Origin of the sequence: Lutibacter oceani, from assembly GCF_003384935.1 — a bacterium.
GTDB lineage: Bacteria > Bacteroidota > Bacteroidia > Flavobacteriales > Flavobacteriaceae > Lutibacter > Lutibacter oceani.
Genome location: NZ_QTTQ01000010.1, coordinates 749729 through 807399 on the forward strand (window position 1 = coordinate 749729; position 57671 = coordinate 807399).

General features: G+C 28.9%; 56 protein-coding genes (2 of these 56 running past the window's edge). 30 read left to right on the forward strand and 26 right to left on the reverse strand.

The features are described from left to right. From BX611_RS08765 to BX611_RS08780, 4 genes are all read left to right on the forward strand, one after another. Positions 1-148: the 3' portion of an acyl-CoA dehydrogenase family protein gene (locus tag BX611_RS08765; protein WP_115880231.1), read on the forward strand. Its footprint begins 1646 nt before the window's first position; only the last 148 of its 1794 coding nucleotides appear in the window; its start codon lies beyond the left edge, outside the window; it ends in the stop codon at positions 146-148. A 172-nt stretch (positions 149-320) separates the two neighbouring features. After that, the gene (locus BX611_RS08770) at positions 321-731 is read left to right on the forward strand and encodes a hypothetical protein (RefSeq protein WP_115880233.1); all 411 of its coding nucleotides are present in this window, start codon (positions 321-323) and stop codon (positions 729-731) included. A gap of 106 nt (positions 732-837) precedes the next feature. Beyond that, positions 838-1602 (forward strand): MBL fold metallo-hydrolase, encoded by a 765-nt coding sequence (locus tag BX611_RS08775; RefSeq protein ID WP_115880235.1) that lies wholly within the window; start codon positions 838-840, stop codon positions 1600-1602. Positions 1603-1715: 113 nt separating this feature from the next. After that, the gene (locus BX611_RS08780) at positions 1716-3368 is read left to right on the forward strand and encodes a M28 family metallopeptidase (protein WP_115880237.1); all 1653 of its coding nucleotides are present in this window, start codon (positions 1716-1718) and stop codon (positions 3366-3368) included. Here the strand turns inward: BX611_RS08780 and BX611_RS08785 are convergent. Next, entirely contained in the window at positions 3355-4638 is a 1284-nt protein-coding gene (locus tag BX611_RS08785; protein WP_115880239.1) for a DUF2851 family protein, read from the reverse strand. The two genes, BX611_RS08780 and BX611_RS08785, sit on opposite strands and share 14 nt — an antisense overlap. Before the next feature lie 117 nt (positions 4639-4755). On the opposite strand from BX611_RS08785, the gene BX611_RS08790 reads away from it, so the two are divergent. From BX611_RS08790 to BX611_RS08850, 13 genes are all read left to right on the forward strand, one after another. Further along, positions 4756-5391, forward strand: coding sequence for an NAD(P)H-dependent oxidoreductase (locus BX611_RS08790; protein ID WP_115880241.1), 636 nt, complete (start codon positions 4756-4758; stop codon positions 5389-5391). A gap of 20 nt (positions 5392-5411) precedes the next feature. Then, the gene (locus BX611_RS08795) at positions 5412-6869 is read left to right on the forward strand and encodes an aminoacyl-histidine dipeptidase (RefSeq protein ID WP_115880243.1); all 1458 of its coding nucleotides are present in this window, start codon (positions 5412-5414) and stop codon (positions 6867-6869) included. A 229-nt stretch (positions 6870-7098) separates the two neighbouring features. Then, complete coding sequence (locus BX611_RS08800) at positions 7099-7866, forward strand: ParA family protein (protein WP_115880245.1); 768 nt, start codon at positions 7099-7101, stop codon at positions 7864-7866. Positions 7867-7868: 2 nt separating this feature from the next. Continuing rightward, complete coding sequence (locus BX611_RS08805) at positions 7869-8768, forward strand: ParB/RepB/Spo0J family partition protein (protein WP_115880247.1); 900 nt, start codon at positions 7869-7871, stop codon at positions 8766-8768. Beyond that, complete coding sequence (locus BX611_RS08810; RefSeq protein WP_115880249.1) at positions 8768-9346, forward strand: DUF5683 domain-containing protein; 579 nt, start codon at positions 8768-8770, stop codon at positions 9344-9346. The genes BX611_RS08805 and BX611_RS08810 overlap by 1 nt, the downstream gene beginning before the upstream one ends. 2 nt (positions 9347-9348) lie before the next feature. Continuing rightward, positions 9349-10050: a 4-hydroxy-tetrahydrodipicolinate reductase gene (gene dapB / locus BX611_RS08815; protein ID WP_115880251.1), complete on the forward strand. Its 702-nt coding sequence runs from the start codon at positions 9349-9351 to the stop codon at positions 10048-10050. A 16-nt stretch (positions 10051-10066) separates the two neighbouring features. Next, positions 10067-11608, forward strand: a complete 1542-nt coding sequence (gene lepB / locus BX611_RS08820; protein WP_115880253.1) for a signal peptidase I — start codon at positions 10067-10069, stop codon at positions 11606-11608. 42 nt (positions 11609-11650) lie between these two features. Then, positions 11651-12265 (forward strand): WbqC family protein, encoded by a 615-nt coding sequence (locus BX611_RS08825; RefSeq protein ID WP_115880255.1) that lies wholly within the window; start codon positions 11651-11653, stop codon positions 12263-12265. A 2-nt stretch (positions 12266-12267) separates the two neighbouring features. Next, on the forward strand, positions 12268-12582 hold the full coding sequence (locus BX611_RS15110) for a DUF6122 family protein (RefSeq protein ID WP_317047888.1): 315 nt from the start codon (positions 12268-12270) through the stop codon (positions 12580-12582). A 118-nt stretch (positions 12583-12700) separates the two neighbouring features. Beyond that, the gene (locus BX611_RS08835; RefSeq protein ID WP_115880257.1) at positions 12701-13300 is read left to right on the forward strand and encodes a YiiX/YebB-like N1pC/P60 family cysteine hydrolase; all 600 of its coding nucleotides are present in this window, start codon (positions 12701-12703) and stop codon (positions 13298-13300) included. Positions 13301-13320: 20 nt separating this feature from the next. Beyond that, entirely contained in the window at positions 13321-13734 is a 414-nt protein-coding gene (locus BX611_RS08840) for a DUF4878 domain-containing protein (RefSeq protein ID WP_115880259.1), read from the forward strand. Between the two features lie 4 nt (positions 13735-13738). Continuing rightward, a complete protein-coding gene (locus BX611_RS08845) occupies positions 13739-14143 on the forward strand; it encodes a hypothetical protein (RefSeq protein ID WP_115880261.1) in 405 nt (134 codons plus the stop codon). Between the two features lie 45 nt (positions 14144-14188). Further along, positions 14189-15433, forward strand: a complete 1245-nt coding sequence (locus tag BX611_RS08850) for a CsgG/HfaB family protein (RefSeq protein WP_115880263.1) — start codon at positions 14189-14191, stop codon at positions 15431-15433. Between the two features lie 47 nt (positions 15434-15480). On the opposite strand, the gene ettA is transcribed toward BX611_RS08850, so the two are convergent. From ettA to BX611_RS08870, 5 genes are all read right to left on the reverse strand, one after another. Further along, a complete protein-coding gene (ettA, locus tag BX611_RS08855) occupies positions 15481-17172 on the reverse strand; it encodes an energy-dependent translational throttle protein EttA (protein WP_115880265.1) in 1692 nt (563 codons plus the stop codon). 183 nt (positions 17173-17355) lie between these two features. Then, positions 17356-17532 (reverse strand): CAL67264 family membrane protein, encoded by a 177-nt coding sequence (locus BX611_RS15040; RefSeq protein WP_090123957.1) that lies wholly within the window; start codon positions 17530-17532, stop codon positions 17356-17358. A 134-nt stretch (positions 17533-17666) separates the two neighbouring features. Then, the gene (locus BX611_RS08860) at positions 17667-18389 is read right to left on the reverse strand and encodes a pirin family protein (RefSeq protein WP_115880267.1); all 723 of its coding nucleotides are present in this window, start codon (positions 18387-18389) and stop codon (positions 17667-17669) included. A 1-nt stretch (position 18390) separates the two neighbouring features. After that, positions 18391-18828 (reverse strand): MarR family winged helix-turn-helix transcriptional regulator, encoded by a 438-nt coding sequence (locus BX611_RS08865; protein WP_115880268.1) that lies wholly within the window; start codon positions 18826-18828, stop codon positions 18391-18393. Between the two features lie 2 nt (positions 18829-18830). Beyond that, entirely contained in the window at positions 18831-19361 is a 531-nt protein-coding gene (locus BX611_RS08870) for an NADPH-dependent FMN reductase (protein WP_115880270.1), read from the reverse strand. Positions 19362-19501: 140 nt separating this feature from the next. Between BX611_RS08870 and BX611_RS08875 the strand changes: the two genes are divergently transcribed. Beyond that, a complete protein-coding gene (locus BX611_RS08875) occupies positions 19502-21130 on the forward strand; it encodes an acyl-CoA carboxylase subunit beta (protein WP_115880272.1) in 1629 nt (542 codons plus the stop codon). Between the two features lie 38 nt (positions 21131-21168). On the opposite strand, the gene BX611_RS08880 is transcribed toward BX611_RS08875, so the two are convergent. Beyond that, positions 21169-21897, reverse strand: a complete 729-nt coding sequence (locus BX611_RS08880) for a ThuA domain-containing protein (RefSeq protein WP_115880274.1) — start codon at positions 21895-21897, stop codon at positions 21169-21171. A gap of 129 nt (positions 21898-22026) precedes the next feature. Here BX611_RS08880 and BX611_RS08885 point away from each other — a divergent pair, with 129 nt between their 5' ends. Next, a complete protein-coding gene (locus tag BX611_RS08885) occupies positions 22027-22743 on the forward strand; it encodes a YebC/PmpR family DNA-binding transcriptional regulator (protein WP_115880276.1) in 717 nt (238 codons plus the stop codon). Between the two features lie 6 nt (positions 22744-22749). Then, entirely contained in the window at positions 22750-23082 is a 333-nt protein-coding gene (locus BX611_RS08890) for a hypothetical protein (RefSeq protein ID WP_115880278.1), read from the forward strand. On the opposite strand, the gene BX611_RS08895 is transcribed toward BX611_RS08890, so the two are convergent. Genes BX611_RS08895 through BX611_RS08905 form a run of 3 tightly spaced genes read right to left on the reverse strand, consistent with a single transcriptional unit; the run spans position 23066 to position 26233 of the window. Beyond that, entirely contained in the window at positions 23066-24190 is a 1125-nt protein-coding gene (locus tag BX611_RS08895; RefSeq protein ID WP_115880280.1) for an AMP-binding protein, read from the reverse strand. The genes BX611_RS08890 and BX611_RS08895 overlap by 17 nt on opposite strands. A 6-nt stretch (positions 24191-24196) precedes the next feature. After that, a complete protein-coding gene (locus BX611_RS08900; protein WP_115880282.1) occupies positions 24197-25156 on the reverse strand; it encodes a CPBP family intramembrane glutamic endopeptidase in 960 nt (319 codons plus the stop codon). Between the two features lie 42 nt (positions 25157-25198). After that, positions 25199-26233, reverse strand: a complete 1035-nt coding sequence (locus BX611_RS08905) for an o-succinylbenzoate synthase (RefSeq protein WP_115880284.1) — start codon at positions 26231-26233, stop codon at positions 25199-25201. Between the two features lie 68 nt (positions 26234-26301). Here BX611_RS08905 and BX611_RS08910 point away from each other — a divergent pair, with 68 nt between their 5' ends. Further along, on the forward strand, positions 26302-27204 hold the full coding sequence (locus tag BX611_RS08910) for a sterol desaturase family protein (protein WP_115880286.1): 903 nt from the start codon (positions 26302-26304) through the stop codon (positions 27202-27204). A gap of 3 nt (positions 27205-27207) precedes the next feature. Here BX611_RS08910 and BX611_RS08915 read toward each other — a convergent pair whose 3' ends face one another. The 9 genes from BX611_RS08915 to BX611_RS08955 form a co-directional block, all read right to left on the reverse strand. Next, entirely contained in the window at positions 27208-27888 is a 681-nt protein-coding gene (locus tag BX611_RS08915) for a metal-dependent hydrolase (RefSeq protein ID WP_115880288.1), read from the reverse strand. Between the two features lie 128 nt (positions 27889-28016). Beyond that, positions 28017-30287 carry a TonB-dependent receptor domain-containing protein gene (locus BX611_RS08920; RefSeq protein WP_115880290.1) on the reverse strand — a complete coding sequence of 757 codons (2271 nt, stop codon included), beginning with the start codon at positions 30285-30287 and terminating at the stop codon, positions 28017-28019. Positions 30288-30487: 200 nt separating this feature from the next. Then, positions 30488-30874, reverse strand: coding sequence for a hypothetical protein (locus tag BX611_RS08925; RefSeq protein ID WP_115880292.1), 387 nt, complete (start codon positions 30872-30874; stop codon positions 30488-30490). Between the two features lie 77 nt (positions 30875-30951). Then, positions 30952-31851 (reverse strand): 1,4-dihydroxy-2-naphthoate polyprenyltransferase, encoded by a 900-nt coding sequence (locus tag BX611_RS08930; RefSeq protein ID WP_181897241.1) that lies wholly within the window; start codon positions 31849-31851, stop codon positions 30952-30954. Positions 31852-31880: 29 nt separating this feature from the next. Further along, positions 31881-32660, reverse strand: a complete 780-nt coding sequence (locus BX611_RS08935; RefSeq protein ID WP_115880294.1) for a (Fe-S)-binding protein — start codon at positions 32658-32660, stop codon at positions 31881-31883. Between the two features lie 18 nt (positions 32661-32678). Further along, complete coding sequence (locus BX611_RS08940; protein WP_115880296.1) at positions 32679-33125, reverse strand: LNS2 domain-containing protein; 447 nt, start codon at positions 33123-33125, stop codon at positions 32679-32681. Positions 33126-33154: 29 nt separating this feature from the next. Continuing rightward, positions 33155-34459, reverse strand: coding sequence for a (Fe-S)-binding protein (locus tag BX611_RS08945; protein ID WP_115880298.1), 1305 nt, complete (start codon positions 34457-34459; stop codon positions 33155-33157). A 184-nt stretch (positions 34460-34643) separates the two neighbouring features. Continuing rightward, a complete protein-coding gene (locus BX611_RS08950; RefSeq protein ID WP_240324930.1) occupies positions 34644-35597 on the reverse strand; it encodes an MlaD family protein in 954 nt (317 codons plus the stop codon). Between the two features lie 60 nt (positions 35598-35657). Further along, positions 35658-36797 carry an N-acetylmuramoyl-L-alanine amidase family protein gene (locus BX611_RS08955; protein ID WP_115880300.1) on the reverse strand — a complete coding sequence of 380 codons (1140 nt, stop codon included), beginning with the start codon at positions 36795-36797 and terminating at the stop codon, positions 35658-35660. Positions 36798-36995: 198 nt separating this feature from the next. Here BX611_RS08955 and BX611_RS08960 point away from each other — a divergent pair, with 198 nt between their 5' ends. Further along, complete coding sequence (locus BX611_RS08960; RefSeq protein WP_240324931.1) at positions 36996-39638, forward strand: putative LPS assembly protein LptD; 2643 nt, start codon at positions 36996-36998, stop codon at positions 39636-39638. A gap of 11 nt (positions 39639-39649) precedes the next feature. Then, positions 39650-40030 carry a Rid family detoxifying hydrolase gene (locus tag BX611_RS08965; RefSeq protein WP_115880302.1) on the forward strand — a complete coding sequence of 127 codons (381 nt, stop codon included), beginning with the start codon at positions 39650-39652 and terminating at the stop codon, positions 40028-40030. Between the two features lie 3 nt (positions 40031-40033). On the opposite strand, the gene BX611_RS08970 is transcribed toward BX611_RS08965, so the two are convergent. Genes BX611_RS08970 through BX611_RS08995 form a run of 6 tightly spaced genes read right to left on the reverse strand, consistent with a single transcriptional unit; the run spans position 40034 to position 48881 of the window. After that, on the reverse strand, positions 40034-40396 hold the full coding sequence (locus tag BX611_RS08970) for a methylglyoxal synthase (RefSeq protein ID WP_115880304.1): 363 nt from the start codon (positions 40394-40396) through the stop codon (positions 40034-40036). Between the two features lie 47 nt (positions 40397-40443). After that, on the reverse strand, positions 40444-41436 hold the full coding sequence (gene gap / locus BX611_RS08975; RefSeq protein WP_115880306.1) for a type I glyceraldehyde-3-phosphate dehydrogenase: 993 nt from the start codon (positions 41434-41436) through the stop codon (positions 40444-40446). 37 nt (positions 41437-41473) lie between these two features. Further along, a complete protein-coding gene (gene pfkA / locus BX611_RS08980) occupies positions 41474-42460 on the reverse strand; it encodes a 6-phosphofructokinase (RefSeq protein WP_115880308.1) in 987 nt (328 codons plus the stop codon). 37 nt (positions 42461-42497) lie between these two features. Further along, positions 42498-43610, reverse strand: a complete 1113-nt coding sequence (locus tag BX611_RS08985) for a phosphotransferase (protein WP_115880310.1) — start codon at positions 43608-43610, stop codon at positions 42498-42500. Continuing rightward, positions 43601-44506, reverse strand: coding sequence for a sugar phosphate nucleotidyltransferase (locus BX611_RS08990; protein WP_115880312.1), 906 nt, complete (start codon positions 44504-44506; stop codon positions 43601-43603). Before BX611_RS08990 ends, BX611_RS08985 begins: the two co-directional genes overlap by 10 nt. A 10-nt stretch (positions 44507-44516) precedes the next feature. After that, entirely contained in the window at positions 44517-48881 is a 4365-nt protein-coding gene (locus tag BX611_RS08995; RefSeq protein WP_115880314.1) for a translocation/assembly module TamB domain-containing protein, read from the reverse strand. Positions 48882-49024: 143 nt separating this feature from the next. Here BX611_RS08995 and tsaD point away from each other — a divergent pair, with 143 nt between their 5' ends. Beyond that, the gene (gene tsaD, locus BX611_RS09000) at positions 49025-50059 is read left to right on the forward strand and encodes a tRNA (adenosine(37)-N6)-threonylcarbamoyltransferase complex transferase subunit TsaD (protein ID WP_115880316.1); all 1035 of its coding nucleotides are present in this window, start codon (positions 49025-49027) and stop codon (positions 50057-50059) included. A 120-nt stretch (positions 50060-50179) separates the two neighbouring features. On the opposite strand, the gene BX611_RS09005 is transcribed toward tsaD, so the two are convergent. Next, entirely contained in the window at positions 50180-51505 is a 1326-nt protein-coding gene (locus BX611_RS09005) for a dihydrolipoamide acetyltransferase family protein (protein ID WP_115880318.1), read from the reverse strand. Positions 51506-51917: 412 nt separating this feature from the next. Between BX611_RS09005 and BX611_RS15115 the strand changes: the two genes are divergently transcribed. The 6 genes from BX611_RS15115 to BX611_RS09035 form a co-directional block, all read left to right on the forward strand. Then, positions 51918-53009, forward strand: coding sequence for a multiheme c-type cytochrome (locus BX611_RS15115; protein ID WP_115880320.1), 1092 nt, complete (start codon positions 51918-51920; stop codon positions 53007-53009). A 146-nt stretch (positions 53010-53155) separates the two neighbouring features. Then, complete coding sequence (locus tag BX611_RS09015) at positions 53156-53551, forward strand: hypothetical protein (protein WP_115880322.1); 396 nt, start codon at positions 53156-53158, stop codon at positions 53549-53551. Between the two features lie 17 nt (positions 53552-53568). After that, a complete protein-coding gene (locus BX611_RS09020) occupies positions 53569-54417 on the forward strand; it encodes a DUF5777 family beta-barrel protein (RefSeq protein ID WP_115880324.1) in 849 nt (282 codons plus the stop codon). A 289-nt stretch (positions 54418-54706) separates the two neighbouring features. Further along, positions 54707-55693 carry a 4Fe-4S dicluster domain-containing protein gene (locus BX611_RS09025; protein ID WP_115880326.1) on the forward strand — a complete coding sequence of 329 codons (987 nt, stop codon included), beginning with the start codon at positions 54707-54709 and terminating at the stop codon, positions 55691-55693. Between the two features lie 17 nt (positions 55694-55710). Then, the gene (gene nrfD / locus BX611_RS09030) at positions 55711-57054 is read left to right on the forward strand and encodes an NrfD/PsrC family molybdoenzyme membrane anchor subunit (RefSeq protein ID WP_115880328.1); all 1344 of its coding nucleotides are present in this window, start codon (positions 55711-55713) and stop codon (positions 57052-57054) included. A gap of 19 nt (positions 57055-57073) precedes the next feature. Beyond that, positions 57074-57671: the 5' portion of a hypothetical protein gene (locus BX611_RS09035; RefSeq protein ID WP_115880330.1), read on the forward strand. Its footprint extends 317 nt past the window's final position; 598 of the gene's 915 nt are visible here — the first part of the coding sequence; it begins with the start codon at positions 57074-57076; its stop codon lies off the right edge, out of view.

Here is a 57671-nt window from a genome sequence, read left to right on the forward strand (position 1 = left end):
CATTATCTACTTTTCAGAAGGTGATGAACAACGTATGATGCTTATGGGATTAAAACGATTTACAAAGTATGTAAACAATCCAAACCCAATAGCTTTAAGAAAAATAATTGCAGAAAAAGTAATTGCTGAAAACAAATATTGCTTTTAAAACACTTTAAAAATTTAATATTCAATCAATTTAATTACAATTGGAAAGCTGCAACAAAATAGTTGCAGCTTTTTTTTATTTTTTCAATTTTTGGAACTATTTTTTGTAACTTTATAACAGCGTTGAGTTAACTCTTTCGCCCCCAATTGTTAAATCATTAAATTCTTCAATTATGAAAAAAAACATTGGAATCTGGATAGATACAAAACAAGCCATAATTATTAAATTGTCACAAAACAACCATCATTCAATTAAAAAAATTGAATCAAATATTGAAACTCGAGAACGGGTTGAAGGTGAAACAAAAAAATATGGAAGATTTGGAGGGCAATATACAACCTATGAAAAAAATAGGTTAAACAAAAAAAATGAACAAATTAATCATTTTTTAAAAGAGCTTCTTAAAGAAATTGAAAATTGTGATGCTGTTGTAATTTTTGGCCCTTCAAAAATGAAAAAGTTATTTGCAAAAGAAATTAGAAATAATATGCAATTTTCTAAAAAACTATTAGGTGTTCATAATTCCGAATTAATTACTGAAAATCAAATGGTTGCTTGGGTTAATGAATATTACAACAGTTAATTTGGGTTTATACTAGCAGCCTCTTTTTGTAAACTATAATTTGGCATAATATTGGAATATATTAATTTAATAGTATATTTATAAATAACATTATTAAATTAATAATATGAAATTAAGAATCTCTTTAATAGTACTTTTTGCTTTTATAAGTGGAATTATAACTGCTCAGAAAGCAAATTTAGACGAATTAAAAACCTTAACTGGTATTTTAAAAATTCAACCCATTTTACACGGAAGTTTAGTATTAACACATAATAATAAAACTATCTATGTTGATCCGTATGGAGGAGGAAAATTATATGAAGACCAAAAACCTCCTGATATAATTCTTATAACTGATATTCATGGCGATCATTTAAACCAGGAAACATTAGATGCTATTGATACTTCAAAAAGTATTTTTATTGTTCCACAAGCAGCTGCAGATAATTTACCAGAGAAATACAATTCGCAATTGGTAATTTTAAATAACGGACAAGGAGTTCACAGAATGGATTATTTTATACAAGCAATTCCTATGTATAATTTACCTGAAGAAGAAAATGCTAAACACCCTAAAGGAAGAGGTAACGGCTATATTTTAAATATTGATGACAAACGAATTTATATTTCTGGCGATACTGAAGATATTACAGAAATGAGAATGCTTAGAAATATTGATGTTGCTTTTTTATGTATGAATTTACCATATACAATGGACATACACCAAGCTGCAAGTGCCGTATTAGACTTTAAACCTAAAATTGTTTATCCATATCATTACAGAGGAACTGAGGGTTTAAGTGATATTACTGAATTTAAAAAACTTGTAAATACTGAAAATCCAAACATTGGAGTTAGATTAAGAAATTGGTACCAAACGAGCAATTAGTTTGTGTAAATTTAGCACCTAAATTTGTTAAATCCTTTTATTAAAATTACTTAAAAAGTGGTGGTTTTTTTATTACTTTAGTTATTAATTTTATTTGTAATAAAAAATATTCTATGCACACTTCAATTAAATTTATTTGTATTCTAATTATTCTATTCACTTTTAACAGCTGCTCTAATAAAAATCAAGTTTTAGATGCTGAAAACTCAATTAATTCAAAAGATTTAGAAAAACACATTATTGCATTATCTTCCGATGAATTTCAAGGTAGAAAACCTTTTACAATTGGCGAAGAAAAAGCAACACAATATTTAGCAAATGCATTTAAAGAAATGGGAATAGTAGGTGCTTTTGATGGCAACTATTTTCAAAATGTACCCGCAGTAGAACTACAATATTCACCGGATAAAAATATTACCATAAATACTATAAATGGTGATTTAAATTTAGAACTTACTAAAGATTTTATTGCTAAAACTCCACATATAAAAGATTCAGTTGCAATAAAAAATGCTGAAATTGTTTTTGCAGGTTATGGAATTGTAGCTCCAGAATATGGTTGGGATGATTATAAAAATATTGATGCAAAAGATAAGATTGTCTTAGTTTTAGTAAATGATCCAGGTTTTGCAACTCAAAATAATGACTTATTTAGAGGAAATGCAATGACTTATTATGGCAGATGGGCCTATAAATATGAAGAAGCTGCCAGACAAGGTGCAAAAGGAATTCTTGTAATTCATTCTACAAAACCAGCAGGCTACGGCTGGCAAGTACTAACAAATACATCTGGTTTTGGTATATCTATACAAGCTGAAAATGGAAATGAAAATAAATGTGCGTTGGAAGGATGGATTACCGATGAAGCTGCAAAAAAATTATTCGAAAAATCTGAATTAAATTTTGAGGAACTAACAAAACAAGCTGAAACTCCCGATTTTAAAGCAGTAAGCTTAAATTGTGACTTAAATTTAACCATCAAAACACAATTAAAATTTCAAAACAGTAAAAATGTTGCAGGAATTATAAAAGGAACAAAACATCCAGAAGAATGCGTTGTTTATAGTGCACATTGGGATCATTTTGGAATAGGCCCTGTTCATAATGGGGATTCCATTTATAATGGAGCAATGGACAATGGGACGGCATTGGCAGCTTTTTTAGAAACTGCAAAAGCTTTTTCAAAATTGGAACAAAAACCAGAACGATCAGTTGTGTTTATTTCTGTTACAGCTGAAGAAACTGGTTTAATAGGTTCAAAATTTTACGCTAAAAATGGGCTTTTTCCACCTGAAAAAACAATTGCAAACTTAAATTACGAATTGTTATTACCTATGGGAAAAATGAAGGATGTTACAATTACAGGTTTTGGACAATCGGAATTAGATATGTATGTTGAACAAGCAGCAAAAGAACAAGATCGCTATATAATTGAAGAACCTTTTCCTGAAAATGGTATGTATTTTAGATCAGATCATTTTAGTTTTGCTCAGGTTGGTATTCCTTCTTTGTTTATAAAAGGATGGCAAGATAGCAGAGCACATGGTAAAGAATGGGCAAAAGAACAAATTAATAATTATTGGAGAAATGCGTACCATAAACCAGCTGATGAATATGATCCAACTAAGGCGGATTTATCTGGAATTGTTGAGGACTCCAAACTATTTTTTAAAATTGGATATAAGTTAGCTAATGAAACAAGCTATCCAAACTGGAATGAAAAATCAGAATTTAGAGCAATAAGAGAAAAATCTATGCAACATTAATTTTATTTAAAATCGTTTTTCCAATTGCACATTGTAAACATAATTTTTTATTGCAATATTCATTTTTTAATTGAAGTAAAGCCTGAGTTTTAAATGCATTTGAGCTTTTTAGTTTTAGTTCTTCAAACTTTGAGATTATAGTATTTTTTTCAGGTTTAATTTGTTCTATTATTGCAAAAATTGAGCTAAAATCATCACTTCCTAAACTTTTTAAATGCACAAATTTTAAAGGTAATATTGTATTTATCAATAATAAATCAATAAAAGGTTTTGTTAGTTTTTTTGTACTCTCCTTAGATGCCGTTTCAAAAGTATAGTGTGCTTCCCAAAATGGGAACGTTTTAACTTCAAACAAACTGTAAAAACCTTCAAGTGTATTTGTTTCAATAATTTTAGAAAATATATTTTGATATCTATTATATAAAAATGCCAATTGAGACAATCTAATTGTAGGAAAATTATTTGGTCGTAATCTAAAAAACTGAACTTGTCCTTTTGAAATGGGTTTTAAATTAAACTTAATTTTTAAATACTCATATTCACTTTTTAAATTATTGAAATAAACTGATTCATACTTTGAAGAAAGTAATCCTGCTTGCCCAAAAAACAAAGCCTCTAACTGAGATGCATTAGTTGAAACCTTTCTAACAATTGAAAAATCGAAGGAGCTTGCAAAATTCATAAAAGCCTCTGAATTAACTTTTAAACCAAAACCTTTTGCTAACAAAATAAATAAAGTTTGTTCCCAATTATTTACTGTATTCAATAAAATTTGTTTAACAAATTGAGATTTTTGCTCTAATCTTTCAAAATATAGTCTTTCCAGCCAATTTTCAATAATAAAAGAATCAATACGTTTTATATCATTTTCACAATTTATCCATTTTTTATCTTCACTAAAAAGTTGATTATAATTATCTAATAATTCATTTGAAATATAATTTTTCAATGCTAATGTTACAATTTTATCATTATTCTTTCTAAATATTTCAACATCGTGTTCCCAAACAACATGAAGAATTACAGAATCGTAATTTTCATCAATTTCGTGATTGTGGTTATACCAATCAGATGATTTAACATGAATTTCAACATTGCCTGCCCAAACTTGTTTGTTTATCTCAATTTTAGCATTAAAAAAGTCAGGACCAGTATTTAAATTATGAGTTCCGTTAGAAATAATATTAATACTTTCTCCAAAAGTAGAAACAAGATTTTTTGATGAAAACAATTTTAGTTTCCATATAAAGTGAAGTAAATTTTCTTTCATAGCAACAATAAAACTTTATAAAAGTAAAAATTAACTTTTACTTATAAAAATAGGATGCCAATGTTACTTAATTTTAAAGTTATTTAAAGTAAATTTGTAATACAAAATTTATTAAAAATGAACATAATTAATAGTTTAGCGTGGAGATATGCAACAAAGAAGTTCGATCCAGCTAAAAAACTATCAAATCAGCAAATAGATACATTAAAACAAGCTTTTAATTTAACAGCAACTTCTTTTGGGCTTCAGCCAGTAAAAATGATTGTAATTAATAACAAAGAATTACAAGAAAAATTTATTGAACATTCCTATTATCAACGTCAGGTTGCAGATGCTTCTCATTTACTTGTTTTATGTATTGAAAAAGATACAACAACTGAAGATATCAATAATTATTTTGATTTAGAAAAAAAAGTGAGAGGTGTTGATGAAGCTACTATTTCTTCATTTCGAAATCAATTAATTGAGATGTACAAAAACAAATCTATTGAAGAAAGACAGCTTTCAGCTATTTATCAAGCTTATATAATTTTAGGAAATTTAATGACTGTTTGTGCAGTTGAAAAAATTGATGCTTGCCCGTTGGAAGGCTTTATCCCTGAAAAAATTGATACCCTTTTAAATTTAGAAAAACAAAATTTAAAGTCTGTTTTACTGCTTCCGGTTGGATATAGAGCTGAAGATGACATTATGAGCAAAATGAAAAAAGTTAGAAAACCCTTAAATGAAACAATAATAGAAATAACAAATTAATACCAAAATAAATACTAATTATGAGTAATGATATTAGAACACTTGAACCCAAAGCACTTTGGAATAATTTTGCAGATTTAAATGCGGTCCCAAGAGGCTCCAAAAAAGAAGAGCGCGTGATACAATTTATGGTTGATTTTGGGAAAAAGTTAAACCTTGAAACCATTGTTGATCCTGTTGGAAACGTAATTATAAAAAAACCTGCTTCAAAAGGTATGGAGAATCGTAAAACTGTTGTAATGCAATCGCATTTAGACATGGTTCACCAAAAAAATTCAGATACAATTTTTGATTTTGATACTGAAGGTATAAAAATGAAAATTGTAGGTGATTGGGTGAAAGCTGAAGGCACCACACTAGGTGCAGATAATGGTTTAGGAGTTGCAGCAATTATGAGTGTTTTAGCATCTAAAGATATTAAACATCCGGCTATTGAAGCTTTATTTACAATTGATGAAGAAACTGGAATGACTGGTGCAATGGGATTACAAGCTGGTTATTTAAATGGAGAAATACTTTTAAATTTAGATACCGAAGAAGATGACGAAATTGATATAGGTTGTGCAGGCGGAATAGATATTACAGCCGAAAATGCTTATAATGAAGTACATACTCCGTCAAATAGTTATGGATACTCAATTGCTGTTACCGGATTAAATGGAGGGCATTCAGGAATGGATATTCATAAAGGTTTGGGAAATGCAAATAAAATTATGAATCGTATTTTATACGAAGTACAAGATGCAATTAGAATCTCTGAAATAAATGGAGGAAGTTTACGAAATGCAATTCCAAGAGAAAGTTTTGCAATAATTTCTGTATATAATTCACAAAAAGATATTTTTACAAAAACTATTAAAAAAATTATTAAAGAAATAAAAACAGAATTTAAAACAGTTGACCCTAATTTAGAGATTGAGTTTAAAGAAATTGAAGCTCCTAAAAAAGTAATGACATCTATTAGTCAAACTACATTACTTAAAACTTTATATGCAGCTCACAATGGTGTTTATAGAATGAGCCATGACATGGCTGATTTAGTTGAAACATCTAATAATGTTGCAAAAGTTATTGTTAAAGATGAACTAATTAAAATTCTTTGCCTAACAAGATCTTCTGTAGAGTCTTCAAAAAAAGATTTAGCAAACGCCTTAAAATCAACCTTTGAAATGGCGGGTTATAATGTTTCATTATCAGGTTCTTACCCAGGATGGAAACCTGATGTAGCATCACCAATTTTAAAGGTGTTAACAGAAAATTACGAAAAACTTTTTAATGAAAAAGCAAGTGTAGTTGCCTGTCATGCTGGGTTAGAATGTGGTATTTTAGGTACTAATTATCCTGAAATGGATATGATTTCATTTGGTCCAACAATACAAGGTGCTCATTCACCAGACGAACGAGCAAATATAAAATCTTCACAAAAATTTTGGAAGTTTTTATTAACAATTTTAGAAAATATTCCTCTAAAAAAATAACACTTCAAAAAATGATTTTATTTACCCTAAATAATTCATAATTAATATATTGAGCGTAGTTTAAGTTTATTTTACTTCAAGAACCTAACTTCTAAACTGCGCTCAAAATTAACAACTTAAAATATTTTAAAAAATCATATAGTTTTTAAGTCTTTGTTAACAATATTCCCTTTTAAAAACCATAAATAATTGTATTTTTACAACTTATAAATAATTGGATATTCTTTTTATGGGAAAAATTATTGCAATCGCCAATCAAAAAGGTGGAGTTGGTAAAACTACTACTACTGTAAATTTAGCTGCTGCTTTGGGTGTATTAGAAAAAAAAGTATTGCTAATAGATGCCGACCCACAGGCAAATGCTTCATCAGGACTTGGTATTGTTGTTGAAGAAGTTGAAATTGGAACTTATCAATTATTAGAACACGCAGCTTCAGCCAAAGAAGCTATTGTTGCAACAAATTCTCCAAATGTTGATATAATTCCTGCACATATTGATTTAGTTGCAATAGAAATTGAATTGGTTGATAAAGACAACCGTGAATATATGTTAAAAGAAGTTTTAAATGACATAAAAAATGAGTATGATTATATTCTTATAGATTGTGCACCATCATTAGGCTTAATTACTTTAAATGCATTAGTGGCAGCTGATTCAGTTATAATTCCAATTCAATGTGAATATTTTGCTTTAGAAGGATTAGGAAAATTACTAAATACTGTAAAAAGTATTCAAAAATTACACAATCCTAATTTAGATATTGAAGGCTTATTATTAACTATGTACGACTCTCGTTTAAGATTATCCAATCAAGTAGTTGAAGAAGTTAAAAAACATTTTCAAGACATGGTTTTTAAAACTATAATTCAAAGAAATGTAAGATTAAGCGAAGCCCCTAGCTATGGCGAAAGCATTATTGCTTATGATGCAACAAGTAGAGGTGCTGTAAATTATATTAACTTAGCCAACGAAATAATAAAACTACAAGTTAAATAAGTATGGCAAAAGCAACTAAAAAACAAGCACTTGGAAGAGGTTTATCTGCCTTACTAAAAGATAATAGTTCAGATATTAATTCTGCAAATGACAAAAATGCAGATAAAGTTGTAGGTAGTATAATTGAAATAGAATTAGAATTAATTGATATAAATCCTTATCAACCAAGAAGTTATTTTAATGAAGAAGCTTTAAGAGAGTTAGCTAGTTCAATAAAAGAGTTAGGAGTTATTCAACCAATAACAGTTAGAAAGTTAGACGGTAATAAATTTCAATTAGTATCTGGTGAACGTAGATTTAGGGCTTCAAAATTAATTGGTAATAAAACAATACCTGCATATATTAGATTGGCAAACGATCAAGAAATGCTTGAGATGGCTTTGGTTGAAAATATTCAACGTAAAGATTTAGACCCAATTGAAGTTGCATTATCTTACCAACGTTTAATTGATGAAATTGATTTAACTCAAGAAGAAATGAGTCAAAGAGTTGGCAAAAAACGTTCAACAATTACCAATTATTTACGTTTGTTAAAACTTGATCCAATAATTCAAACAGGAATGCGTGACACTTTTATTTCAATGGGACATGGTAGAGCGCTTATTAATGTTGAAAATACAGAAGACCAACTTAGTATTTACGAAAAAATAGTTCAGCAAAAATTATCTGTAAGACAAACTGAACAACTTGTAAAACAATTTAAAAGTGGTGCTAATCCCGTACTAAAATCACCAGCAAAAAAAATTACAACGCCAAAATATGTAAACAAAGGATTAAAAACTTTTAGTGAATACTTTGGACATAAAATTGACGTTAAATTATCTGGAGATGACAAAGGAAAAATCATTATCCCTTTTCATTCTGAAGAAGATTTTAACCGTATAAAAAAATTACTTGAATAGTGTTTCAGAAAAAAAATTATATTTTAATAACAGTAATTTTATTTGCTACTTTTAAAAGTTTTTCACAAGAAGATTTAATAATAAAAGCACAAGATTCTACCTTTATGAGTCCTGTTGAATTTGATATGCTTTCTCCGGCAAAGGCTGCATTTTATTCTGCAATTTTACCAGGTTTAGGACAAGCATATAATAAAAAATACTGGAAAATTCCTTTAATTTATGGAGCTCTTGGAGGTGGTATTTATTTTTACGATTTTAATAATACACGCTATAATAGAGCCCGGACAGCTTTTAAATTAAGTCTTGATGGAAAACCACACGAATTTGATGGGGAAAATGGAAATATTTTTTTATCTGAAGATGCATTAATCCGTGCTCAAAAAACATACAAAAAAGATCGTGATTTATCTATTTTAGTAACTGTTGCCTTGTATGTTTTACAAGTGCTTGAAGCAAGTACTAATGCACATTTATTACAACATAACGTAGATGATAATTTAACTTTATCTCCACAAATAATTAAAGATGTTACTAATAATAAATCTGTTATGGTAGCATCACTAAATTTTAAATTTTAACAATGAAAATAGCGCTATTAGGTTATGGAAGAATGGGTAAAACAATTGAACAAATTGCTTTACAAAGAGGACATGAAGTTGTTTTAAAAGTAGATGAACACACTAAAAATTATGATATAAAAACTGCTGATATTGTCATAGATTTTAGTATACCCGCGGTAGCTTTTAACAATATTTCAAATTGTTTAAATAATAATGTTCCGGTTGTAAGCGGTACTACAGGATGGCTTGATAAATTTAATATTGCAGCTGAACTCTGCAAACAAAATAATGGTGCTTTTATATATGCTTCAAATTTTAGTTTGGGCGTAAATATCTTTTTTGAACTGAATGAATATTTAGCAAAAATGATGAGAAACTTAAATGAGTATCAAATTTCTATGGAAGAAATTCATCATACAAAAAAATTAGATGCTCCAAGTGGCACAGCAATTACTTTAGCAGAAGGTATTATTAAAAATTCTGACAAAAAAAGTTGGGCGTTAAATGTAACAAATAAAGAAACTGAAATACCAATAATTGCAAAACGTATAAATGATGTTCCTGGAACACATTCCGTTACATATAATTCATCTATAGATACAATTGACATTAAGCATACTGCTCATAGCAGAGATGGTTTTGCTTTGGGAGCAGTTGTTGCTGCAGAATGGTTAGTTGGAAAAACGGGAGTTTTTACAATGAAAGATGTTTTAGGTATTTAATAAAAAATTACTAATTATGACAATGATTCAATGGTTTATATTTTTTTTAATTGTTCAGATAATTCACTTTCTTGGAACTTGGAAACTATATAAAAAAGCTGGCAGAAAAACTTGGGAAGCAATTGTTCCTATTTACAATGCAGTAATCTTAATGAAAATAATAAACCGACCTGTTTGGTGGGTTGTTTTATTATTTATACCAATAATAAATTTACTAATGTTTCCAGTTGTTTGGGTAGAAACTATTAGAAGTTTTGGAAAGTATAAATCTTTAGATTCAATATTGGTAGTTTTAACTTTAGGTTTTTATATTTATTACTTAAACTATATTGAAAATGTTAATTATCTTGAAGACAGAAGTTTAAAATCGAGAACAGAATTAGGCGAATGGGTAAGTTCTATTGTATTTGCTATTGTTGCAGCTACCTTGGTGCATACCTATTTTATGCAACCTTATACAATACCAACATCTTCATTAGAAAAATCTTTACTGGTTGGAGATTTTCTATTTGTTAGTAAGTTTCATTATGGTGCAAGAACCCCTATGACAACTATTGCTGCTCCAATGGTACACGATTCCCTACCTTTTATTAAAGCAAAATCTTATTTAAACAAACCTCAATTACCGTATTTTAGAATTCCTGGTTTTCAAAAAATTAAGCGTAATGAAATTGTTGTTTTTAGTTGGCCAGTAGATACAGTTCGTTTCTTCTTTGATAAATCAAAAATTCATATAGATAAACCTATTGATAAAAAATCTAACTACGTAAAACGTTGTGTTGGTATTCCTGGTGATTCCTTAGAAATTAGAGATGGTTATATTTTTATAAATGGTAAGCAAACAGTTTTACCAGATCGAGCAAAACCACAATATATGCACAAAGTTGTTACTAATGGACAACAATTAAGTGCAGCAGCTTTAAAAAGATATGATATCACCGAAGGAAGATTAGAAGGTGACTATTATATTTTAAATTTAACCGATGAAAATGCAGCAAGGTTAAAAAATAATCCACTAGTTAAGAGTATTAGTAAAGAACTTACACCAAGTGGAAATTATAACTCTAGAGTATTTCCACATAACAAACAATACCCATGGTCTGATGATAACTATGGTCCAATTTACATTCCAGAAGCTGGAAAAACTGTTGAATTAAACTCAAAATCATTACCTTTTTATAAAAGAATTATTGAAGTTTATGAAAAAAATGATTTAACAATAAATGGTGATGAAATTTATATTAATGGAGAATTAGCAACAAGTTATACTTTTAAACAAGATTATTATTGGATGATGGGTGATAATCGCCATAATTCTGAAGATGCACGTTACTGGGGTTATGTTCCTTTTAACCATGTTGTTGGTAAGCCTGTTTTTATTTGGTTCAGTTGGGATACTAACGGACAAGGTCTGGCTGATAAAATAAGATGGGATCGTTTATTTACTACGGTGCATGGAAGTGGAAAACCTGTTTCTTATTTGTATTATTTTTTAGGAGTTTTAGTGCTTTGGTTTGGTTTTAGCACCTACCGAAAACGCAAAAAAGAGGAAGGGTAAATTATTAAAAGTCTTTTTATTTAAGGCTTTAAAGTCGTAATTATGATTTTAATTCAACCTACTTATTTTTCGCCTATAATTCAATATGTTGCAATTGCAAATTCAAAAGAAATTGTATTTGAAGTTGAAGATAATTTTCAAAAGCAAACCTATAGAAATCGCTGTTATATTTATACTGCTGAAGGAAAACAATTGCTAAACGTTCCAATTCAACACACAAAAGGAACTAAGCAAAAAACAAAAGATGTTAAAATTGATTATAAAGACAATTGGAATAAGCAGCACTTAAAAAGTTTAAAAACAGCTTATAATTCTTCACCTTTTTTTGAATATTATATTGATGATTTAATTCCTGTTTTTGAAAAAAAATACACGTTTTTATTAGATTTAAACCTAACATGTCATGAAATTATTATGGATGCTTTACAGTTAGAAGTTCCATTTACAAAAACTACGGAATTTTATAAAAATACTAATATAAATGACTTCCGACATTTAGCGATTGCAAAAGGAACACAAAACTACAATTTGTCAAGATATATTCAGGTTTTTGAGGAAAACCATGGTTTTATTCCAAACTTAAGCATCTTAGATTTAATTTTTATGGAAGGTCCGAATGCTTTAAATTATTTGGAAAGTCAAAAAGTAACATTTTAACCTTGGAAATTTTACGTTTTTTAACACATTATGGAATGCATTTTTTAATTCCAGGTATTATTGCTTATTTTTTTTTCAAAGATAACTGGAAAATGGTATGGCTAACTTTTATACTAACAATGTTTGTAGATATAGATCATTTAGTTGCCTCACCAATATTCGACTCGAATAGGTGTAGCATTAATTACCATTTACTTCACTCCTATTATGCCATATTTCTTTATTTTTTATTATTAATTCCATCTAAAACTAGAATCGTAGGCATAGGATTACTTTTTCATATGCTAACTGATTTTACTGATTGCTTTTGGTTGTAATTTTTTATGATTTGGAATCTTTTTTTACGATTTGATAATTAACAATAAATAATTAGTTTATAACTTTAATAAACTATTTAATACCCCATTTCATCTAAGTTTAATTCAAATTTAAACAATGATTAAGAAATGTTTATTACTACTTTTTGGAATTATATATATACTGGGTGCAGTATTTATGTTGTATTTTTTTAACAATTATAATTCTATTGAAATTCCAAAAAATTTACATCTAAAAAATGGTGATTTAATTTTACGTTGTGGAAAATCAACAGAAAGTTATGCTGTAATTTTGGCCGATTCAAAAACCGAATTTTCACACATTGGCATTATAAGTATAGAAAACCAAGTTCCATTTGTAATTCATGCTGTACCACATAAGAATCACCTTATAAAAAAAGATAAATTAAACGTTTTTTTAAGTTCAAAAAATGCATCAAAATATGCTGTTTACAGAGCAAATTTTAATGAAGAAGCAATGCAAAAAGTTACAATTGAAGCACAGCTTTTTTATGATAAAAAATGCACTTTTGATACTCATTTTAATTTAACAACAAACACAAAACTGTATTGTACCGAGCTAATTTTTAAAGCATTTAAAAATGCTGGAATCCCATTAAAAATACAACCAAAAGAATTTAATTACATCATTGGAAAACAACCAATTATACTTCCTTCCGAATTTACAAAAGCCCCTATTTTTAACAAAATTATTTAACTATTTAAAACAAATTTATTATGAAAAAATCAGCAATTTACTTAGTCATTTTAACAGTATTTTCATTTATTGGATTTTATTCTTGTAGTGGAACTAGCTCAAATTCACCTGGAAAAGCAGTGATTTCACTTTATGAAAAAATGAAAAGTCAAGATTTTGAAAAAGTTGCCAAAATGTATGTTACAAAAGACGGCGAACAATTATCTGAAGATGAAGCAAAAAAAATAGAAGGATTAATTGGAATGGGATCTAAAGAATATGAAAAAAAAGGTGGTTTAGATACAATTTCCATTGATGAAGAAAAAATTAATGAAGACGGATCATCTGCCAAAGTAGACTTTACAGTTCATTATAAAAATGGTGATACTGATAAAGAACATATGTCATTAATAAAGGTAAATGGCGATTGGTTTATACAAGTAACAAATTTTTAAAGTGATGAAAAAGTTTTTTTTATTCACAACATTTGTATTTTTTCTGTTTAATTTTAAAATAGCTGCTCAAGAATATACGACCATTGAAATTTTAAATCTTGAACCCGAAATTGCTAGAAATGCTATCAATCAAACTTTTAAAGATTTAAAATTACCACCTATGCATCTTTGGAAAAATGAAACCTCTACCGAAAGCAGTTTTTATACATACACCTCATTAATGGTGAAAAATAGGTTTGTTTTTAAAGTGGATGTTGAACAAAATAAATTAACTATCTCAATTATAAATAGGCAATATTACACCAATAATCATTGGGCTGATAGTCCATTACCAATGTCTAAAAAACAAGCTGCTAAAATTTTAGATCCCATAAAGATAAAAGTTTTAGCACTAACAAAAACAAGTTAAATACAAAATAAACCTCAGCAATGCTGGGGTTTGTTATTTTTAAATATGAAAACAAAAATAATAGCAACTATATTTCTTGTTCTATTAAATAACATTTCAAATAGTCAGGAAATAAAAAACACGAATTATATTTCAGGTGAAATTAAAGTTCCAATTATTGTAGATCAAATTCTTATTGAAGATCATTTTTTGGATGACAGAAGAGATTCTAATACAAGAAATGAAAATGTTTCATTTGACATTTATACACAATTAAATAATATTCCAATTTATTTTTACGGAAAACAAACTTTTAGAGGTAAGTATATTGAAGAAGTATATGATCTTATTACGGAAATAAATGTAACTGGATCCATAAATTCTGAAACCAATCTAGGCACTATTACAGTTCAACAAAAAGAAACTAAAAATGTAAAAGCCCACCCTATGAATGTATGCGATTATGATTATGAGTATAGTTTCAATTATGAATATATAGATTTAAAGGTAATTAAAGGTATTGAATTTGGCAATCAAAAAGATAAAAATGTATCCTATTTATTTAAACCGAATGAAAATACAAAATTAACAGTAAGCAATTATAAATATATTGAAGACACTAAATGCTCTAACCGAAATTACTCTAAAGAATTTGTTTTCAAAAACATAAAAGAAGAATATTTGAAAGAAAAATTAAATAGCCATTGGTCATATTTTACTTTTACAATACACTGGAATGGAAAAACTATTAAAGATTTAATAAAAGAGTCTATTTCTATAACTAAAATAAGAGATGAAGACCCAAATTGGGAACCACCTTCAACACCCTATTTAAGAGAAGGGATAAAAGCAGAACCCAATAGTATAGCAATTTATCCCACATCTATCAAAATTGTAAACGTAAATAATCCGAAATTTAAAGGCTTGGAGAAAGGCTTTCCTGCTTTACTTATTGCTGATTTAAGCAAAGTACCTAATTTAAAAGTTTTGGAACGTCAAAAAATAAATGAAATACTTCAAGAAATTGATTTAAGCGAATCGGGATTAGTTAAAGAAGATTCAAAAGTAGAAAATAATTTAATGAAAGAAGAAATGGCTGTGATAGTGAAATTAGAAATAGATGCTGGAAAATTAACATTTAATACTAAATTTTATGTTCAAAGTAAAAATAAGGAAATAACCTTAAGTACAGCTAACTTGCCGCTTAAAGAAATTTTTGGAATACAAAAATCTTTAACTAAATTAATTATAGAAGAGGCTAATAATCAATTTAATATGAATACAGATCCAGAAATAATATTTAGAAAATAATTGTTCAACTAAAAATCCCAGCAAAATTGCTGGGATTTTTAAATTTATTATCTCACTAATTTTTTATACTTAATTCGTTTTGGCATTAAATCTCCACCCAAACGTTTTTTCTTATTTTCTTCGTAATCTGAGAATGAACCTTCAAAGAAATATACCTGAGAATCTCCTTCAAAAGCCAAAATATGTGTACAAATTCTATCTAAAAACCAACGGTCGTGACTAATAACTACAGCACATCCAGCAAAATTTTCTAAACCTTCTTCCAAAGCACGTAATGTATTCACATCTAAATCATTGGTTGGCTCATCAAGTAATAACACGTTTCCTTCTTCACGCAAGGTCATAGCTAAATGCAAACGGTTACGTTCTCCACCAGATAAAGTTGCTACTTTTTTATTTTGATCACTTCCTGAAAAATTAAAACGACTTAAATACGCGCGAGAATTTACTTGTTTTCCTCCCATCATAATTAGTTCTTGTTCGTCAGAAAAGTTTTGCCAAATGGTTTTTTCCGGGTCTATATTAGAATGGCTTTGATCTACATATGCAATTTTTGCAGTTTCACCTACTATAAATTCCCCCTTGTCAGGCTCTAATTCATTCATAATCATTTTAAAAATAGTGGTTTTACCAGCTCCATTTGGACCAATAATTCCAACAATTCCTGCTTGAGGTAAATTAAAATTTAAATCTTCATATAATAATTTATCTCCAAATGCTTTTGAAACTCCTTTTGCTTCAATAACATTTGTTCCTAAACGAGGACCGTTTGGAATATAAATTTCCAATTTTTCATCTAATTGATTTTGATCCTGACTCATTAATTTGTCATAATTCTTCAAACGCGCTTTTTGTTTTGTTTGGCGCCCTTTTGCTCCCTGACGAACCCATTCCAACTCTCGTTCTAAAGTTTTTTGACGTTTAGATGCTTGTTTAGATTCTTGAGCCAAACGTTTCGATTTTTGATCTAACCAAGAAGAATAATTTCCTTTCCAAGGAATTCCTTCTCCTCGATCCAATTCTAAAATCCAACCAGCAACATTATCCAAGAAATACCTATCGTGAGTTACTGCAATTACGGTTCCTTTATATTGTTGTAAATGATGTTCTAACCAATGTACAGATTCTGCATCTAAATGGTTTGTTGGCTCATCTAACAATAAAACATCTGGTTCCTGCAATAACAATCTGCATAATGCTACTCTTCTTCGTTCACCACCAGATAAATGTTTAATTGGAGTATCGCCATCTGGAGTTCGCAAGGCATCCATAGCTATTTCCAATTTTGTGTCTAACTCCCAAGCATTTGCAGCATCAATTTTATCCTGTAGAATAGCCTGTTGAGCCATTAATTTATCCATTTTATCAGCATTAGAATACACTTCTTCTAAACCGAACATATCGTTTATTTTATTGTATTCATCTAAAATTGCTACTGTTTCTGCAACACCTTCTTTTACAATATCTATTACAGTTTTAGAATCATCTAATTGAGGCTCCTGGGATAAAAATCCAACTGAATAACCTGGCGCAAAAACAACATCACCTTGATAATTTTTTTCAATTCCAGCAATAATCTTCAACAAAGTAGATTTACCAGAACCATTTAAACCTAAAATTCCAATTTTAGCTCCGTAAAAAAAGCTTAAATAAATATCTTTTAAAACAGGTTTATTTGCTCCTTGATAGGTTTTACTTAAACCCGACATTGAAAAGATTACCTTCTTATCATCTGACATATTATATTATTTTTTAATGTTTATTGTAGTAGTTTTAATACTTGGTATTTGGTAGCCTGTATTAAGTAATTGAACTTTTCACTTTCTAACTCGAAATAAATGAGATTGACACAGTCGTATTTTCGATTTCATTTCAAACACTTTCTCGCAAAAACGTTGTAATTCAAACTTTATAACGAAGTCCTAAACCCTCCCTTTTAGAGCATTAAATACCCAAGCAATTGCAAAAAATCCAATTCCAACTGAAGCAAATCCCCAACCTGCAACATCATCATACCTAAATGCACCAAGTGCAATAAGTGCTAATCCAACTATTATCATTATTGCTGTAGCCCAAGCTAATACTGTATTTTTATTCATTTTCTATATTTAGTTTTTGTTAATTACCTTGAAAAGATATTTGTAGCTTACAAATATCGTAAAATAAAAATGAAAACCATAAAAAAACACCCATATACATATGAGTGTTTAAAATTTTATAGACAAAAAAAGTATTAAAACTTCATAGGTACTTCAATAAATAATAATTCTGTATTTTTAGTTGCAAATACCTCAAATTTATTAGTTTGTTCAATTCCAATTGCGTCTCTTTTATTTAAAATTGCATTTTGAATTAAAATCTCACCTTCAATAACCATAACATATACTCCATGATTTTCTGACTTTAATTTATAGTTAAATTTTGAGTTTTCACTTAAATCTATTCTTGAAATTTGAGCATCTTGGTGAATTTTTAAACTTCCATTATCCGCTTCATCAATTGAAGAAACCAACACTTGGAGTTTATTTTTACGAGCCGAAACTTCAAACTTTTTTTGATCATATCTTGGTTGAACTTGCTGTTTGTTAGGAATAATCCAAATTTGAAATAAATTTATAAATTCAGTCGGAGAATTATTCATTTCAGAATGTTGCACACCTGTACCTGCTGACATTATTTGTACTTCACCGGTTTGAATCGGAATACATTTATTACTCATAGAGTCCCTATGTTTTAATGAACCTTGTAATGGAATTGTAATTATTTCCATATTATCATGTGGATGCGTTCCAAACCCCATTCCAGCATCAATTATATCGTCATTTAAAACGCGTAACGCTCCAAAATTAACTTTTTCAGGATTGTAGTAATTGGAAAAACTAAATGAATAATTAGCTTTTAACCATCCATAATCTGCAGTTCCACGTTCGCTAGCTTTATATATTTTTGTTTTCATTTTATCGTAATTTATCTAATAAATTATTTAATTGTTTTGCTTCATCTTCAGAAATTTTATCCATAAAACTATGCATTTCATCAATTTTAATTTCATCTAATAGTTCTAAACCTTTTTTTGTAATTTTTACATATACAACACGCCTATCATTTTCACATCGTACCCGATCAATTAGATTTTTATCACATAATTTATCCATTAAACGTGTAGAATTTGGCGATTTTTGTATCATTCTATCTTTCACCGTTTTAACTGTGATTGCATCTTTTGCTCCTCGTAATATTCTTAAAATATTATATTGTTGTTCCGAAATATTAAAAGGTTTCAAAAGTGCATTTCCTATATTATCAAAATAATTAGCTGTAAACTTTATATTTAACAATGCTTTTATTCGTTCATTTGGAAATTTTGAATTTATATCTTTTGAAAAATCAGCCATAACTATATTACTTTTTGAAAATCTTCAACAAGCTTAAAATGATGCTTTTGCAAATCTTCATTAACTATTTTACCGTTTTTAAAATTATCATTAAAAAATGGAAATGACATACTTCCAACAATTTTTGCACCCATATATGGAAATCTCCCCAAAGCAATTTCAAGCATTGTAATTCCTCCGCGCTCTCCTGGTGCAGCTGTTAAAAGTAACATTGGCTTATCTCTCCAAACCTTACCATTTACTCGTGAAAGCCAGTCAAAAGCATTTTTAAATGCAGTAGAATATGCTCCATTATGTTCCGCTAAAGAAACCACAAAACCATCTGCAGCGTTAAATAATTTATTTAAAGTAACTAAATCTTCTGAAAAACCTTGCTCATTTTCAACATCAATTGAAAACATTGGCAAATTATAATCGTTTAAATCAATTTTAATCAATTCAACATTTTTCATTAATTCACCAGTATATTCAGCGAAAATTTTATTAATTGAATTTATACTATTACTACCTCCTATTGTAATTATTTTCTTCATTGTTTTATTTTTTTAGTTCTAAATATTTGGCAAATATATATAAAATAATTTTATTTACCTAGGTAGTTATTGTTTAGGTATATATTTAACATTAATTAACATTCATTTTGTACTTTAGCATAGATTAAATTAAAAGTAAAATGGATATCAACTTCAATAAAAACGAAGATTTTAATAAGCTACAAATAGCATCATTAAGAAAAAAACTATTAAAAGTTTATAAAGGTGGTGGAGATTCTAAAATTGAAAAACATAAAGCAAAAGGGAAACTAACTGCCAGAGAACGTATTGATTACCTTTTTGATAAAAAAAGTAAGTCGATTGAAATTGGCGCTTTGGCTGGAGATGAAATGTATAAAGAACATGATGGCTGTCCTTCTGGTGGAGTTGTTGTTAAAATTGGATATATTTCAAAAAAGCAATGTATTGTAGTTGCAAATGACGCAACTGTAAAAGCTGGAGCATGGTTTCCAATTACTGGTAAAAAGAATTTAAGAGCTCAAGAAATTGCTATAGAAAATAAATTACCAATAATTTATTTGGTTGATAGTGCCGGAGTGTATTTACCAATGCAAGATGAAATTTTTCCTGATAAAGAACATTTTGGTCGTATTTTTAGAAACAATGCAGTAATGAGTAGTATGGGAATTACTCAAATTTCTGCAATTATGGGAAGTTGTGTTGCAGGTGGAGCATATTTACCTATTATGAGCGACGAAGCAATGATTGTAGATAAAACTGGTAGTATATTTTTGGCAGGTAGTTATTTAGTAAAAGCAGCAATAGGTGAAAGTATTGATAACGAAACCTTAGGTGGAGCAACTACACATTGCGAAATTAGTGGTGTTACCGATTATAAAGCTGAAGATGATTTTGATGCTTTAAATAAAATTAAAAAAATTATTGATAAAATTGGTGATTATGATAAAGCTGGTTTTAACAGAGCTGAACCTAAACAACCAACTGAAAATCCTGAAGAAATATTAGGAATTTTACCAAAAAACAGAACAGATCAATATGAAATACGTGGCATAATTGAACGTATTGTTGATAATTCTGAATTTGAAGAATATAAAAAAGACTATGGAAAAACCATCGTTTGTGCCTATGCACGTATTGATGGATGGGCTGTTGGTATTGTTGCCAATCAGCGTAAAGTAGTTAAAAATGGAAAAAAAGAAATGCAGTTTGGTGGGGTTATTTACTCCGATTCTGCCGATAAAGCAACTCGCTTTATAGCCAATTGTAATCAGAAAAAAATACCATTGGTTTTTTTACAAGACGTTACCGGTTTTATGGTTGGTAGTAAAAGTGAACATGGGGGTATTATAAAAGATGGTGCTAAAATGGTAAATGCTGTTAGCAATTCAGTAGTACCAAAATTTACCATTATTATTGGAAATTCTTATGGTGCAGGAAATTACGCAATGTGCGGAAAAGCTTATGACCCAAGATTAATTGTAGCCTGGCCTTCGGCAAGATTGGCTGTAATGGGTGGTGAGCAAGCTGCAAAAGTATTGTTACAAATTGAAACTGCTTCATTTAAAAAACAAGGTGAAAAAATTTCACAAGAAAAAGAGCAAGAAATATTAGAATCTATTAAAAAAAGATACGATGCACAAACCTCACCTTATTATGCAGCTGCACATTTATGGACAGATGCAATTATTAACCCTTTAGACACAAGAAAATGGATAAGTATTGGAATTGAAGCTGCTAACCACGCCCCTATTGAAAAGCAATTTAATTTAGGTGTTATTCAGGTTTAATACAAGCATCTTTTTTATACTTATAAATTAAATATTTTCTAATTTGTAGTACCTGAAGCCCAGTTAACAGCTTCAATAATATGTTTTTCATATAACGGGTTGTCAAAAATATCGTTCGTATGCCCCATACCGGTATAAAAAACTCTACCTCCATCATAAAAATGATACCAAGCTATAGGATGTTTATTATTCATTGTACCACCATCATAAGAATTCTCATCTAAACTCATTAAAACATTGACGTGTGACAAAACCGGAGCATTAAAATTATACCATTCATCAACAACCTTAAAAGTGGTGTTAAAATGTTTTATTGAAGGATGTTTTGAAGTATGATTAACGTGTAAAGTTGCTTGTTGTATTTTTGGGTGACTTTTAAATTGAGCACCTATCATTTGATAGTACCAAGGCCAATTGTATTCGGTATCGCTCGCCGAATGAATACCAACAAAACCACCACCTTTATTTATATATTTTTTAATTGCCTTTTTAGAAGATTCATCTAAAATATCACCGGTTGTACTTAAAAACACCAAGACATCTGTAAATGCTAAATTTTCATCTGAAAAAAAAGAGGTTTCTTCAGAAAATACAATATCCCAATTTGAAGTTTTGGCCCATTTTTTAAAATGTGCTATACCTGTTTCTATAGATTCATGTCTAAAACCTGCTGTTTTAGAAAACACAGCAACGTTTATATTTTTTTGAGCGTACAATTCAGAAAAAGTAACGATTAAAATACAGATTGTTAAAATTATTTTTTTCATTATACCTTTTTATTATTGAAATATACACAAAATAAATTGTTATGAAATCAAAGTTTAAAATCAACTTCAAAAAATTGGAAAAAAGTGTGGTTATATTTACATTTGCAACACTTAAAATATATGTAAATTATGGGAAGAGCGTTTGAATTTAGAAAAGCACGAAAAATGAAGCGTTGGTCTGCAATGGCAAAAACATTTACCCGAATTGGTAAAGATATTGTAATGGCCGTTAAAGAAGGCGGTCCAAATACTGAAACCAATGCACGTTTAAGAGCTGTAATTCAAAATGCGAAGGCTGCAAATATGCCTAAAGACAATGTTGAACGCGCCATAAAAAAAGCGAGCGATAAAGATACTGCTAATTATAAAGAAGTGTTATTTGAAGGATATGCTCCACACGGTGTAGCAGTAGTTGTTGAAACTGCAACCGACAATAATAACAGGTCTGTTGCCAATGTAAGAGCTGCTTTTAACAAATGTGATGGAAATATGGGAACTTCAGGCTCTGTTGTTTTTATGTTTGACCATACTTGTAATTTTAGAGTAAAAACTGAAGACTTAAAAATGGATTTGGAAGAGTTTGAATTAGAATTGATTGATTTTGAAGTTGAAGAAGTTTTTGAAGATGAAGATGGTATTTTAATTTATGCACCTTTTGAACAATTTGGCGCTATTCAAAAATATTTGGAAGAAAATAATTTAGAAATCCTTTCGTCAGGTTTTGAACGCATACCAACAACAACAGTTAAGTTAAATGAAGAACAACAAGCTGATGTTGAAAAATTATTAGAACGTTTGGAAGAAGATGATGATGTGCAAAACGTATATCATAGTATGGAAATGTAATTAATTATGTTATTAGCTGGTAAAAAGACTTCTGAATTAAAATTTGAAACACCAAAGGAAATTTTATGCCCAAACTGTAATGAAAAAAATACAACTAAAGTTTCTATAATTGGAACTTACAAGCATATATTTCAAATTCCATTTATTTCTGGAGGTAAATCTGGAAAATCAGTTTGTAAAAATTGTAACCATTCTTATAATTTAAAAAAAATGCCTAATACTATAAAATTAGCATATTATGAATTAAAAGAGACGACTAAAACACCTATTTGGTTTTATGCTGGATTAATTGGAATTAAAACTTTAGTTCTTATTAAAATTTTTAGTCGATACTTTTAATCATCTTCAATGTTTCAATTCTATTAATTTTTTGAGTGGGAGTATCCATAAATTTAGGAAGAAAATAGATTTCTCTAGGTTTTTCAAATTTTGTGAGTGATTTTAAATTACTCACTTCGTTCAGAACAAGATTATTGTTATTTCCTTCAACAACTAAAACTAATTGTTCACCCAAAATTGGATCAAACATTCCTGCAACAAAAAACCGATTATTAATTATTTCTGACAATTTTTCTTCTATTTTTTCAGGAATTAATTTTATTCCTCCAGAATTAATAATGTTATCAAACCTACCCAACCATTTAAATTCAGATTCTGAAATAAGCTCAACCAAATCATTTGTTGCGATAATTTCATTAGCTATTTTTGGCGCATTTATTACTAAACAACCTCTGTTATCTGTTGAAATTTTAATATTTGGAAGTGTTTTATAATGAGATGCTGAAACAAGTTCAGCATGACGAAAATTAACGCCATTCTCAGCTTGGCTGGGAATCTTAATTTTTGCATCTAAACAAAAATCAAAATTATTCAATTTTTTAATTGCAATATGTGTCACTGTTTCTGTCATACCATACGTTGCAAAAATTTCGGTTTTTATATCTTGAATTTTAGCCCATAATTCACTAGAAACTACGCCTCCTCCAATTATTATTTTTTTTACCTTTTGTAAATCTACTAATGAACTATTAACCTGTAAAGGAACCATTGCTGAAAAATCATATTCTTTTTCAGTATTTTTTAATGGTGATGCTGTTGGATCTACAACATCTAAATGCCAACCCAATGTTAACGCTCTCACTAACATCATTTTACCTGCAATAAAATTAACCGACATACATAACAAAGCTTTTGTACAATCATATAGTTCAAAAAAATCACCTGTAGCTTTTGCACTATTTATCATGTGCTCTTTTTGAAGCTGAATTATTTTAGGTACACCCGTAGAACCAGAAGTTTTAACTTTAATAAAGTTATTATTATTAAACCATTCCATTAGAAATGAATGCATTTCAATAGAAATTGTTCCTGAAAAATCAATCAAATCCCCTACTTTAGAAAATGATTTTCCCTGTAATTTAAATGTTTTATGAATTTTATTTTCCACTTTCTACTAAGCTATAAATTCATTTTCATTAAATTCAGCTGGTTTCATAATATTACCAAATAATTTTCCTTTCCAGTCTTTCCATCCATATTTTTTTGAAAAAATAAATAAAACCAACGGATATAAAACTAAAACCGGTACAAACATTTCCCAACCGATAGAAGGTTCAGAAGTATCAATTAACAGTGCATCTGTTTGAAAAACTGTCCAATTAGCAGTAACAAGTACCGCAGCAATAATATTATTTGCTGCGTGAAAACCAAAAGCTAACTCGGTTCCTTCATCCATTAAAGTAAAAATTCCCAATACTAAACCAGTTCCAATATAATAGACCATACTTATCCATCCTAATTTTTCAACCTCAGGATTTAATCCATGTAACAAACCAAAAATTACTGAAGTTAAGATTAATGCAACAAACGATTTTTTGAACCATGTACCAAAACCTTGCATTAAATATCCTCTAAATAATACTTCTTCCATAGTAGTTTGAATTGGTAAAAACAAGAAAGAAACCAATACCAAAATTGTAAATTGAACTGGTTTAAAATTCCAAACATAATTTTCTGGCTCTGTAAAATAACCAATTGCAATTATTATAACTCCAATAATTGCCCAAATTGAAAAAGCGTAAAAAAAACGACTCCAATCTATTTTATTACGACTTGTTATAACGGAAATAACGTTGCGTTTATGTATAAATTTTACACCTAATAACAGCGCAATTAAACCACCTAAAAAAGTTAAAATCATTAAAAACAAATACAAGTTTGAGTCAATTCCTAACGATGTAAAATTATCATTTGCAGCAGAAGTAAAAGTTTCCAAATCACCTGCATAATAAAAAGCAGTAACAATTAAAGGTAAAACCCCTAAAAATTGCCAACCAATAAACAATAAGAATATTGTTATAAAATAAGTCCACCATTCGTTATTTCCTTTATATGCTTGTTGTATAAATTTCATGCTCTTTTTAGTATAAGATTCTGAATCAAGTTCAGAATGACGTTATAAATTAAATGTCCATTTTTTAAATTTATTATAATGCAAATGTCCATTTTTCACTTCTAAAGGACTGTTAAAATTATTGGTAAATAAACTACCAGTTCCCAATCCCTGTGGCATTTTATTTCCTAAAATATATGTCCACTGTGCAATGGCATTTAACCCAATATTACTTTCTAAAGCAGATGTAATCCACCAGCCAATTTGTTTTGTTTCAGCTATATTTATCCATGCTTCACTGCCCCTAAAACCACCTATTAAACTTGGTTTTAAAATAATGTACTGCGGATTTATTATTTGTAACAATTCTTTCTTTTTTGTTACATTAAAAACGCCAATTAATTCTTCATCCAAAGCAATTGGTAAAGGAGTTTTTGAGCATAATTCAGCCATTTCATTAATTTGACCTTGCTTAATTGGCTGTTCTATGGAATGAATTTCAAAATCGGAAAGGCGTTTCAATTTTTCTAATGCTTCAGGAAACTTAAAAGCTCCATTTGCATCTACACGTAATTCAATTTCTTTTGAAGAAAAATTAGTTCTAATACTTTTTAATAACTTAATTTCAGTTTCAAAATCAATAGCTCCAATTTTCATTTTTATTGTTGTAAAACCAGAAGCCAATTTATCTTCAATTTGCTTTTTCATAAAAGATTCACTTCCCATCCAAATTAAACCATTAATATTAATAGCATCCTTTGATTTAGTGAATTTTGAAGGAAATAATTCAAATATATTTTCACTTTTTAAAGATAAAACAGCCTGTTCTAACCCAAATTGAATTGAAGGAAATTCAGTTAACTCGGCTAATAATTCGTCAATATTTTTATTAATATGTTCACAAACCCATTGTAATTTATTTTCATAATCCGGTCTGTCATCAACACTTAAACCTTTAAACAAACCGCATTCACCAATACCAATTTTATTACCGTTGTAAATTTTTAAAAAGTAGGTTTCTTTTGTATGCAATACACCACGTGATGTTCCGCTAGCTTGTTTGAAATTCAATATATATTTTTGGTAAACTGCTTTCATTTATTTAAAAATTGAAAGGTACAAATATTTAAAAATTTATTTTATATTAGGCTATAATAATATTATTTATGGAAATCCCTGAAATACCAAATCTAATTTACTATGCAATTCCATTTTTTATTGTAACTGTTATTTTTGAAGGAATTGTTATTTTTAAAAAGAAACCTGAAAAATACAATCTTAAAGATACTTTTGCATCATTATCAATGGGAATTGGAAATGTGATTGTAAATTTACTGAGCAAGTTATTGGTTGTTTTTATTTTTGCTTTTTTATATGAAAATTATAGAATTACAACAATTCCTTTTATATGGTGGGCTTGGTTACTAATTTTATTTGCAGATGATTTTTGTTATTACTGGTCGCATAGAATTGGGCATGAAAGCAGATTCTTTTGGGCTTCTCATATTGTGCACCATTCATCACAAAAATACAATTTAAGCACTGCGCTAAGACAGACCTGGACTGGAGGTTTTTTTAGTTTTATATTTTATATTTCACTTCCAATCTTAGGTTTTCACCCACTTATGATATTTACACAAATGAGTATTAGTTTAATTTATCAATATTGGATTCATACCGAATTAATTGATAAAATGCCTCGTTGGTTTGAAGCTATTTTTAATACACCATCACATCATAGAGTTCATCATGGAAGCAATCCAATATATTTAGATAGAAACCACGCTGGTATATTTATAATTTGGGATAAACTTTTTGGAACATTTCAACCAGAATTAAAAGAAGAAAAAGTAGTGTATGGTTTAACTTCAAACATTACTACATTTAATCCAGTAAAAATTGCATTTCATGAATGGATTGCTGTTTTTAAAGATGCTTTCACTGCAAAAACAACTTTTATAAATAAATTAAACTATTTTATAAAGCCACCAGGTTGGAAACATGATGGAAACGGCTTGCTCTCAAACGATTTAAGAAAAGAATGGTTAAAAAATAATAAAAGTAATTAACTATTATATTTTCAAGTTCCCTCCAATTTGTAATAAAAATAATTCTTTTTTAGCTTTCGCAAATGCTTCAAAAGCACTTTTATGATCAATTTTAATATATCCAAATGTATCATAATGGTATCCTAAAACCTTGTTACAACTTAAAAATCTACTTGCTTTAATTGCTTCATCTATACCCATTGTAAAATTATCACCAACAGGCAAAACTGCTAAATCCAATTCTCCAATTACCTCTGGAATTAATTTCATATCGTATGTTAATGCTGTATCTCCAGCAATATATAACCTATGATGATTTGTTTCAATTACAAATCCTCCTGGCTGGCCTCCGTAACTTCCATCAGGAAATGAACTTGAATGTATTGCATTTGTATAATGAACCGTTCCAAAATCGAAATTCCATTTTCCCCCATGATTCATAGGATGACCTGAAATTCCTTTATTTTCAAAATATGTTACAATTTCAAAATTAGAAATTACTTTGGCACCAGTTCGTTTCGCAATTGCTTCCACATCTAAAATATGATCTTGATGTGCATGGGTTACTAAAATATAATCGGCTTGTAATTTATTAATATCAATATCTTTAGCTAATTCATTTCCAGTAATAAATGGGTCAATTAATAAAGTTTTGTCTTTCGTTTCTATGCTTAAACTTGCGTGTCCTAAATACGTTATTTTCATTTTGTAGTTTTTGTGTTGGTTGGTTTACTGCAATTTAAAAAATATATTCCATAAAAAAGAACCACAGAAAAATTAATTTCTGTGATTCCAAACAAACAAATAAGTATAGTCTAATATTATAAAAATAACTAAAACTTATACTTGAGATAGGTAGTGAAATTTCTACCTGGTTCATAAATTTTTCCTGAAAGTGTGTTTGAGTTTTGATAGGAAAAATTAAGATGTTCATAATAGGTTTTATCAAAAATATTTAATATTGCAAAACCAATTGAGAACCCTTTTATTGGTTCTAAACCAGCTCTAAAATCTAAAGTTCCAAAACCTGGACTTTCTTCCTCCATAAATGAGGTTGAAACTCTTGTTTGACTAGCAACTAATCTTGAAGTAAGAGCAGCCCAAAATAAATCATTTTCAAATTTTGCACCTAAGTTTGCCATAAAAGGAGGTATATGTGCCAACGGTTCATCTAAATCTTTGTTTTGAGCTTTAGTATAAGAAACATCAGATGTAAAAGTTAATTTATCAGTCGCTTTTACATTAAAGCTAAATTCAAAACCTGTTTGTGTAGCTTCATCTAAGTTTATAAACTGCTTTGCGTAAACTGGTGGCGTTGTAGGCATAAATTTTCGAGGAATATTGGTATTTACCTCAGCGGAAATATAATTTTCTAAGAAAGAATGGAATACGCTTGCTCCAATTTCAATTGACTTAAATTTCTTAATAAAAGACAATTCAATTTGATTATTAACCTCTGGTTTTAAATTTGGGTTTCCAACATATTCATAAGGGTCAACTCCTACATTAAAATGATTTATATAACGCTCAATCATTGAAGCTGTTCTAACACCTCTACCAATTGCAAGCTGCGTTTGAAAACCATTTTTTTGATATTTAACCGAGACATTTGCACTTAAATTAACTTCTGTTTCATCATCAATTGTTCCTCCATAAAAAGTCTCAAAATCTGGAGATGGATCGTTTAAAGATGTTGATATGAAATCGGCTCTAACACCTGTTGTTAAAGTTGCATTCTCTGAAATATTGTGGTTCCCTTCTGCAAAAATGCCTAAATCATTTAGTACTGCATCTTGCCAAATTTTATCAACAAATGTTTTAGGAGTTGGTAAAACATTACCATTCATTATTTTTACAATTCTGGTTCTATCACCTTTTCTATCAATTAAATTTGCATCAATTCCAGTAAAAATTCTTGTATTTTCTGATGGAACCAAAACCAATTCTGCTTTACCACCATACACCCAAGATTCTACAGGAGAACTGGCATCTGTCATCATAAAACTTGGTCGTCCTTCATTGGTCATTAAATGATCTACATAAGAGTGAAATGCTTTTACAGAAAAACTAGCTATTTTTTCAGAAATAGCATTCATTTTATAGTCTATCCCAGCTAAAAAACTATCATCGTATGGTGAATCCATTGGTAAACCAGCATGCATAATATCTCTTCCAAAAGATTGTCTCCAGGAAAATTGTAATCGTTGTTTTTCAGTAGGATTAATACCCACTTTTAATGAATAGTCTGTTGTTTTAAATGATGAAGGAACTTCAGTTCCATCTCCATCTTTATATTCACCAAAATCACGGTAAGAACCATTTAAATGAACGTCGAACTTATCTGTAACATATAAAGCCGAAACTCCAGTAACTAAATTTCCTCCGTTAGATTCGTAACCACCTTCAATACTGCCATGAAATCCTTGTTGGTTTTTTGTAGGGTTTTTTGAAACTAAATTTATAATTCCACCAAAATTTTGTCCAAATCGCACTGTAAACGGTCCTTTTATAATTTCAATTTTTTCAATTTCTTCAGGAATTACGTGGGTTGTAATAGGATCCATTCTATTCGGACACGCATTTAACACTTTCATTCCTCCATCATATTGTACATTTAATTGTTCATATTTAAATGCTCTAAATACAGGTTCTGAAGCATACGCTCCTTTTTTAGTAATTCCAAATCCTTTAATATCTTTAAATAAATGCCCAACACTTCTTGGTTGGCTTATTCTTTTTTCAGTATCATTTATTACAACTGATTGGGAAATATCCAGTAATGGATTTGCGGTAACAAGTATTTCATTTAACTCTATTTGAGAAGGTTCTAATTGTATATAAGTTTTATTTTGTAATGTAGTTATTACAGTATTAAAATTTATATGTGAAACTTCAATTTTATCTTCAATATTTCCTTTTATTGAAAATTCGCCATTGCTATTTGATGTTGCAATTTCATTATTTATTAAATTTCTTATGGATGCAAACTCAATGGGATTATTAGAACCTTTAGCTATTATTTTTCCATTTATAATTGCAGTTTGAGCGTAAGAGCTCACACTAATAAGCATTACTAAAAAGTACTTTAGTATTTTATTTATCATTATACTATAATTAATTTATGTTTTCTTTTAATATTTAAGCCAATACTGTAAACAAATTCAATAGATAAAATTGAATGGTTTATTTAATTAGAAAAATATCATCTTTTTTAAGTTAGTTTATTACGCATGTAACACACCCTAATTGCTATTAATAGTAATTAGTTGTAAAATATAATTTATAGGTAAGCGTAATTATAAAGTTATAAAACCAGCTTTGGTGGTGGTTTTAATATTGAAGTGTAATAATCTGATGAAATTTGATTAATACCAAAAACCTGGTTTAAATATTCAGTATTAATATTACTAATTTTATATCCGTATTGGTCTATAGGTGAAACTGGATAATCTTCTAAATTAATTTGTGGAATTGTTGATTTGTGCTCATGATTATCATGGTTTACCTCTTTTAGTTGTTTTTCTAAATAACACTTTCCGTTACATTCTAAATAAGGTTTATCTCTATTCTCACAAAGTACTGTTGCAATATAATCGTAATTGGCATAGTACTCTATTATTGGAAGAACAGGACGAACCATTGCCAACAAATAAAGAAGGTAAAAAAAGATGCCTAAAAACTGATTTTTCATTGCTTAGCTAACATATAAGAAGGCAAATATATAATCTCAAATATAATTTAATGTTATATTTATCACTTAACATTTGTTTAACTCAAAATTAAGCCTAAGCCAAACAAAATAGAAAATAAAAACGTACTAATTGCTAACTTTTTTAATTCTGGATCTAGCAATTTTGGAACTTCATTTTTATAAACTACCATAAAGTGCTTTGCAATAGGAATATATGCTAAAACAAATAAAAATTGATAGGGTGATTTGTAATATATCATTACATATAAAAAAGCAAATAAAAATGCAGCAATTAGCAAATAGTAGTGGTAATATTTTGCAAATTCACTTCCAATTTTAACAACTAATGTTTTTTTACCTGCTTTTACGTCTGATGCTCTATCACGCATATTATTTAAATTCAAAACCCCAATACTTAAAAACCCTACGGAAAATGCAGGAAGAAAAATAGTGAAGTCTAATTGCTTTGTAAATAAATAATAACTTCCACATACACTTACTAATCCAAAAAAAATAAAGACAAAAAAATCTCCAAAACCACTATAGCCATAGGCTTTTTTACCCATTGTATATTTAATGGCAGCAACAATACTCATTAAACCAAGAATAAAAAATATGAATAGATTTAGAAAATCCTCTTTTCCAAATGCGGTATATATTAATAAAACTGCAAGTACAAAAGTTACTCCAACGGAAATTTTAATTGCACTTAACATTTGATTGGGAGATATAGCACCGCTTTGTAAAGCTCTTTCAGGTCCAACTCTATCTAAATTATCGGTTCCTTTTACACCATCACCATAATCATTCGCAAAATTGGAAATAATTTGAAAACCAATTGTAGTTAAAAGTGCTAAAACGCATATTAATAAATTGAAATTTCCCTGAGAAGCCGCAATAAAACTACCTACAATAATTCCTGAAACAGAAAGTGGTAATGTTCTTAAACGTGCTGCTTTTATGTAGTGTTTAATCATATAATACTATTCAAAAAAGTTTTATATAATTATAAGTCTTCGGCATTTGCAATTAACTCTGCAATATCCAATACTTCAATTTCTTCTTCTTTATTTGTAGCTTTTACACCATCAGTAATCATTGTATTACAAAACGGACAGCCAGTTGCAATAATATTTGGAGATACTTTAATAGCATCTTCAGTACGCTCAACATTAATATCTTTATCTCCTTTTTCAGGTTCTTTAAACATTTGAGCTCCACCGGCACCACAACATAAACCGTTAGATTTACAACGTTTCATTTCAACCAATTCAACATCTAATTTTTGAATTAATTCTCTTGGAGCTTCATACACTTCATTTGCACGACCTAAATAACAAGGATCGTGGAATGTTATTTTTTTTCCTTTAAATTTTCCTCCTTCAATAGAAAGCCGTCCATCATCCAATAAAGATTTTAACAATTCTGTATGATGAACAACTTCATATGTACCTCCTAGTTGAGGATATTCATTTTTAAGTGTATTAAAACAATGTGGACAAGCTGTTACTATTTTTTTTATTTCATACGCATTTAGCACTTCTATGTTTGTCATTGCCTGCATTTGAAATAAGAACTCGTTTCCTGCTCTTTTAGCAGGATCACCAGAACAGCTTTCCTCCGTACCTAAAACCGCAAATTCAACATTAGCCTTGTTTAAAATTTTCACAAATGCTTTTGTTATTTTTTTTGCTCTATCGTCAAAACTTCCAGCACATCCAACCCAAAATAATACTTCCGGTTGTTTTCCTTGTGCCATCATTTCTGCCATTGTTGGTACATTCATATTAATATGTTTTAAATTTTATTCGTGTTTTCCGTCATCAAAAACTTCAATAGTAACTTCTTTTTCTACTAAATCAGTAAAATGACCTCTATAACGAGTTGCTTTAACTAAGTGATTATCAATCCAGTGATAATTACCTCCTCTAGGTTTTCCCATTAACAAGCTATGGTATTTAAAGCCATGTTTGTTCAACCACATTTCAGTAACTTCTCTATGTGCTTCCGTTCTTGAAGTAAAGAAACAAATTATATGTCCTTCATCATACCATTTATTTAATGTTGCTAATGCATCTGGAAAAGGTTCGCAAGTTCCCATTCTTTCTGGTTCTTCATTTGGAACATCTTCTGTTACAGTACCATCAATATCAATTAAATAATTTTTAATTCCTTCAGGTAAAATAGGACTAATATGTAGCCCATCTTCTACTTTATCATGTAGTAGTTTTTCAACATCTTCTTTTTTCATTTTGTGTGTTTTTGATTTTTATAGTTATGTTATTCGTCTTTCCAATTTAATCTATCCATTTGGTTGTACTGCCAAGGTGCACCGTTATTTTCAATATTTGTCATCATCATATTTAATTCTTGTGATGCAGCGGATTGTTCCATTACCAAATACCTTCGTAAATCAATAATTATTGATAACGGATCTATATTTACAGGACATTCCTCAACACAAGCATTGCAACTTGTGCAAGCCCAAATTTCTTCTGGTGTTATATAATCATTTAGAAGTTGTTTACCATCTTCCACAAATTCACCATTTTTATTTATGTTTTTTCCAACCTCCTCTAACCTATCACGCGTTTTCATCATAATAGCTCTTGGAGAAAGTTCTTTTCCTGTAATGTTTGCAGGGCATGAAGATGTGCATCTACCACATTCAGTACAAGTATAAGCATTCATTAATTGCACCCAATTTAAATCTGTAACATCACTTGCTCCAAATTTTTCAGGAACTTCATCTTCACTTCCTTCTGGTGCTGCTGCAAAAGGATCTGCAGTTGGATCTAACATCATTTTCACCTCATTGGTTACAGCTTCTAAATTATTTAATTGTCCTTTCGGATTTAAATTAGCAAAATAAGTATTTGGAAAAGCTAATAAAATATGAAGGTGTTTAGAATAATACAAATAATTTAGAAAAATTAAAATTCCTGCAATATGCAACCACCAAGCTGTACGTTCTATAATATAAAGCGTAGTTACATTAAAATTTTCAAATAAGGGAACTAAAAACTGACTGATTGGATTTCCAGAATCTCCTTGTTGAAATGGTACATCAGTAGCATTCATTATTAAAAATAATGACATTAAAACCATTTCAAAATATAAAATATACAAAGCATCATTTTTTGGAAAACCTTTCATTTCTTTATTCCAAAAACGAGGAATTCTTAAAACCATTCTTCTAATCCAAAAAACTGAAACGGATATTAATACTAATAAGGCTAAAATTTCGAAAGTACCTATTAAAATAGCATAAGTTCCTCCTAAAAAAGATAAGACTCTATGTGTGCCAAATAAACCGTCAATAATTATTTCTATTACTTCAATATTTATAATAATAAAACCTAAATATACTATTATATGTAATAATGCTGAAATTGGCCTTTTAACCATTTTGCTTTGTCCAAAGGCAATAAAGGCCATATTTTGCCAACGTGCATTTGAATTATCAGATCTATCTACTTTTTTACCAAGTTTTATATTTCGAATTATCTTTTGAATGTTTTTAACAAAAAAACCAACTCCTAAAATCAGCAGTATTAAAAATGCGATGTTGTCAATATAATTCATACTTAATTTTTATTGATAATTCAATTGTTTTAATTAAACTATCTTTTTTGGTAAAAGTTCAAAATTTTCACTTTTTACATTTTAAGGTTGGCAATTTAAAATAAATTAACACCTTAACATATTTAATGTAAAATAATTTACAAAATGATTAAGATTGTAAATATATTATTTTCTGTTTTAAATTTTATTTTTCTTCTTCAGGATTATAACCTTTGTCCTTTTTCCCAAATAATGAGAAATGCACAAAACGTTTTGGATGTAATTTCATTTCGTTTAATAATTCTTCTAATTCTTTAGATGCATTTGTTAAATTATTATACATTTCTTCATCCTTTAATAACTTTCCTAAAGATCCTTCTCCACTTTCAATACCTGCTAAAACATTATTTAAGTTACTTACAGTTTCTTCAATATTTTTAATGGTAACACCTAAATTTGCATTAACTAAGGTGTCTGAAAGTTTTGATAAATTAGCTGTCATTAATTCTGTATTTTCTAATGTTTTAGCCAATTTTTCGTCATTATTTTTTATTAGTTCATTTACTGATTCTGAAGCGGATTTAAAGTTAGAAATGGTAGCATTTAATTGTGATATACTTAATTTTAAATTTTGTCTGCTTTTAACATCTAAAATATCCGTTAAACCTGTCATTAATGAATCTGCACTTACAATTACATTTTCAACTTTAGCCTGTAGTGGATTTAATTTTTCTGTAACTGAAGAAAAAATATCAGACTCTATTTCGCCTTTTAAAAAATCACCAGGAATAGCTAATTCACCTTCATATGAAGGAACAATTGCCAAAGATTTCCCTCCCATTAAACTTGCACTGTAAATTTTAGCAACACTGTTTTTAGAAAATTCAAAATCATTTTCAATACTAAATTCTACAATTAATCGCCCCCGTTTATCTTCATTTTTATTAAATTTAATATTAATAACCTTTCCTACTTCAACACCATTAATTGTAACTACACTTGCCGTATTTAATCCTTGCACATTACTATATTCAGTAAAATATGTTTTTAATGGGCCATCAAATAAATTTATGCCTTTCATAAAATTATAACCCCATATAAATAAAGCAATTACAGCAACAGCAACAACACCTGTTTTTAATTCTCTTGAAATTTTCAAAATAGTATAATTTTTTAAAGCAATATTACTAATAATTTTTGTGAGTAAATGGCAAAAATACTATGATTTTTTTAAAACATCTTGAACCGATATTTTTTCACCATTTTTAAATGCAACAATAAATGCTGAAGTATAGCCTTTTGTTTTAGCCAAGCTTTGCAATTCTTTAATTTTTGAATAATTAGATGTATTCCCTAAATAATATTTATAACTATTACCAACTTTAACTCTATCAATGTTTTTAAGCCCTTTAAAATTGTAGGGTTTTGTATCTAATTTTCTAGATCCTGAAGCTATTTGTACCTTAAACAGTACATTATTAAAAGTTTCTTCAGTAACAATTGTATTTTTATCTACCACACTGTTATTTAAAACAGCAAGATCCTCATTTTTAACACTATTTAAATTAAGCTGTTTTATATATTTAACTATTCCATTATATATAGATTCAGAAAATTTATGTTGACCTTGTTTAGAACCTAAGTAGGTACCTTCTTTAATATTTGTTATAAATCCAGTTTCAATTAATATACTTGGCATATAAGTTTGATGTAAAACAACAAATACATTTTGCTTAACACCTCTATCTTTTCTCTTCAATTTATTTGAAAATCCTTCTTGAATAATACTTGCTAATTGAATACTTTGGTCTAAATATTCTTCTTGCATTAATGTAAGGCCTATAACTGATTCCGGTGAATTTGGATCGAAACCTTTATAGTTTTTTTCGTAATTATCTTCCAATAAAATTACAGAGTTTTCTGCTTTAGCAACTTCAAAATTCTTATTATTTGCATTTGTTCCCAACACCCAAGTTTCGGCACCTGAGGCTTGGGTATTATGTGCATTACAATGAACTGATACAAACAAATCTGCATCTGCTTTATTTGCTATTCTTCCTCGTTCCCATAAATCAATAAAAACATCCGTTTTTCGTGTGTAAATAACTTTTATATTTTCTTGATTTGACAATAATTTACCTACCTGCAATACAATATTTAATGCAATATCCTTTTCTTTAACTTTTTTATACCCCACTTTACCAGGATCCTTACCACCATGCCCTGCATCTAAAACAACAACAAAATCATTTTTTTGAGCAAAAACAGTAGTATTCTTAAAAAGAATAGTAATAAAAAATACGAAAATCAGTACGAATTTCGTTGTAATTTTAATTTTATAAAAGAGTAGTGAGTTCATCAATAATTTTAATTATTTTTGGCATCTGTTATTTGGTGATACAATTATTGAGCCATACATTTACAAGCAATCAAAATTTGGTTGAATGCTTAAAAGCTAAATTAAAAAAACTTATGCTTTCAACCCAATAAATATAATGATTTTACAAATATTTTAATTATTAAAACGAACATTTTCAAAATATATGCGCTCTTTTTTTTGATACTAGCTTTTAGCTTTGTCAATACTTCTGTTTATTCTCAAGAAATAAAGCAATTTTCTTCAGACACAATTCCTGTAATTAAAAAGGATACTATTGTTATTCCTCTAAAAGATACTCTTAATATAAAACCAATTGATTCTTTACTTATAAAACCAAAAGACTCCATTAAAAAACCGAAAGAATTACTGGAAGGAATTGTTGAACACAGTGCCGATAGTTTAATTAGACAGGATATAAAAAACAATAAAATTCAACTATTTAATAATGCACATATACATTATAAAGATATTGATATTACTGCTGGTTATATTGAAATAAATAATAATACAAGTACTGTTATTGCAAAAGGAATTAAAGATAGTATAGGAAATTATTCTCAATTACCTGTTTTTAAACAAGGAGGTCAAGAATCTACTCAGGATACAATTAGTTTTAATTTTAAATCTGAAAAAGCTAAAATTTGGAATTTAAAAACTGAGCAACAAGGAATAATAATATTAGGTGAGGTTAGTAAAAAACATAATGATTCTGTTATTTTTATTGAAAATATACGCCTAACAACATCAGATAAGGAAAATCCAGATTACTATATTAAAATTCCAAAAGCAAAATTTATTAAAGACAAGAAATTAGTTGCCGGAACAAGTCAATTGGTATTAGCTGATGTACCAACACCTGTAGTTTTACCTTTTGCATACATTCCTTTAACAAAAGGAAGAACTTCCGGTTTTTTAATGCCTACTTGGGGAGATAATAACAGGCAAGGTTATTTTTTACAAAATGGAGGTTACTATTTTGTAATAAATGATAATTTTGATTTAGCAGTTTTAGGAGATATTTATACAAACGGAAGTTGGGGTTTACGAGCAGAATCTGGCTATGCAAAAAGGTATAAATTTTCCGGAAATATTAATATTAGATATGAAAATTTAATAAACAGCTTAAAAGGATTTGATGATTATTCAAAAGCATCAAATTACAATATCAGATGGAGTCATTCACAAGACTCAAAGGCAAGCCCTAACTCGCGTTTTTCAGCTTCTGTAAATATGGGAAGCAGTAAATATTATAAACAATCTAATAATGAATATAACACTAATTCATTCTTAAACAACAATTTAAGTTCTTCCGTTTCTTTTTATAAAAATTTTGTTGGTACCCCATTTAATGTGTCTTTATCTATGACACATTCTCAAAACACCAATACTGAAGAAATTACCATGACCTTGCCTTCTTTACAATTAAATATGGATCGAATTTATCCGTTTACCGGAAAAAATGGTGTAAAAAAGAATGCAATTCAGAAAACAGGATTAACCTATTCTATGAAAGGTGACAATAGAATAAATACCACCGATGAATTTTTCTTTAAAAAACAAATGTTTGATGAAGCAAAGTCTGGTATTCAGCACAATATTTCAATGAATACCAACATGAAAGCTTTAAAATATTTTACAATTTCGCCCAGCATAACTTATAAAGATGTATGGTATTTTGATCGTATTAGCAAAAAATTTGATGATGTGCAAAATGCCGTAGTTACAGATACCATAAGTAGTTTTAGTCGATTTAATGAATATTCAACTTCTGTTTCATTGGGAACTACATTTTATGGAATGTTTAAGTTTAAAAAAGGAAATATTGAAGCCATTCGTCATGTTGTAAGACCAAGTATTTCCTATAGTTACAGACCCGATTTTAGTTATTTTAATGAAGAATATCAAAAAAGTGCTGAAGAACCAGATGAGTTTATTGAATACTCTCCTTTTTCTAATGGAATTTTTGGAAAACCAGGATCTGGACTTTCCAATAGTTTAAACTTAACGCTTAATAATAATTTAGAAGCCAAAATTAGAAAGAAAGATTCTGCAGATAGCGAAACAGAAGCCAAAAAAATTATTTTATTAAATAATTTAAACTTTTCAACCAGTTATAATATGGCTGCGGATTCTTTAAAATGGAGCCCTGTGGGTGTTAATGCTGGAACTAAATTATTTAACAATAAACTAAGCGTAAATGTTAGAGCAACCTTAGATCCTTATGCTTTAGATGTTAATGGAAAAAAAATAAATACATTTAACTATAATAATGGTGGTAGTTTATTTAGACTAACAAATGCAGGACTTACTTTAAATTATTCTTTATCGAGTAAAAAAGATGACGGTAAAAAATCTGAAAAAGATCAAAAAGCTGAAGATAATAACTCCGATGGTGTATTTGGAGAAAACTTAACTGCTACAAACCAGCAAACTCCAAATCAGGAAAAAAAAGCTAACGTAAAAGAAGCAAAACTTTATCAGTCTAAAATTCCCTGGACATTAAAAATTGCTTATAGCTTAAATTACGCCAATGCAAACAGGCAAAAAGAAATTTCATCTAATTCTATAATGTTTTCTGGTGATGTTGAAATAACTCCAAAATGGGGACTTGGATTTTCATCTGGTTACGATGTTAAAAATGAAGGTTTTACTTACACACAACTTCGTTTTTCAAGAGATCTTGATAGTTGGAAACTGAATTTTAACTGGGTTCCTTTTGGAGACAGACAAACCTATTACTTTTTTATTGGTGTAAAATCATCTATGCTTAGTGATTTAAAATATGATAAAAGACAAGTGCCTGATAAACAATTATTTTAAAACCTTTTAAAATGAAAAAAATTATTAACACAAACAATGCCCCAGCTCCAATTGGTCCTTATAATCAGGCTGTTTTAGTTGGAAACAATTTATTTACTTCTGGGCAAATTGCTATAAACCCAACAACTGGAGCATTAGTGCTGGATACTATTGAAAATGAAACAAAACAAGTAATGGAAAATATGAAAGCAGTTTTAGCTGAAGCTGAAATGACTTTTGAAAACGTTGTAAAATCAACTATTTTTATTACAAATATGAATGACTTCACTAAAATAAATGCCGTATATGGCAGCTATTTTAATAGTGAAACTGCTCCAGCACGAGAAACTGTAGAAGTTGCCAACTTACCAAAATTTGTACATGTAGAAATTTCTATGATTGCTATAAAATAATACCTAAATAGATTTTATTAAAAGTTCTGCAGTAGCAGGGTTTGTAGCTAATGGAACATCATGAACATCACACAAACGCATTAACATTGCAATATCTGGTTCATGAGGATGCATCCCTAGTGGATCTCTAAAAAAGAAAACCATATCCGTTTTCCCTTCTGCTACACGTGCAGCAATTTGGGCGTCACCTCCATAGGGTCCTGAAAGGAATTTTTCAACTTTAAACCCAGCCTTTTCGGCATTTTTACCAGTTGTTCCGGTAGAAATTAAAGTAATTTTTTTTGATATTAACAGTGCTTTAAAGTCCATTAAAAACTGAACCATTTCTGTTTTTTTGCCATCGTGAGCAATAATTGCTATTTCCATAATTCCTATTTTTTTAAACTTCTACAAATATAAATTATCTAGTTTATTTAAAGTGATGCAGAATATTCTATTAAATCTACTATTTTAGTCGCATAACCAAACTCATTATCATACCAAGCAATAATTTTAAAGAAATGATTGTTTAATTCCATTCCTGCATTGGCATCAAAAACTGAGGTTCTTGGTTCAGAAACAAAATCTTGCGAAACTACCTCATCTTCAGTATATCCTAAAATTCCTTTAAGTTCATTTTCTGAAGCATATTTCATCACTTTTTTTATATCACTATAACAGGTTGTATTTTTTAAATGTACCGTAAAATCTACTAAAGATACATCCACTATTGGCACTCTCACTGCCATTGCCAAAACTTTCCCTTTCATTTCAGGTATTATTTTGGATATTGCTTCTGAAGCACTTGTTGAAGTAGGTATCATATTATTTAATGCTGCTCTACCTCTACGCCAGTTTTTGGCATAACCATCTACAGTATTTTGACTAGAAGTTGTAGAATGTACCGTTGTAACCAACCCTTCAATTATTCCGAAGTTGTCATTTAAAACTTTTACTATTGGAGCTAAACAATTTGTGGTACAAGATGCATTTGAAAATATTATATCGTCTTTTTTTAATTGCTTGTTATTAACACCCATTATAAACATTGGTGCATCTTTTGAAGGTGCAGAGATTACTACTTTTTTAGCACCGCCTTTCAAGTGCAAAGCAGCTTCGTTTTTAGTTGTATAATATCCGGTAGATTCAATTACAAAATCTACATCTAAAACTCCCCAATTTATGTTTTCCGGATTTTTTTCTGAAGTAATTCTAATTGGTTTACCATTTATTATTAAAACATCTTTTTCAACTTTAACAGTTCCTTTAAATCTTCCGTGAACTGAGTCAAATTTTAATAAATATGCTAACTGATTTATGTCCAATAAATCATTTATTGCAACAACTTCAATATTTATTCTATTTAAAATCGACCTTAGGGCAATCCTTCCAATTCTCCCAAATCCATTTATTCCAACTTTTATCATTTACAATTTTTCTTATAGAAAATATAATTTCTAACAATTAAATAGACATAATATCACTTACTCTTAACAACTCCTTGTTAATATGATGTTTCCCTTTAACGGCATGGTCCAATTCTGTTGTTTCAACTTTATTATTTAACAAGCCAACCATTAAATTTGTTTGGCCATCTAACAATAACTCAACAGCTTTTACACCTAATCGTGTTGCCAAAACACGATCAAAACAACTTGGTGAACCACCTCGCTGCATATGTCCTAGTACCGAAACTCTAACTTCGTATTGTGGTAAGTTTTCTTCTACATAATCGGCTAATTCAAACACATTTTTACCAATTTTATCTCCCTCCGAAACTACTACAATACTAGATGATTTTCCTGATCGTTTACTTCTTTTTAATGCTTCTAACAATCTTTCCAACCCTAAATCTTCTTCAGGTATTAAAATTTCTTCAGCTCCTGCACCAACTCCTGCATTTAAAGCAATAAAACCGGCATCTCTACCCATTACTTCAACAAAAAACAACCTGTTATGAGAACTTGCCGTATCTCTAATTTTATCAATAACATCAACCACGGTATTTAAAGCGGTATCATATCCAATTGTAAAATTTGTTCCATAAATATCATTATCAATTGTACCAGGAATACCAATACAAGGAAAATGGTATTCTTCATTAAAAATCATTCCACCGGTAAAAGTACCATCTCCACCTATTAAAACAAGTGCATCAATTTCAGCTTTTTTAATTTCTTTATATGCCTTTGCTCTACCTTCTTTTGTTCTAAATTCAGAAGATCTTGCTGATTTTAAAATAGTTCCTCCCCTGTTAATAATATTACTTACATGCCTTGGTGACAGTATTTTAAAATCGCCTTCAATTAAACCTTGGTAACCTCTGTAAGCACCTACACATTCAATATTATAATAAGCACAAGCTCTAACAACTGCTCTAATAGCAGCGTTCATTCCAGGGGCATCTCCTCCAGAAGTTATCACCCCAATTTTTTCAATTTTTTTTCCCATAATGAAAAGCTAATTTATAATTATATTTCAATTGAATTTATTTTTGTTTTAGTTTTTTGAATTCCATAAAAGTTATTTCATTCATTTTATTAAAATTTTCACTTATTTCATCAACTAATTTAAACTGATTTTTTGCTCTATCTAAATTATGAAATTTATATGCAGTTTTATAATAGACATCATTATTTAAAAAATCGGTTAGCATACGTAATCCCATAATAAATGTAATTGTTTTTGCTGCCAGTGCTAAGTTTTGCACATCTAAAAGTGTTAATTCTTTGTGCGTTTTTTCTAAAAACCCTTTTGTAAAATCCTTAAAAAATTTGATATTAAATAAAACTTTATTTAAATCGGTTTCATCTTCATTTGAAGTATTACAAATGGTTCTTACGGCATCCCCAAAATCGTAATGTATAATCCCCGGCATAACCGTATCTGTATCAATTACACATAATCCTTTATTCGCTTCACTAAATAAGGCATTTGATATTTTTGTATCGTTATGTGTTATTCTCAATGGAATTTTCCCTGTGGCTATTAAATTTTGAAGTATATGCATTTCATTTTTTAATGTATATACTTTTTTAATTTCTATACTAGCCAGTTCTATACGATTTTTAGAGGCATTTTTCAATGCTTCGTAAAATTGTTTATAACGAAAAGACATTTTATGAAAATCAGGAATAATTTCAACTATTTCATTTACATTTAAACCATTTGTTAAATTTAAAAACTCGCCAAATAATTTTCCGCCTTCGAAAGCAATTTCTTTTGATTCAACTTTTTCAAAAGTTTTACTGTTTTTTATATAAATAGATAAATTCCAAAAATCTCCATCTTTATCCTCATAATATGGTAAATTATTTAGTGTTTTTATAAAACTTAAAACGTGTTGTGACTTATGATTACTTGTTAAATTAATTTGCGTCTTAATATATTCGCTAACCTTAACTTTGTTTAAAATAACCTGTTTGGCATTTTTAAAAACATAGCTGTTTAAACGTTGAAGCACAAAATCATGCGCTCCTTTTGTTTTAATTAAAAAGGTATCGTTAATATGTCCAGAAGATAATTCTGAAAAAGAATCTAACTTAGACAAATGATTGAAATGATTAAATACGGTAATTATATTTTCCGTACTTAAGACCATAAATGTGTTGGATAAACTCCCGATTTCTTTAATTTTTGAATTTCAGAAGTAACAAATTCTTTATCTTCTTTATAAGTAACTCCAAACCATCTCGCATTGGATTTTAATACTTTCATAGTTGCAGTTTTATTTATAATACAAGTATTTACAACCGATGGAATAAAAAACTCAGCTTTTGCTTCTTTATAATTATGTTTTAAAAAATCTTCAAACATAGATTCAGAAACTTCAAAATATTTAGGTGTAAAACCAAAAAAGTTCATTGCGACAACTGTATCTTCAGAAATTGGCTTTAATTGCTCATTTTCATCTTTATACATTAATTGTCCATCAATTTTTTCAATGTGTGTACGTTCAGTAACTTGTGTTAAAAAATTATTGCTATCTACCATACATTCACCTCTTGAAACAAAGCCATATTCTGAAATTGTATTTTTTAATACATAGCCCATCATATTAAAATTTGTAGAATTTTCATCAGTATTTCTTAATGCCTCAGCCACACCTTCAAACGCCTCTCTTCCGTAAAAATCGTCTGCATTAATTACTGCAAAATTACCTTCTACAGCATCTTTTGCCATTAATAAAGCGTGTCCAGTTCCCCAAGGCTTTTGACGATTATTATCTTTATATTTTTCTGGAATTTTATCCAATTCTTGAAATACATACTCGACTTCAATTTTACCTTCAAGTTTTGGATTAAAAAATGCTTTAAAATCGTCTTCAATATTTTTTCTAATAATAAAAACTACTTTTCCAAAACCCGCCTGAATTGCGTCGTAAATTGAGAAATCTAAAATAGTATCTCCTTGTTCTGAAAATGTATCTAATTGTTTTAACCCACCATACCTACTTCCTACTCCTGCTGCTAAAACTACTAATGTTGGTTTGTTCATGCTTTTTATTTTAATTTTTAAAATTAATTAAATCTTTAGTTTTATTTAACTTTTCAATTGCTTTTTTTGAATTTAAAGTATCACTTACTTTTTGTTTTTTTAAACCTAGTTTTTCTAATAATTCTTTACCATTATCAAAATCAATTTGATAATTCATACCTACTCCTTGTGTATAACCTTCTTCCTCCTCAGTATATTGAATTTCATTTTGACGGTTAAATATTGATGATCTTAAGGTTCCTTCTTCATTCATTAAAAAATCTATTGTTACTTCGCCAATTATACTTGTTTGCTCTTTTGAACCTATTGGAACACTGGCTTTTCCGTTTATTAAAATTCTTTCATTTATCTGATAATCAAAGTCCAAACCTAATTGATCATTAATATTTAAATTATCTATTCTATTTCTTTCACCAAAAGTATATACAGGTTTTAATTTAAATTTATTATTTCCTTTATTAACTATATTATCAAATGCATTTGAAAGCAAATCGGAAGTTGTTCCATAAACCAATCCACTACTATTTACACTTAAATCACTTTCGTTATAAAAACTTCCAGTTGCAAGTAATGCCATGAAATGTATTGTTTTGCTATTTGTGTCGTTATTATTTAATTTAAAAGCAAGCTCGGATGCAACAGTTGAACTTGAATTTGGAATTTCAATATCAAATTCGCGCTGAGAGTTGAATAATTCACCTGAAAAACGTGTTATTAAGTCAATCGGAATTTTTCTGTTTGTTGTAATGTTTTCTAATAAAGATTTTGGGTTTGCCGATACTCTATAAACTGCTTCAATATTTATATCTGCCGTAAAAGGATCGCCACTCCAGGATATACTTCCTCCTTTTTTTACATTAAATGGTTTGTTTATAATACCTCCGTATTTAAAATTGTAAATACCATTATCTACAATAAAATCTCCGTACATATCAAATTTATCTTTTGTGTCCAACTCTAGCTGTAAATTTCCGGCACCACTTCCTTTTAAGTAACTTCCTGTAGCCTTGTCCAACACCATTTCTACAATAGCTTCTTTGGTAACTTCTATATTAAAGTTTAGTGAAAGTCCTTTCAATTTTTCAGAAATTAATTCTTTTCTAGACTTTACACTTTCTTCATTTTTCTCGTTTCCAACAAACCTAATTAATTGATTTGTTTCCACGGTTTTAACATCACTTATTGGAATTACAAAATGCGTTCCTTTATTAGTTTTACCGTTTACATCAATTACCAGTTTATCAGTTGGTCCTTTTATAGTTGCATTTCCTGCCAAGTAACCAGTTCCATAATATAAAGAAGTTTCTTCTTCCTCTGTATTTAGTACTAACAAGTTTTGTGTAATTAAACTTAAATCCAATTTCCAATTATCAAAATATTTATGAGAAATAGTTCCAGTTAAATTTCCTTTTGTTGCTTTTAAACTATCGTTTATTAATACATCTTCCAAATTAAAAGTTTGATTGTTTAAAGTAATAACACTAGTACCTACAAAATCGTAATCTACATTTAAATACGGAAAATAGAGCCCAGCTCCATCCAGGTACAATTCACCTGTCATAGTTGGATTATTTAAAAGTCCCGTTAAATTAACATTTCCATAAGCAAATCCTCTAATATTATTAAATACATCTTCGCCTAACGGACTAAAAGCATCTAATTTAAATTCTTCAAAATCTACTATTATGTCTAAAGTTGGCTTTACGGGTGTAAAATCTAAATCACCTTTTGCTGAAAAGTTAATATTTCCATCTCTTTTTAAAGAGATATCAACTCCGTAATTTTTAACTGAATTTTTTCCTTCAATAGCCAATTTTAAATCTCCCTGATGTGAATTATTAACATTAAAATTTGAAACCATTAAATTTGCAGTTGGTTTTACCTGGTTATTCAGTTGATTGTAATTTAAAGTCCCATTTATAATTCCTTTCAATTTCAAGCTATCAATATCGGGAGTAATGCTTGAAAGTTTAACATTATTAAATTTAAAATTTAAATCTTTTGAAATGGTATCTTTTAATGTGCCATAAAATTCTATTTGTTCTTTTTTTGAAGCAATTAAAAACTGCTCTACATTATAAATTTTGGTTTTACTATCAAATACCACTTTGTTTTTTAAGTTGTCCTCTGGATTAATAATCCATTTATTATTTTTAAAGGTGAAATTAGATTTTTGCAATCCAAAAACAGATTTATTTTCACTATTAAAAGTATGATAAAATGATAAATCAAATTTTTCAGTTTTATCAATTCCGCCATCAAATTCTGTTCTAAAATATAGGGTATCGCTTAAAGTTATATTTACCAAATGTAATTTTGAAATAGTGTAATATTTCGAATTTATTTCATCAATTGTTAATTGGGTATTAAATAGTGGATTTTTATTATCAACCTGTAAATTTAACTCGTTTATTGTATTTGTAAATGCTTCAATTTTTGGTGATTTAACATTCAGTTTAAACAAATTATCATCTGAACTAATATCACCTCTAATTGTAGTGGTTGGTGATAATATAACCTCAGGATAAAAAACCTCTACAATTTTATTATGAATATTAAATCTAAAATCTAAATTTTGATTTGGGGTTACATTAAATGGTTTATAATTTGAATAAATACTACCAATAGAATTTTGTGCTAATTTCCCCAACTCATTAAATTTAAACTTCCCAATTATTCGACCGGTTAATATTTCTGGAGAATTTATTGTTATTGTTCTTATACTATCTTTAAAAGAAGAAGTAATATTAAAATCTTTGAAAAAGTAATTTCCTTTTTGATTTACATATAAAGAGTTTTTAAAATCTACTGTACCTACTAAATCATCAAAAGAATTTCCTTTAACATTAATATCAATATTTCCTTTAATTTTTGAAATACTATCTCTTTTAAAAAGATTTATGGTATTTAAATCGCAATAATCAACAGTTGTTTTAAAATCGAATGAATAAATATCTTTAGATAAATCTGCTAAACCGTTAAAATTAAGTTTAATATTATCATCATTTACTTCCATTTCCCCATCAAAATGTTTGTTTTTAAACACACCATTTAAACTAATACCTTTATAAGTATAATTTTTGTATTGATGTTTAGATACCTTGCCTTTAACTGAAGTATTTAAGTTTTCTAATGTAAAACCTTTCCCTTTAATATCAGCTTCCATAGATAATTTACCAACCAAACTATCTTTCATTACTTCACCCAATTTAAAATCAACTAACTCAATATGTCCTGTATAAGAGGCATTGTCTATATCACTAATATCAGTTAAAATTAAATCGGAAATTGAAGTTCCTAAATCGGTGTTTAACGTAAGTTTAGCATCAATTAAATTTTGAGTAATGTAAGTATTGCCACTTAAAGTAAACCTGCCTAACATTTCAAATGTAGAAGGTAATGTTTTCCCTAAAACTTCAGGTAATACCACTTTTAAATGGCTATAATCTGAAGTTAAATTTTTAAAATTACCATTCATAGAAAATCCGTTTTCTTGATTAAAAACGTTTTTAAAGTTCAAATCTCCATTAATAATAGCATTTTTATCAGTTATTAAACTTAAATCATTTGCTACAAAATCATTCAGTTTTCCAGATATTACAGTAGAGAAATGCAACACATCGTTAGTACCAAACTCTTGATAAAAATTTTTCAAATCTAAAAGTGATACATCAGCCTGTTTTACATTGGCATTAAAGGAAACCAAGTTGTTAAAGTCAGAAAAATCTTCTCTATCATAAGTAAATTTAATATCAGCTAAAATTTTTGATGATTTTGTTTTAAGCGCTGTATTTTCAAAATTCATAAATGATTTAGTGTATGTAAAATCACTTGATAAACTCTCAACCTTTAAATCGTGATTTTCAACAAAACTGAATCCTCTAATTTTTACAGAAACATTTGGACCAGCTACTTTAAAATTAGTACCATTTCCATAAATTTTATTAAAAAATAATGGATTTTCATTTTCACTATTTTCATCAGAAATTAATACATAACCATTTTCTAGTTTCAACTTATCTGCAGTCATTAAAAAACTAGATGGTTTGTCACTTACTGTTCCATCATCAAATTTATCTACAAAAACCGTTAAAGCATCGTCTTTTTCGTTTTCATAGGTTTTAATATTTAAAATGAAATCTTGCAATAATATTTGACCAAATTCTAATTTATTCTTTAAAATTTTTCTATAACTAAGTATTGAAGTTGATAAATTTTCAGCATAAATTAACGTATCTAAATGATGGTCTCTAATAAAAACTTCTTTAAGTTTTACGTCTCCAAGGTAAGCTAAATCAACTTTTCCAACATTAATATCAACATTATAGGAGTTCCGTAAATAGCTGGTTGCAGCTTTTCCCAGTTTAGTTTGCACCGCAGGAATAGCAAATAAAATACTTGTTACTACTAAAAGAAGTAGTAAGGCAAGTAAAATTTTGACAACTATTTTTTTAAATCGTTTGATAAGCGCTAAATTTGCATTTTAACGGCAATTTTCGTGCCTTTATTTGTTATTAAATGATTAAAAATAAACCAATTTATATACTTGGTATTGAATCGTCTTGTGATGACACAAGTGCCGCTGTAATTTGCAACGGAAAAATACTATCAAATGTTGTGGCAAATCAAGAAATACATACCAAATATGGTGGTGTTGTTCCTGAATTAGCCTCACGTGCACATCAACAAAATATTGTTCCTGTAATACAACAGGCAATTCAACAAGCAAATATCGACAAAAAAGACTTAAATGCCATAGCTTTTACACGCGGACCTGGATTAATGGGTTCATTATTGGTTGGAACCTCTTTTGCCAAATCACTTTCGTTGGCTTTAGACATTCCTTTAATAGCTGTAAATCATATGCAGGGACACGTTTTAGCACATTTTATTGAAGAAGAAAATCAACAAATACCTCCATTTCCTTTTATATGTTTAACCATAAGTGGCGGACATACTCAAATTGTAAAAATTACCAACCATTTTAATATGGAAGTTTTAGGTGAAACATTAGATGATGCCGTTGGTGAAGCTTTTGACAAATCTGCAAAAATTTTAGGATTACCATATCCGGGAGGACCATTAATTGATAAATACGCTCAACTTGGAAACCCAAAAGCTTTTAAATTTACCAAACCCAGAGTTAATGATTTAAATTTTAGTTTTAGCGGATTAAAAACAGGAATTTTATATTTTATTCAGAAAAAAGTAAAAGAGAACTCCAATTTTATTCAAGAAAACTTAAATGACATTTGTGCTTCTATTCAACATACAATTGTTGAAATTTTATTTGAAAAACTAAAAAAAACAGTTCAACAAACTGGCATAAAACATATTGCAATTGCTGGTGGCGTAAGTGCAAATTCTGAAATTAGAAAAGTATTAAAAGGTACAGAAGAAAAATTTGGTTGGAAAACTTATATCCCAAAATTTGAATATACTACAGACAATGCTGCAATGATTGCAATTGTTGGGTATTTAAAATATTTAGAAAATAATTTTTCTGAAGAATCTACTTCTGCTACTGCCAGGTTAAAAGTTAGTGAAAATTAAAAAGTCAAATTTACATCAACCTGCATTTATTTCAGGTTCTCATATTGAGTGATTATCCGTAAATGAGATTCTGAAATAAATTCAGAATGACGGGTTTCAGAGTTTTAAAGGACCTTTTTATTAATACTCAGCATTTACATCCCAAGCTTCTAAATTTTCTTTAATAGATTTAATAAACATTCCTCCTAAAGCACCGTTTACAACTCTATGGTCGTAAGAATGTGAAATAAACATTTTATGTCTAATTCCAATAAAATCACCTTCTGAAGTTTCAATAACCGCAGGCACTTTTCTCACAGCACCTAATGCTAAAATTGCAACTTGAGGCTGATTAATAATTGGAGTACCAAAAACACTTCCAAAACTACCTACATTTGTAACAGTATAAGTACCACCTTTAATATCATCTGGATTTAATTTTCCATTTCTAGCTCTATTCGCTAAATCATTCACAGCCTTAGTCATTCCTACTAAATTTAATTGGTCTGCATTTTTTATTACAGGTACAATTAAATTTCCATCAGCCAAAGCAGCAGCCATTCCTAAATTAATAGCTTTTCTTTTAATTATTTTATTATCCCCATCAACAGAAATATTAATCATTGGAAATTCTTTAATAGCTTTTGCAACGGCATGCATAAAAATTGGAGTAAATGTTATTTTTTCACCTTCACGAGCAAAGAACTGATCTTTAACTTTATCTCTCCATTTAACAATATTGGTGACATCAACTTCTATAAAAGATTGAACATGTGCAGAAGTTTGAACAGATTGTACCATATGGTGTGCAACCAATTTACCCATTCTACTCATTTCAATAATTTCATCAGCACCATTTACAGAAATTGGAGCTGTGCTTTTTACAACTTTATTTTTTTCAACTTTAGGCTGTTCCACTTGAGCTTCAACAACTTCTTTCTTTGAAATTTTAGCATCTGTTTTATTGCTTTCCAAATAGGCCAAAATATCGTTTTTTGTAACTCTTTTATCTTTCCCTGTACCAATTATAGATTCTAATTGTTCCATTGAAATACCTTCAGTTTCAGCAATATTTCTTACCAGTGGAGAATAAAATTTTCCCGACGCAGAAACTTTTTCAATACTAGAAGAGGCAATTGTTTCATTCACTTCATTTTCAATTTCGCTACTAATAGCTTCACTTTTAATTTCAGAAATAGTTTCAACACTCGTACTTTCACCACTTTCAAGAGTTTCAATAATTGCTATGGTTTCACCTACTTTAACAACCGCATCTGGCTCAAACAATATTTCAACAAGAGTTCCTTCAACTTCACTAGGCACTTCAGAATCTACTTTATCTGTAGCAATTTCAACAATTGCCTCATCTAATTCAACCCTTTCACCAACATGTTTTAACCAAGAAGTTATTGTTGCTTCCGCAACACTTTCACCCATTTTTGGAAGTTTTACTTCAAATTTTGCCATTGTGATTTTTTTAAGTTTCGCAAATTTACAAAAAATATGGCCTATTATTAAATATAGCCACTTTTATATTATAAAAATCAAGTACAGTTATTTATTATTTTCATAACATCAATACCTAATAAACCATTCAAATTATATATTCTTTTAATTAAATTCGAAATAAATACAAATTCTTTAATTAGACTACTTCAAAAAAAGGACTACTCCTTAAATTTTGTAACAAAAATTACAGTGCTATGTAACAAGTATTGCCGAAAAATTCAATTAAATTACTTTAAACGATTCTAAATAAGACCTATATTGCTGATTTTCAGTATTATAAATTTTTAAAAACTATGACTTAAGTCATAATATTACTTTTATGTTGTTCTTAAATTTATAAAAGATTTAAAACAAACAAATATCTAATATTATGAAAAATTTAAAATTAATAGGATTCTTGATGATTTTGGCATCAAGTTTAATGTTTATTCAATGTACTAGCGACCCTATTGCAGGACCACAAGGTTTAGCAGGTGCCGATGGTATAGATGGTATTGACGGCGTTAACGGTGTTGATGGTGTTGATGGTGTTGATAGTACTGCTTCATGTGTTGCTTGCCACTCTGATAGCCACAGAGATCCGATTGAAGCATCATATAAATTATCTCTTCACGCAATGGATCCTTTACATACAGACCGTGGTACTGGAGACCAAATTAACACATCAGATTACACTAATAGACAATCATGTGCACAATGTCATACAAGTGAAGGCTATATAGATTATGTTAGTGGTTTCCCAATTGCTTCAGGTGATGGATATCCTGATGATTTAGCTTATGCTTATGGTAAGCAAACAATTTCTTGTAATACTTGTCATAATAGTCATAGTTCATTTGACTTCGATACTGATGGTCAAGATTTTGCTTTAAGAAATTTTGATCCAGTTACCTTAATTATTGATGGTGTTACAACTATTGATATGGGAACAAGTAACAATTGTGCTACTTGTCATCAACCAAGACAAGTTGATTTTCCAGCAGGTATAGAGGATGTTACAATTACAAGTTCTAGATATGGACCTCACCATGGACCACAATCTACAGTTGTAGAAGGTATTTTTGGTGCAAATATAGCAGGTTCAGTAGGTTACCCAGGTGTTGGAACATCTACACATAGAACTGGCGCTTCTTGTGTAAGTTGTCATATGGGTGAAACAACTGACGGAACAGATGGTTTACACTCTTGGCATCCAACAGAAAACACTTGTCTTAATTGCCATGTGAATGGAGCTCCAACAGAAGTTAGTGGATATGCTGAAGATTTCCAAACATTACATGATTTATTAGTTGCAGCAGGTTCTTTAACCGAAAGTGGTAGCACTGTACCTGGTACTTTTTCTGCAGCAGTTGGACAAGCAACTTGGAATTACAAAACATTAGAAGAAGATAAAAGTAATGGTATACATAACCCTGGCTATGCTAAAGCATTACTTAAAAATTCAATTGAAGCATTACAATAATTGTTAGATATTTTTTTAGAGTTCAGGAGTATATTTTATTCCTGAACTTTATAAAACTAACGCTGAATTGTGTGTTTAGATTAACTTAAAATTTCATTTTTAGAAATTTAAAAAGTAGAAGTTAATTAACATTAAAAATCAAACAAATGAAAAAACTATTGCAAATAGTTCTAATTAGCAGCTTAAGTTTATTGTGCTTCTCTTGTTATTATGATGAAATTCCTGAAGGATTAGATACCGTTATAACTGATGATGATGTACCTGAAATACCAGACACTCAAGTAGTTTCATTTAGTACTGAAATTCAACCAATATTAAATCAATGTACAGGGTGCCATGCAGCTAATATTAATCCAGATTTAAGAGAAGGAAATTCTTACAATGCACTTGTTCCAACATATGTTACAGCAGATGATGCAGATAACAGTAGATTTTACAAATATTTACCTGGAAAAGGGCATCATGATGTAGGAATAACGTTAAGCGTAGATGAAATTGCATTAATAAAAGCTTGGATAAACCAAGGTGCTAAGGACAACTAATATATAAGACATTAAACATGAAAAATTATAAAATTATACTTTTTGTTCTTTTTATTCTTCCTTTTGTAACATTTGCACAAGAAGATGAGAAAAAAGATGAAAAAGTAAAAGAAAAAGTTGAAAGACCTGCGTTTGAAAGTTCATTTATTGTTGATAATCCAACTAATGTTTTGTTTAGTAAAAATTCCTTAGAGGTAACTATGCAACACAGATTTGGTACTATTAATGGTGGAACTAACGATATGGCTGGTTTTTGGGCGCCTTCTAATATTAGAATTGGGCTTACTTATGCGATCCATGAAAGATTAACAATTGGTTATGGAACAACTAAATTTAATCGTTTACAAGATTTTAACTGGAAAGTTGCTTTATTAAGACAAACACGCTCAGGTAGTATGCCATTTAGCGTATCTTATTATGGTAATTTTACAATAGATGCTAGATCTAAAGAAAATTTCAATATGATTCAAGATAGGTACTCTTATTTTAATCAATTAATTATTGCTAAAAGATTTAGTCCAAATGTATCTTTACAAATAGCACCAAGTGTATCTCATTATAATCTAGTAGATGGAGATACAATGAAAAATGATATGGTTGCTGTTTCTTTTGGAGGACGATTTAAAGTAAGTCCACAAACATCTATTTTATTAGATTATAGTCAACCAATAACAAAATTTGAAAGTGATCCAAAACCAGGAGTTAGTATTGGTGCTGAGTTTGCAACTTCAGCCCACGCATTCCAAATTTTCTTAACAAATTACAATGGTTTGGTATCTCAGAAAAACTATATGTATAACCAAAACGATTTCTTTAATGGTGATTTCCTAATTGGATTTAACATTACAAGAATCTACAATTTTTAACTATTAAAATCCATTAAAACAGACTAAAAGTTTAAATAAATCACCCCAAAAGATTTTTCCAAACTTTGTTAGTCTGTTTTTTAATGTTAAAAATATTTTTTGAATTACTTTATCAAACCTAAAAAAATCACTTAAGCTAAATTAAAGACTGATTTTTTCTGGGTTTTATTCGAAAAAAACTTATAGTATCTTTTAAAATCACTGACATAAATCATAGTACAATAATTACTATGTAACTAACTTTACATAAGAAAATTTAACATAATTTCTAGTATAGATTTTTAATATTATGGAAAATAAAAAAACTGAAAAAGGAGGCACAAACAGACGTAATTTCTTGAAATTAGGATTAATGTCTAGTGTAACAGCTGTTGCAGGAGCATCACTAATATCAAACTTAGCAATTCAAGATGAAGAAGTAGCCGAATCTGGCGAAAAAATGAGGTTGTTAACCCCCGATGGAAAAATAGTTGAAGTAGATGCCTCTAATGTAAATAAATATCCTGAGGCACTAATAACTCCAGAAGAATCTAGAAAAGGAATACCTAATCGAAAATTTGTAATGGTTATTGATTTGGCAAAATGTAAAAATGCCAGAAAATGTGTTGAAGGTTGTCAAAAAGCTCACAAACTAGATTATAATGAAGAGTTTATGAAAGTTCAGTTGATACAAGACAATCCTGAAGCTTCTCCATATTGGTTACCAAAACCTTGTTTTCATTGTGATGAACCACCTTGTGTAACTGTTTGCCCAACCGGAGCAACATTTAAACGTGAAGATGGTATTGTATTAGTAGACAATGATCGTTGCATTGGTTGTAAATTCTGTATTACAAGTTGCCCATATTCTGCTCGTCAATTTAATTGGGGGCATAAAGAAAAATTTGATGATAAATCACAACCTTATTCTCCAGAAACAAGTGTTCCGGCAGCAGAAGGTACTGTTATGAAATGTGATTTTTGTCCAGATATGTTACGTCAAGGTAAATTACCACATTGTGCACAATCTTGCCCAATGGGTGTTATTTATTTTGGTGATAAAAATGAAGATATTGTAACAAATGGTGAAGAAACAGTTCGTTTCTCACAATTAATTAAAGACCGAGGTGGTTATCGCCATTTAGAACATTTAGGTACAAAACCTAATGTATATTATTTACCAGCAGTAAACAGACAATTCCCATTAGAACGTGGATTTAATGTTGAAGAAGATATAATTGAACGCTATAAAGATGTACCATTTGTTCAAGATTTAAAAAAACAAGGTAAAATTTAATTTCAAAACTCTTAATTATGAATATAGAAAATAGAAAAAGAGAATTGGCTAAAGAATTTTCTCCTATGTTAGAAAAAACTACCAAAACTTCTAAAATTTGGATTGGATTTTTAATCGCTGTAATTTTAGTTGGAGTATATGCCTTTTTTGTTCAATTATTTAAAGGCCATATTGTTACTGGAATGAGAGACAATGTAGTATGGGGTATTTATATTATAAATTTTATATTTTTCGTATGCCTAAGCTATTCAGGAGCTTTTATTTCAGGTATTCTACACTTTTTTAAAACACCTTGGAAAAATTCAGTTTCAAGAATTGTTGAAATAATTACGGTCTTGTCTTTAATTATAGGACCTATATTTATTTTATTGTGTATTGGACGATTAGATAGACTTCATTATTTATTTATTTACCCAAGAATTCAATCTCCAATTACTTGGGATATTATAGCTATTATGACCGATTTAATAGGTTGTTTCATCTATTTATACCTAACATTTATTCCTGATTTTGCAATTTTACGTGACAATAGTGAAAACGCTTCAAAATGGAGACAAAAAGTTTATAAATTTTTAGCAATTGGTTACCAAGATACAACAACACAAAGAGAAAAGCTTCATAAAATAACACGTACAATGTCAGCAATGGTTATTGCTTTGGCAATTGTTGCTTACTCTGTGCTTGCTTGGATTTTTAGCTTAACGCTACAACCAGGATGGAACAGTTCCATTTTTGCACCATATTTTATAATTGCGGGCTTATATTCTGGTATAGGGGTAATAATAATTGCAATGTATCTTATTAGAAAATATTACCATTTAGAACATTATATCAGAAAAGTACATTTTATTGGAGCTGGAATCATTCTATTAGTAGTTTCATTATTATTTGGATATTTTACTTTTAGCGAATATTTTTCACGCTGGTTCAGTCATAAAATACATGATACCAATCTTTTAAATACATTATTTACAAGATATTTTTGGGTGTTTATTTTCGCTAATTACATTGGTGTATTAGTTCCGATCGTAATCTTATTCTTTAAAAAATTTAGAACTATAAAATCTATCACCTTTGCAGCTATTGTTGCTGTTATTGGATTATGGTTTAACCGTTATTTAATAGTTGTTCCAACTTTAGAAACACCTTATTTACCAATTCAAGATACAAGAGAAGAATTTGTTCATTATACTGCAACCTGGATTGAGTGGGCTTTAAGTTTTGCAGGGGTTGCAGCATTTATTTTATTCTTTATTTTAATTATGAAATTAGTGCCTGTTATTCCAATGTCAGGAATTATAGATAACGAACGTGAACAAAAAATGAGTAAAAAATCTTTTAAAAAAATTGTAACTGAGTAATTTAATAAAGTTAGAAATTATGAAAAGTATAAACTACAAATACACCATTATTACTTCACTTCTTATTGCTTTTTTATTCAGTTTTAATGGCTTTTCACAAGAAGATGAAGCAACTGATGCAAGCAGCTATAAAATGAGATTTAATTTTAAGACTGTTAAACAGTACGATAATTCTCGTTTGCTTGAGGTAAGTTTTATTGGGCAAAACAAAAAAGATAGAAAAGATAAAATTCCTGTTTTTGATGCAGTAATTAAATTTTATAATAATGATAATTTATTAGGAGAATCAAAAACTTCTGATGAAGGTATTGCTCAGTTTGCGGTTCCGGGAAATCAAATTTATATTACTGATGAAGATGGATACATTAATCTTACAGCTAAATTTGAAGGATCTGACGGTTTAGATGAAGAGGAGGAAGAAATTCAAGTAAAGGATTTATTCTTAGAATTAAATTTAGAAGAAATTGATAGTGTTAAAACTGTTTTAGTAAAAGCTTTTACGATAGATAGTTTAGGAGTTGAAATTCCTCTGGAAGAAGCTGATTTAATAATTTCTGTTGGTGGAATGATTTCCAAAATGAAATTAGAGGAAGGTACTATTGAAGACGGTGAATTTG

Excerpts from the sequence above, each read along its gene's own strand:
- BX611_RS08770 (WP_115880233.1), top strand. The coding sequence starts at position 321 with ATGAAAAAAAACATTGGAATCTGGATAGATACAAAACAAGCCATAATT.
- BX611_RS08775 (WP_115880235.1), top strand. The coding sequence starts at position 838 with ATGAAATTAAGAATCTCTTTAATAGTACTTTTTGCTTTTATAAGTGGA.
- BX611_RS08780 (WP_115880237.1), top strand. The coding sequence starts at position 1,716 with ATGCACACTTCAATTAAATTTATTTGTATTCTAATTATTCTATTCACT.
- BX611_RS08785 (WP_115880239.1), bottom strand. The coding sequence starts at position 4,638 with ATGAAAGAAAATTTACTTCACTTTATATGGAAACTAAAATTGTTTTCA.
- BX611_RS08790 (WP_115880241.1), top strand. The coding sequence starts at position 4,756 with ATGAACATAATTAATAGTTTAGCGTGGAGATATGCAACAAAGAAGTTC.
- BX611_RS08795 (WP_115880243.1), top strand. The coding sequence starts at position 5,412 with ATGAGTAATGATATTAGAACACTTGAACCCAAAGCACTTTGGAATAAT.
- BX611_RS08800 (WP_115880245.1), top strand. The coding sequence starts at position 7,099 with ATGGGAAAAATTATTGCAATCGCCAATCAAAAAGGTGGAGTTGGTAAA.
- BX611_RS08805 (WP_115880247.1), top strand. The coding sequence starts at position 7,869 with ATGGCAAAAGCAACTAAAAAACAAGCACTTGGAAGAGGTTTATCTGCC.
- dapB (WP_115880251.1), top strand. The coding sequence starts at position 9,349 with ATGAAAATAGCGCTATTAGGTTATGGAAGAATGGGTAAAACAATTGAA.
- lepB (WP_115880253.1), top strand. The coding sequence starts at position 10,067 with ATGACAATGATTCAATGGTTTATATTTTTTTTAATTGTTCAGATAATT.
- BX611_RS08825 (WP_115880255.1), top strand. The coding sequence starts at position 11,651 with ATGATTTTAATTCAACCTACTTATTTTTCGCCTATAATTCAATATGTT.
- BX611_RS08835 (WP_115880257.1), top strand. The coding sequence starts at position 12,701 with ATGATTAAGAAATGTTTATTACTACTTTTTGGAATTATATATATACTG.
- BX611_RS08840 (WP_115880259.1), top strand. The coding sequence starts at position 13,321 with ATGAAAAAATCAGCAATTTACTTAGTCATTTTAACAGTATTTTCATTT.
- BX611_RS08845 (WP_115880261.1), top strand. The coding sequence starts at position 13,739 with ATGAAAAAGTTTTTTTTATTCACAACATTTGTATTTTTTCTGTTTAAT.
- BX611_RS08850 (WP_115880263.1), top strand. The coding sequence starts at position 14,189 with ATGAAAACAAAAATAATAGCAACTATATTTCTTGTTCTATTAAATAAC.
- ettA (WP_115880265.1), bottom strand. The coding sequence starts at position 17,172 with ATGTCAGATGATAAGAAGGTAATCTTTTCAATGTCGGGTTTAAGTAAA.
- BX611_RS15040 (WP_090123957.1), bottom strand. The coding sequence starts at position 17,532 with ATGAATAAAAATACAGTATTAGCTTGGGCTACAGCAATAATGATAATA.
- BX611_RS08860 (WP_115880267.1), bottom strand. The coding sequence starts at position 18,389 with ATGAAAACAAAAATATATAAAGCTAGCGAACGTGGAACTGCAGATTAT.
- BX611_RS08865 (WP_115880268.1), bottom strand. The coding sequence starts at position 18,828 with ATGGCTGATTTTTCAAAAGATATAAATTCAAAATTTCCAAATGAACGA.
- BX611_RS08870 (WP_115880270.1), bottom strand. The coding sequence starts at position 19,361 with ATGAAGAAAATAATTACAATAGGAGGTAGTAATAGTATAAATTCAATT.
- BX611_RS08875 (WP_115880272.1), top strand. The coding sequence starts at position 19,502 with ATGGATATCAACTTCAATAAAAACGAAGATTTTAATAAGCTACAAATA.
- BX611_RS08880 (WP_115880274.1), bottom strand. The coding sequence starts at position 21,897 with ATGAAAAAAATAATTTTAACAATCTGTATTTTAATCGTTACTTTTTCT.
- BX611_RS08885 (WP_115880276.1), top strand. The coding sequence starts at position 22,027 with ATGGGAAGAGCGTTTGAATTTAGAAAAGCACGAAAAATGAAGCGTTGG.
- BX611_RS08890 (WP_115880278.1), top strand. The coding sequence starts at position 22,750 with ATGTTATTAGCTGGTAAAAAGACTTCTGAATTAAAATTTGAAACACCA.
- BX611_RS08900 (WP_115880282.1), bottom strand. The coding sequence starts at position 25,156 with ATGAAATTTATACAACAAGCATATAAAGGAAATAACGAATGGTGGACT.
- BX611_RS08905 (WP_115880284.1), bottom strand. The coding sequence starts at position 26,233 with ATGAAAGCAGTTTACCAAAAATATATATTGAATTTCAAACAAGCTAGC.
- BX611_RS08910 (WP_115880286.1), top strand. The coding sequence starts at position 26,302 with ATGGAAATCCCTGAAATACCAAATCTAATTTACTATGCAATTCCATTT.
- BX611_RS08915 (WP_115880288.1), bottom strand. The coding sequence starts at position 27,888 with ATGAAAATAACGTATTTAGGACACGCAAGTTTAAGCATAGAAACGAAA.
- BX611_RS08920 (WP_115880290.1), bottom strand. The coding sequence starts at position 30,287 with ATGATAAATAAAATACTAAAGTACTTTTTAGTAATGCTTATTAGTGTG.
- BX611_RS08925 (WP_115880292.1), bottom strand. The coding sequence starts at position 30,874 with ATGAAAAATCAGTTTTTAGGCATCTTTTTTTACCTTCTTTATTTGTTG.
- BX611_RS08930 (WP_181897241.1), bottom strand. The coding sequence starts at position 31,851 with ATGATTAAACACTACATAAAAGCAGCACGTTTAAGAACATTACCACTT.
- BX611_RS08935 (WP_115880294.1), bottom strand. The coding sequence starts at position 32,660 with ATGAATGTACCAACAATGGCAGAAATGATGGCACAAGGAAAACAACCG.
- BX611_RS08940 (WP_115880296.1), bottom strand. The coding sequence starts at position 33,125 with ATGAAAAAAGAAGATGTTGAAAAACTACTACATGATAAAGTAGAAGAT.
- BX611_RS08945 (WP_115880298.1), bottom strand. The coding sequence starts at position 34,459 with ATGAATTATATTGACAACATCGCATTTTTAATACTGCTGATTTTAGGA.
- BX611_RS08955 (WP_115880300.1), bottom strand. The coding sequence starts at position 36,797 with ATGAACTCACTACTCTTTTATAAAATTAAAATTACAACGAAATTCGTA.
- BX611_RS08965 (WP_115880302.1), top strand. The coding sequence starts at position 39,650 with ATGAAAAAAATTATTAACACAAACAATGCCCCAGCTCCAATTGGTCCT.
- BX611_RS08970 (WP_115880304.1), bottom strand. The coding sequence starts at position 40,396 with ATGGAAATAGCAATTATTGCTCACGATGGCAAAAAAACAGAAATGGTT.
- gap (WP_115880306.1), bottom strand. The coding sequence starts at position 41,436 with ATGATAAAAGTTGGAATAAATGGATTTGGGAGAATTGGAAGGATTGCC.
- pfkA (WP_115880308.1), bottom strand. The coding sequence starts at position 42,460 with ATGGGAAAAAAAATTGAAAAAATTGGGGTGATAACTTCTGGAGGAGAT.
- BX611_RS08985 (WP_115880310.1), bottom strand. The coding sequence starts at position 43,610 with ATGGTCTTAAGTACGGAAAATATAATTACCGTATTTAATCATTTCAAT.
- BX611_RS08990 (WP_115880312.1), bottom strand. The coding sequence starts at position 44,506 with ATGAACAAACCAACATTAGTAGTTTTAGCAGCAGGAGTAGGAAGTAGG.
- tsaD (WP_115880316.1), top strand. The coding sequence starts at position 49,025 with ATGATTAAAAATAAACCAATTTATATACTTGGTATTGAATCGTCTTGT.
- BX611_RS09005 (WP_115880318.1), bottom strand. The coding sequence starts at position 51,505 with ATGGCAAAATTTGAAGTAAAACTTCCAAAAATGGGTGAAAGTGTTGCG.
- BX611_RS15115 (WP_115880320.1), top strand. The coding sequence starts at position 51,918 with ATGAAAAATTTAAAATTAATAGGATTCTTGATGATTTTGGCATCAAGT.
- BX611_RS09015 (WP_115880322.1), top strand. The coding sequence starts at position 53,156 with ATGAAAAAACTATTGCAAATAGTTCTAATTAGCAGCTTAAGTTTATTG.
- BX611_RS09020 (WP_115880324.1), top strand. The coding sequence starts at position 53,569 with ATGAAAAATTATAAAATTATACTTTTTGTTCTTTTTATTCTTCCTTTT.
- BX611_RS09025 (WP_115880326.1), top strand. The coding sequence starts at position 54,707 with ATGGAAAATAAAAAAACTGAAAAAGGAGGCACAAACAGACGTAATTTC.
- nrfD (WP_115880328.1), top strand. The coding sequence starts at position 55,711 with ATGAATATAGAAAATAGAAAAAGAGAATTGGCTAAAGAATTTTCTCCT.